The 57,405-nt window shown below is 71.0% G+C and carries 51 protein-coding genes and 2 rRNA genes (1 of these 53 only partly in view); 35 read left to right on the plus strand and 18 right to left on the minus strand.

The window, feature by feature from the left end; all coding sequences use genetic code 11:
* The 6 genes from AB0R04_RS10110 to AB0R04_RS10135 all read left to right on the plus strand — a co-directional run.
* Positions 1 to 93, plus strand: a 23S ribosomal RNA gene (locus AB0R04_RS10110); the annotation flags it as partial.
* A gap of 87 nt (positions 94 to 180) precedes the next feature.
* Positions 181 to 297: ribosomal RNA gene (gene rrf, locus AB0R04_RS10115) — 5S ribosomal RNA — on the plus strand.
* Between the two features lie 239 nt (positions 298 to 536).
* Positions 537 to 3,125 carry a sensor histidine kinase KdpD gene (locus tag AB0R04_RS10120; RefSeq protein ID WP_363369775.1) on the plus strand — a complete coding sequence of 863 codons (2,589 nt, stop codon included), beginning with the start codon at positions 537 to 539 and terminating at the stop codon, positions 3,123 to 3,125.
* Positions 3,126 to 3,234: 109 nt separating this feature from the next.
* Positions 3,235 to 3,915 (plus strand): response regulator, encoded by a 681-nt coding sequence (locus AB0R04_RS10125; protein ID WP_033351413.1) that lies wholly within the window; start codon positions 3,235 to 3,237, stop codon positions 3,913 to 3,915.
* 66 nt (positions 3,916 to 3,981) lie between these two features.
* Positions 3,982 to 4,389, plus strand: a complete 408-nt coding sequence (locus tag AB0R04_RS10130) for an OB-fold nucleic acid binding domain-containing protein (protein ID WP_063347599.1) — start codon at positions 3,982 to 3,984, stop codon at positions 4,387 to 4,389.
* 2 nt (positions 4,390 to 4,391) lie between these two features.
* Positions 4,392 to 5,216 carry a DUF3159 domain-containing protein gene (locus tag AB0R04_RS10135; RefSeq protein ID WP_363369777.1) on the plus strand — a complete coding sequence of 275 codons (825 nt, stop codon included), beginning with the start codon at positions 4,392 to 4,394 and terminating at the stop codon, positions 5,214 to 5,216.
* A gap of 107 nt (positions 5,217 to 5,323) precedes the next feature.
* On the opposite strand, the gene AB0R04_RS10140 is transcribed toward AB0R04_RS10135, so the two are convergent.
* Together AB0R04_RS10140 and AB0R04_RS10145 are read right to left on the minus strand one after the other, a co-directional pair.
* Positions 5,324 to 5,995 (minus strand): TrkA family potassium uptake protein, encoded by a 672-nt coding sequence (locus tag AB0R04_RS10140; protein ID WP_063347598.1) that lies wholly within the window; start codon positions 5,993 to 5,995, stop codon positions 5,324 to 5,326.
* Entirely contained in the window at positions 5,995 to 6,663 is a 669-nt protein-coding gene (locus tag AB0R04_RS10145; protein WP_363369779.1) for a TrkA family potassium uptake protein, read from the minus strand. Before AB0R04_RS10145 ends, AB0R04_RS10140 begins: the two co-directional genes overlap by 1 nt.
* Before the next feature lie 229 nt (positions 6,664 to 6,892).
* Here AB0R04_RS10145 and AB0R04_RS10150 point away from each other — a divergent pair, with 229 nt between their 5' ends.
* Together AB0R04_RS10150 and AB0R04_RS10155 are read left to right on the plus strand one after the other, a co-directional pair.
* Positions 6,893 to 8,962, plus strand: coding sequence for an APC family permease (locus tag AB0R04_RS10150; protein ID WP_107452862.1), 2,070 nt, complete (start codon positions 6,893 to 6,895; stop codon positions 8,960 to 8,962).
* A 383-nt stretch (positions 8,963 to 9,345) separates the two neighbouring features.
* Positions 9,346 to 10,692, plus strand: a complete 1,347-nt coding sequence (locus tag AB0R04_RS10155; RefSeq protein WP_063351104.1) for a class I SAM-dependent RNA methyltransferase — start codon at positions 9,346 to 9,348, stop codon at positions 10,690 to 10,692.
* 160 nt (positions 10,693 to 10,852) lie between these two features.
* Here AB0R04_RS10155 and AB0R04_RS10160 read toward each other — a convergent pair whose 3' ends face one another.
* Positions 10,853 to 11,050, minus strand: a complete 198-nt coding sequence (locus AB0R04_RS10160) for a hypothetical protein (protein WP_363369781.1) — start codon at positions 11,048 to 11,050, stop codon at positions 10,853 to 10,855.
* A 367-nt stretch (positions 11,051 to 11,417) separates the two neighbouring features.
* On the opposite strand from AB0R04_RS10160, the gene AB0R04_RS10165 reads away from it, so the two are divergent.
* From AB0R04_RS10165 to AB0R04_RS10175, 3 genes are all read left to right on the plus strand, one after another.
* On the plus strand, positions 11,418 to 12,377 hold the full coding sequence (locus AB0R04_RS10165; protein WP_063347594.1) for a LysR family transcriptional regulator: 960 nt from the start codon (positions 11,418 to 11,420) through the stop codon (positions 12,375 to 12,377).
* Between the two features lie 236 nt (positions 12,378 to 12,613).
* Positions 12,614 to 15,295: a collagenase gene (locus AB0R04_RS10170; RefSeq protein ID WP_363369783.1), complete on the plus strand. Its 2,682-nt coding sequence runs from the start codon at positions 12,614 to 12,616 to the stop codon at positions 15,293 to 15,295.
* Positions 15,296 to 15,585: 290 nt separating this feature from the next.
* Positions 15,586 to 16,323, plus strand: coding sequence for a hypothetical protein (locus AB0R04_RS10175; protein WP_363369785.1), 738 nt, complete (start codon positions 15,586 to 15,588; stop codon positions 16,321 to 16,323).
* A 116-nt stretch (positions 16,324 to 16,439) separates the two neighbouring features.
* On the opposite strand, the gene AB0R04_RS10180 is transcribed toward AB0R04_RS10175, so the two are convergent.
* The 4 genes from AB0R04_RS10180 to AB0R04_RS10195 are packed head-to-tail and all read right to left on the minus strand — an operon-like array spanning position 16,440 to position 21,577.
* Positions 16,440 to 17,597 carry a TniB family NTP-binding protein gene (locus AB0R04_RS10180; RefSeq protein WP_363369787.1) on the minus strand — a complete coding sequence of 386 codons (1,158 nt, stop codon included), beginning with the start codon at positions 17,595 to 17,597 and terminating at the stop codon, positions 16,440 to 16,442.
* A gap of 4 nt (positions 17,598 to 17,601) precedes the next feature.
* Positions 17,602 to 19,731, minus strand: coding sequence for a transposase (locus tag AB0R04_RS10185; RefSeq protein WP_363369788.1), 2,130 nt, complete (start codon positions 19,729 to 19,731; stop codon positions 17,602 to 17,604).
* Positions 19,728 to 20,498 carry a TnsA-like heteromeric transposase endonuclease subunit gene (locus AB0R04_RS10190; protein WP_363369790.1) on the minus strand — a complete coding sequence of 257 codons (771 nt, stop codon included), beginning with the start codon at positions 20,496 to 20,498 and terminating at the stop codon, positions 19,728 to 19,730. The genes AB0R04_RS10185 and AB0R04_RS10190 overlap by 4 nt, the downstream gene beginning before the upstream one ends.
* Complete coding sequence (locus tag AB0R04_RS10195; protein ID WP_363369792.1) at positions 20,495 to 21,577, minus strand: TniQ family protein; 1,083 nt, start codon at positions 21,575 to 21,577, stop codon at positions 20,495 to 20,497. The genes AB0R04_RS10190 and AB0R04_RS10195 overlap by 4 nt, the downstream gene beginning before the upstream one ends.
* A gap of 190 nt (positions 21,578 to 21,767) precedes the next feature.
* Between AB0R04_RS10195 and AB0R04_RS10200 the strand changes: the two genes are divergently transcribed.
* Positions 21,768 to 22,007: a helix-turn-helix transcriptional regulator gene (locus AB0R04_RS10200; protein ID WP_363369794.1), complete on the plus strand. Its 240-nt coding sequence runs from the start codon at positions 21,768 to 21,770 to the stop codon at positions 22,005 to 22,007.
* Between the two features lie 62 nt (positions 22,008 to 22,069).
* Here the strand turns inward: AB0R04_RS10200 and AB0R04_RS10205 are convergent, their stop codons facing one another.
* A complete protein-coding gene (locus tag AB0R04_RS10205) occupies positions 22,070 to 22,987 on the minus strand; it encodes a hypothetical protein (protein ID WP_363369795.1) in 918 nt (305 codons plus the stop codon).
* Between the two features lie 126 nt (positions 22,988 to 23,113).
* A complete protein-coding gene (locus AB0R04_RS10210) occupies positions 23,114 to 23,734 on the minus strand; it encodes a hypothetical protein (protein ID WP_363369797.1) in 621 nt (206 codons plus the stop codon).
* 207 nt (positions 23,735 to 23,941) lie between these two features.
* On the opposite strand from AB0R04_RS10210, the gene AB0R04_RS10215 reads away from it, so the two are divergent.
* From AB0R04_RS10215 to AB0R04_RS10225, 3 genes are all read left to right on the plus strand, one after another.
* On the plus strand, positions 23,942 to 25,120 hold the full coding sequence (locus AB0R04_RS10215; RefSeq protein ID WP_363369798.1) for a hypothetical protein: 1,179 nt from the start codon (positions 23,942 to 23,944) through the stop codon (positions 25,118 to 25,120).
* Positions 25,121 to 25,516: 396 nt separating this feature from the next.
* On the plus strand, positions 25,517 to 27,484 hold the full coding sequence (locus AB0R04_RS10220; RefSeq protein ID WP_363369800.1) for a hypothetical protein: 1,968 nt from the start codon (positions 25,517 to 25,519) through the stop codon (positions 27,482 to 27,484).
* Positions 27,484 to 27,897 carry a hypothetical protein gene (locus AB0R04_RS10225; protein WP_363369802.1) on the plus strand — a complete coding sequence of 138 codons (414 nt, stop codon included), beginning with the start codon at positions 27,484 to 27,486 and terminating at the stop codon, positions 27,895 to 27,897. The genes AB0R04_RS10220 and AB0R04_RS10225 overlap by 1 nt, the downstream gene beginning before the upstream one ends.
* A gap of 143 nt (positions 27,898 to 28,040) precedes the next feature.
* On the opposite strand, the gene AB0R04_RS10230 is transcribed toward AB0R04_RS10225, so the two are convergent.
* On the minus strand, positions 28,041 to 29,387 hold the full coding sequence (locus tag AB0R04_RS10230) for a transcriptional regulator (RefSeq protein ID WP_363369804.1): 1,347 nt from the start codon (positions 29,385 to 29,387) through the stop codon (positions 28,041 to 28,043).
* A 162-nt stretch (positions 29,388 to 29,549) separates the two neighbouring features.
* Between AB0R04_RS10230 and AB0R04_RS10235 the strand changes: the two genes are divergently transcribed.
* The 8 genes from AB0R04_RS10235 to AB0R04_RS10270 all read left to right on the plus strand — a co-directional run bounded on the left by AB0R04_RS10235 (position 29,550) and on the right by AB0R04_RS10270 (position 37,103).
* Positions 29,550 to 29,756 carry a hypothetical protein gene (locus AB0R04_RS10235; RefSeq protein WP_363369806.1) on the plus strand — a complete coding sequence of 69 codons (207 nt, stop codon included), beginning with the start codon at positions 29,550 to 29,552 and terminating at the stop codon, positions 29,754 to 29,756.
* Positions 29,757 to 29,828: 72 nt separating this feature from the next.
* Positions 29,829 to 30,872, plus strand: coding sequence for a UDP-glucuronic acid decarboxylase family protein (locus tag AB0R04_RS10240; RefSeq protein WP_363369808.1), 1,044 nt, complete (start codon positions 29,829 to 29,831; stop codon positions 30,870 to 30,872).
* Positions 30,869 to 31,747, plus strand: a complete 879-nt coding sequence (locus AB0R04_RS10245) for a glycosyltransferase family 8 protein (protein ID WP_363369810.1) — start codon at positions 30,869 to 30,871, stop codon at positions 31,745 to 31,747. The genes AB0R04_RS10240 and AB0R04_RS10245 overlap by 4 nt, the downstream gene beginning before the upstream one ends.
* On the plus strand, positions 31,744 to 33,300 hold the full coding sequence (locus AB0R04_RS10250) for a glycosyltransferase family 2 protein (protein ID WP_363369812.1): 1,557 nt from the start codon (positions 31,744 to 31,746) through the stop codon (positions 33,298 to 33,300). Before AB0R04_RS10245 ends, AB0R04_RS10250 begins: the two co-directional genes overlap by 4 nt.
* Positions 33,297 to 33,941, plus strand: a complete 645-nt coding sequence (locus AB0R04_RS10255) for a hypothetical protein (RefSeq protein WP_363369814.1) — start codon at positions 33,297 to 33,299, stop codon at positions 33,939 to 33,941. The genes AB0R04_RS10250 and AB0R04_RS10255 overlap by 4 nt, the downstream gene beginning before the upstream one ends.
* A complete protein-coding gene (locus tag AB0R04_RS10260; RefSeq protein WP_363369815.1) occupies positions 33,938 to 34,900 on the plus strand; it encodes a Gfo/Idh/MocA family oxidoreductase in 963 nt (320 codons plus the stop codon). Before AB0R04_RS10255 ends, AB0R04_RS10260 begins: the two co-directional genes overlap by 4 nt.
* Positions 34,887 to 35,855 carry an aminoglycoside phosphotransferase family protein gene (locus AB0R04_RS10265; protein WP_363369817.1) on the plus strand — a complete coding sequence of 323 codons (969 nt, stop codon included), beginning with the start codon at positions 34,887 to 34,889 and terminating at the stop codon, positions 35,853 to 35,855. Before AB0R04_RS10260 ends, AB0R04_RS10265 begins: the two co-directional genes overlap by 14 nt.
* A 39-nt stretch (positions 35,856 to 35,894) precedes the next feature.
* Positions 35,895 to 37,103, plus strand: a complete 1,209-nt coding sequence (locus tag AB0R04_RS10270) for a DegT/DnrJ/EryC1/StrS family aminotransferase (protein WP_363369819.1) — start codon at positions 35,895 to 35,897, stop codon at positions 37,101 to 37,103.
* Here the strand turns inward: AB0R04_RS10270 and AB0R04_RS10275 are convergent.
* From AB0R04_RS10275 to AB0R04_RS10290, 4 genes are all read right to left on the minus strand, one after another.
* The gene (locus AB0R04_RS10275; RefSeq protein WP_363369821.1) at positions 37,093 to 38,151 is read right to left on the minus strand and encodes a homoserine kinase; all 1,059 of its coding nucleotides are present in this window, start codon (positions 38,149 to 38,151) and stop codon (positions 37,093 to 37,095) included. The genes AB0R04_RS10270 and AB0R04_RS10275 overlap by 11 nt on opposite strands.
* A 159-nt stretch (positions 38,152 to 38,310) precedes the next feature.
* Positions 38,311 to 39,099 carry a restriction endonuclease gene (locus tag AB0R04_RS10280; protein WP_363369823.1) on the minus strand — a complete coding sequence of 263 codons (789 nt, stop codon included), beginning with the start codon at positions 39,097 to 39,099 and terminating at the stop codon, positions 38,311 to 38,313.
* Positions 39,096 to 39,764 (minus strand): restriction endonuclease, encoded by a 669-nt coding sequence (locus AB0R04_RS10285; RefSeq protein WP_363369825.1) that lies wholly within the window; start codon positions 39,762 to 39,764, stop codon positions 39,096 to 39,098. Before AB0R04_RS10285 ends, AB0R04_RS10280 begins: the two co-directional genes overlap by 4 nt.
* Positions 39,764 to 39,967, minus strand: a complete 204-nt coding sequence (locus tag AB0R04_RS10290) for a hypothetical protein (protein WP_363369826.1) — start codon at positions 39,965 to 39,967, stop codon at positions 39,764 to 39,766. The genes AB0R04_RS10285 and AB0R04_RS10290 overlap by 1 nt, the downstream gene beginning before the upstream one ends.
* 942 nt (positions 39,968 to 40,909) lie before the next feature.
* Here AB0R04_RS10290 and AB0R04_RS10295 point away from each other — a divergent pair.
* On the plus strand, positions 40,910 to 42,205 hold the full coding sequence (locus tag AB0R04_RS10295) for an HNH endonuclease (RefSeq protein WP_363369828.1): 1,296 nt from the start codon (positions 40,910 to 40,912) through the stop codon (positions 42,203 to 42,205).
* A 63-nt stretch (positions 42,206 to 42,268) separates the two neighbouring features.
* Complete coding sequence (locus AB0R04_RS10300; RefSeq protein ID WP_363369830.1) at positions 42,269 to 43,381, plus strand: TniQ family protein; 1,113 nt, start codon at positions 42,269 to 42,271, stop codon at positions 43,379 to 43,381.
* Positions 43,382 to 43,418: 37 nt separating this feature from the next.
* On the opposite strand, the gene AB0R04_RS10305 is transcribed toward AB0R04_RS10300, so the two are convergent.
* Positions 43,419 to 44,330, minus strand: a complete 912-nt coding sequence (locus AB0R04_RS10305) for a TniQ family protein (protein WP_363369831.1) — start codon at positions 44,328 to 44,330, stop codon at positions 43,419 to 43,421.
* Between the two features lie 483 nt (positions 44,331 to 44,813).
* Here AB0R04_RS10305 and AB0R04_RS10310 point away from each other — a divergent pair, with 483 nt between their 5' ends.
* Positions 44,814 to 45,050, plus strand: coding sequence for a toxin-antitoxin system HicB family antitoxin (locus AB0R04_RS10310; protein WP_063347592.1), 237 nt, complete (start codon positions 44,814 to 44,816; stop codon positions 45,048 to 45,050).
* On the plus strand, positions 45,047 to 45,469 hold the full coding sequence (locus tag AB0R04_RS10315; protein WP_350886206.1) for a fic family toxin-antitoxin system, toxin component: 423 nt from the start codon (positions 45,047 to 45,049) through the stop codon (positions 45,467 to 45,469). The genes AB0R04_RS10310 and AB0R04_RS10315 overlap by 4 nt, the downstream gene beginning before the upstream one ends.
* Before the next feature lie 106 nt (positions 45,470 to 45,575).
* Here the strand turns inward: AB0R04_RS10315 and AB0R04_RS10320 are convergent, their stop codons facing one another.
* Positions 45,576 to 46,436, minus strand: a complete 861-nt coding sequence (locus AB0R04_RS10320) for a GNAT family N-acetyltransferase (RefSeq protein WP_363369832.1) — start codon at positions 46,434 to 46,436, stop codon at positions 45,576 to 45,578.
* 311 nt (positions 46,437 to 46,747) lie between these two features.
* On the opposite strand from AB0R04_RS10320, the gene AB0R04_RS10325 reads away from it, so the two are divergent.
* The 6 genes from AB0R04_RS10325 (at position 46,748) to AB0R04_RS10350 (ending at position 52,156) form a co-directional block, all read left to right on the plus strand.
* A complete protein-coding gene (locus tag AB0R04_RS10325; RefSeq protein ID WP_363369834.1) occupies positions 46,748 to 47,719 on the plus strand; it encodes an ATP-grasp domain-containing protein in 972 nt (323 codons plus the stop codon).
* Complete coding sequence (locus AB0R04_RS10330; RefSeq protein ID WP_363369836.1) at positions 47,716 to 48,522, plus strand: alpha-L-glutamate ligase; 807 nt, start codon at positions 47,716 to 47,718, stop codon at positions 48,520 to 48,522. Before AB0R04_RS10325 ends, AB0R04_RS10330 begins: the two co-directional genes overlap by 4 nt.
* 132 nt (positions 48,523 to 48,654) lie before the next feature.
* Complete coding sequence (locus tag AB0R04_RS10335) at positions 48,655 to 49,485, plus strand: putative RNA methyltransferase (RefSeq protein ID WP_363369838.1); 831 nt, start codon at positions 48,655 to 48,657, stop codon at positions 49,483 to 49,485.
* 94 nt (positions 49,486 to 49,579) lie between these two features.
* Positions 49,580 to 50,932 carry an ATP-binding protein gene (locus AB0R04_RS10340; protein ID WP_363369840.1) on the plus strand — a complete coding sequence of 451 codons (1,353 nt, stop codon included), beginning with the start codon at positions 49,580 to 49,582 and terminating at the stop codon, positions 50,930 to 50,932.
* A gap of 27 nt (positions 50,933 to 50,959) precedes the next feature.
* Positions 50,960 to 51,367 carry a nucleotide pyrophosphohydrolase gene (locus tag AB0R04_RS10345; protein ID WP_363370057.1) on the plus strand — a complete coding sequence of 136 codons (408 nt, stop codon included), beginning with the start codon at positions 50,960 to 50,962 and terminating at the stop codon, positions 51,365 to 51,367.
* 165 nt (positions 51,368 to 51,532) lie between these two features.
* Complete coding sequence (locus tag AB0R04_RS10350; protein WP_363369841.1) at positions 51,533 to 52,156, plus strand: DUF6099 family protein; 624 nt, start codon at positions 51,533 to 51,535, stop codon at positions 52,154 to 52,156.
* Here AB0R04_RS10350 and AB0R04_RS10355 read toward each other — a convergent pair.
* A complete protein-coding gene (locus AB0R04_RS10355) occupies positions 52,099 to 52,338 on the minus strand; it encodes a hypothetical protein (RefSeq protein WP_363369843.1) in 240 nt (79 codons plus the stop codon). The genes AB0R04_RS10350 and AB0R04_RS10355 overlap by 58 nt on opposite strands.
* 436 nt (positions 52,339 to 52,774) lie before the next feature.
* Positions 52,775 to 53,764, minus strand: a complete 990-nt coding sequence (gene dapD / locus AB0R04_RS10360) for a 2,3,4,5-tetrahydropyridine-2,6-dicarboxylate N-succinyltransferase (protein WP_063347584.1) — start codon at positions 53,762 to 53,764, stop codon at positions 52,775 to 52,777.
* 176 nt (positions 53,765 to 53,940) lie between these two features.
* Between dapD and AB0R04_RS10365 the strand changes: the two genes are divergently transcribed.
* Together AB0R04_RS10365 and AB0R04_RS10370 are read left to right on the plus strand one after the other, a co-directional pair.
* A complete protein-coding gene (locus AB0R04_RS10365; RefSeq protein WP_363369845.1) occupies positions 53,941 to 55,569 on the plus strand; it encodes a 3' terminal RNA ribose 2'-O-methyltransferase Hen1 in 1,629 nt (542 codons plus the stop codon).
* Positions 55,566 to 57,405 carry the 5' portion of a polynucleotide kinase-phosphatase gene (locus AB0R04_RS10370; RefSeq protein ID WP_363369847.1) on the plus strand. It continues 932 nt past the right edge of the window, so only the first 1,840 of its 2,772 coding nucleotides appear in the window; its start codon is at positions 55,566 to 55,568; its stop codon lies beyond the right edge, outside the window. The genes AB0R04_RS10365 and AB0R04_RS10370 overlap by 4 nt, the downstream gene beginning before the upstream one ends.

Genomic DNA, 57,405 nt, shown 5'->3' on the forward strand with positions numbered 1-57,405 from the left:
GGCTCCCAGTAGACGACTGGGTTGATAGGCCGGATATGGAAGCCCTGTGAGGGGTGGAGTTGACCGGTACTAATAGGCCGAGGGCTTGTCCTCAGTTGCTCGCGTCCACTGTGTTGTTCTGAAACAACGACCCCAACCCGTTTGGTCACGGGGTTGGTGCGGTTGACAGTTTCATAGTGTTTCGGTGGTCATAGCGTGAGGGAAACGCCCGGTTACATTCCGAACCCGGAAGCTAAGCCTTACAGCGCCGATGGTACTGCAGGGGGGACCCTGTGGGAGAGTAGGACGCCGCCGAACAATCATTCCGAAAAGACCCCCTCCCTTCCGGGAGGGGGTCTTTTTGCATTTCCCGGAGACAGGGCATAAGGCTTTCAAGCCGGCCCGGCCGAGGGGGCGGGCGCCGTCAATATGTCGCTAAAACCGCATGATCAGTCCACTGATCAGCGGAAAATCGCCGCTCACGCCGTAGTCTCGAAGGGAAGGGAACAGGTGTCCGGGGGTGGCCCCGGGGCAGAGCCGGATCAAGAATGGTGCTCATGGGACGAGGCAGGCTGCGCATCTACCTTGGGGCGGCCCCCGGGGTCGGCAAGACGTACGCCATGCTCGCCGAGGCGCACCGGCGACAGCAGCGTGGCACGGACGTCGTGGTGGCGTTCGTGGAGGATCACGGCCGGCGGCTCACCGCGGAGCTCGTCGACGGGCTGGAGGTCGTGCCGCGCCGGCAGCTGGTGCACCGGGAGGCCGCGTTCACCGAGATGGACGTGGACGCCGTCCTCGCCCGCCGCCCGCAGGTGGCGCTGGTGGACGAGCTGCCGCACACCAACATCCCCGGCTGCCGCAACGCCAAGCGCTGGCAGGACGTCGAGGAGCTGCTGGCGGCCGGGATCGACGTGATCTCCACCGTCAACATCCAGCACCTGGAGTCGCTCGGCGACGCCGTCGAGGGCATCACGGGGGTGCGCCAGCGCGAGACCGTGCCGGACGCCGTGGTGCGCCGGGCCGACCAGATCGAGCTGGTCGACATGTCGCCGCAGGCGCTGCGGCGGCGGCTGGCACACGGCAACGTGTACGCGCCGGAGAAGATAGACGCGGCCCTGGCCAACTACTTCCGTCCGGGCAACCTGACCGCGCTGCGCGAGCTGGCGCTGTTGTGGACCGCCGACCGGGTCGACGAGTACCTGCAGAAGTACCGGGCCGAGCAGGGCATCGAGGGCACCTGGCAGGCCCGGGAGCGGATCGTGGTGGGCCTGACCGGCGGCCCCGAGGGGGCGACGCTGATCCGGCGGGCGGCCCGGATTGCGGCCCGCGTCTCCGGCGGTGAACTCCTCGCCGTCCACATCTCGCGCTCGGACGGGCTCTCGGGCACCGGCTCCCCGCAGACGCTGATCGAGCAGCGCGCCTTGGTGGAGAGCCTCGGCGGCTCCTTCCACGCCGTCCTCGGCGACGACCCGGCCGCCGGGCTGCTGGACTTCGCCCGGGGCGTGAACGCGACCCAGATCGTGCTGGGCACCAGCCGCCGGCCGGCCTGGCAGTACCTCTACGGGCCTGGCGTCGGCACCACGGTGACCCGGGAGGCCGGCGACATCGACATCCACATGGTCACCCACGAGCACGCCGGGCACGGACGCGGGCGGGTGCCGGTGCGCCGGATCACCGACCTGGGCCGCTCCCGCACCATCGCGGGCTGGCTGATCGGGCTGGCGGGTCCGCCGGTGCTGGCGCTGGTGCTGACCGCGATCGGCGGGCTGGGCCTGTCCACCGACATGCTGCTGTTCCTGTCGCTGACGGTGTGCGCGGCGCTGGTCGGCGGGCTGCTGCCGGCGATCGGGTCGGCGTTGGTCGCCTCGTCGGTGCTGAACTACTACTTCACGCCGCCGATCCACACCTTCACGATCAACGAGCCGCAGAACATCATGGCGGTGGCGATATTCACCGTGGTCGGCATCTCGGTCGCCTCCGTGGTCGACCTGGCGGCCCGGCGCACCCACCAGGCGGCCCGCAGCCAGACGGAGGCGCAGACGCTCAGCGCGCTGGCCGGCACCGTGCTGCGCGGCGCGCCGAACGGGGACGGGGTGCTGACCGCGCTGATGGAGCAGGTCCGGGAGACCTTCGGGCAGGAGAGCGCCGCGCTGCTGGAGCGTCCGGAGCCGCTCGGCGCCTGGGTGCCGGTCGCCACCGCCGGGCCGCGCCCGCCGGAGCGGCCGGAGGAGGCCGACGTGGACGTGCCGGTCGGCGACAGCCTGGCGCTGGTGCTGCGCGGCCGGGTGCTGCCTGGGGCGGACCGGCGCCTGCTCGGGGCGTTCGCCGCGCAGGCGGCCGTGGTGCTGGAGCGCCGCCGGCTGGCCCGGGAGGCCGCGGCGGCGCGCAGGGAGGCGGAGGGCAACCGGATCCGCACCGCCCTGCTGGCGGCGGTCTCGCACGACCTGCGCACCCCGCTGGCGGGGATCAAGGCGTCCGTCACCTCGTTGCGGGCGGCCGACGTCGAGTGGGCGCCGGAGGACGAGGCGGAGCTGCTGGCCGGCATCGAGGCCGGGGCCGACCGGCTCGACCACCTGATCAACAACCTGCTGGACATGAGCCGGTTGCAGACCGGCACCGTCACCCCGCTGATCCAGGAGACCGACCTGGACGAGGTGGTGCCGTTCGCCCTCGGCGGGGTGCCGCCCGAGTCGGTGCGCCTCGACGTCCCGGAGTCGCTGCCGATGATCCGGGCCGACGGCGGCCTGCTGGAGCGTTCGCTGGCCAACCTGGTCGAGAACGCCGTCAAGTACAGCCCGGACGGCGTCAAGGTGCTGGTCAAGGCCGACGCGCTGCGTCAGCCGGGCGGTTCCGCGCGGGTCGAGCTGCGGATCGTGGACCGCGGCCCGGGTGTGCCCGAGGACGCCAAGGAGCGGATCTTCGCGCCGTTCCAGCGCTACGGGGACGCGCCGCGCGGCGCCGGGGTGGGCCTCGGGCTCGCGGTGGCGCGCGGCTTCGTCGAGGCGATGGACGGTACCGTCACCGCCGAGGACACCCCTGGTGGCGGCCTCACCATGGTCGTCAGCCTGCCTGCGGCCGAGCGGCCGCCGGAACCGGGGGAGGCGGCCGGTGACGGGCACGATCCGCTGTCGCGGCTGATCACGTGACAGTCGGTGGCCTGCCGCTCCGGCCTGTCGTTCCCCGCTTCCGCAATTCGTATGTTCAGCAAGTCCCACAGTCCGTAAGTCCGACAGCCCTGAAAGGCGGAGCCCGTAAATGACCCGGGTCCTCGTCGTGGACGACGAACCGCAGATCGTCCGCGCGCTGGTGATCAACCTCAAGGCCCGCAAGTACGAGGTCGACGCGGCCCATGACGGCGCGAGCGCCCTGGAACTGGCCGCCGCCCGCCATCCCGACGTCGTCGTCCTCGACCTGGGCCTGCCCGACATGGACGGCGTCGAGGTGATCCGCGGCCTGCGCGGCTGGACCCGGGTGCCGATCATCGTGCTGTCGGCCCGGCACGCCTCCGACGAGAAGGTCGAGGCCCTGGACGCCGGCGCCGACGACTACGTCACCAAGCCGTTCGGCATGGACGAGCTGCTCGCCCGGATGCGTGCCGCCGTGCGCCGCGCCGAGCCGGTCGCGGGCGAGGACGACTCGCTGGTCGTCACCGAGAGCTTCACCGTCGACCTCGCCGCCAAGAAGGTCAACCGGGACGGCACCGACGTCCGCCTCACCCCGACCGAGTGGCACCTGCTGGAGGTGCTGGTCCGCAACGCCGGCCGGCTGGTCAGCCAGACCCAGCTGCTCCAGGAGGTGTGGGGCCCCGCCTACCGCACCGAGACCAACTACCTGCGGGTCTACCTCGCCCAACTGCGCCGCAAGCTGGAGCGCGACCCCTCGCACCCGCGCCACTTCATCACCGAACCGGGCATGGGCTACCGCTTCGAGAGCTGACCCCGGGGCGCCCCCGGTGGCCGTACGGCCTGCCGCCGGGGGCGCGGAAACCGGTACCCTTCCGACATGAGTGGTGACAACAGCAGCGACCAGCCGCAGGGGCGCTTCCGCCGCATGCTCAGCCGGCTGACCTCCTCGGCCGAGGAGCTGCAGGCCGAGGAGCTGCGCCAGGAGAGCGCGGCGGAGTCGGGCTGCACGCCGATCGCCGGCTGCGCGGACCGCGAGCTGGTCACCGTCGCGGGCACGCTGCGCACGGTGACGCTCCGCCCGCGGGCCGGGGTGCCGGCCCTGGAAGCCGAACTCTTCGACGGCACCGAGGCGCTGGACGTGGTCTGGCTCGGCCGCCGCTCGATCGCGGGCATAGAGCCGGGCCGCCGGCTCGTCGCCAGCGGCCGGATCAGCCACGCACGCGGGCGCCGCGTGCTGTTCAACCCCCGCTATGAGCTGCGTCCGGTCGGACACGGGAGCGAATGAGCGTGAGCAACCAGCCCGGCGGCGAGTCCGCCGCCCAGCTTGACCTGGCCGCGAACCACCACGCGCCGCCCGGCCCGCACGGACCCGGGGCCGCGGCCGACGCGGCCGACGCGGCCGTCCGCGAGGCCGTCGTCGCCAAGGAGGCCGCCGACAGCGCGGCCGAGGAGGCCGCCCGCAAGGCCGCCGCCTCCAAGGAAGCGGCCGACACGATTCTGCAGGCCTTCGGCGGCGTGCGCGGCATGATCGACATGACGCTGCCCGGCCTGGTCTTCATCGTCACCTTCAACATCACCCACCAGGTCAGCTCCGCCGCCTGGGCCGCGCTGGTCCTGTGCGCGGTGTTCGTGGTGACCAGGCTGGCCCGGCGGGAGACCGTCCAGCACGCCTTCAGCGGGGTGTTCGGCGTCGCCCTCGGCGCCTGGATCTCGATGAAGAGCGGCCGCGCCGAGGACTTCTACCTGCCCGGCCTGCTGTGGAACGTCGGCTACAGCATCGCGCTGGCGGTCTCCGCCCTGGTGCGCTGGCCGATGATCGGCGTGATGCTCGGCCCGGTCACCGGCGAGATGTTCACCTGGCGCAAGGAGAACCCGGGCCGGTTCGCCGCCTACACCAAGGCGACCTGGGCCTGGGTAGTGATCATGGGCCTCAAGCCGGTGATCCTCTTCCCGCTGTACTTCACCCACAACGTCAACCTGCTCGGCTGGCTCAAGGTCGCCCTCGGCATCCCGCCGATGCTGCTGGCGATGTACGTCACCTGGCAGATCCTGCTCAAGGCGCCGCCGCCGATCAAGGCGCAGTTCGACGACGACGAGGAGCCGGCCCGCTAGGCCCTGTCCGGCCGGAGCCCCGGCTCGCCGGTCCGAACGCGACGGGCGAGGGCCCGCACCCCTGGTGGGTGCGGGCCCTCGCCCGTGTCCGGTCCGCGCCTTCGGCCCTACTGGGCGCCGGAGGACGCCGACAGCAGGTCCTCCAGCTCCTCCTCGCGCTCCTGCGCGGCCACGAAGAGCAGCTCGTCGCCGCCCTCCAGGGTGTCGTCCTTGCCCGGCACCAGCACCCGGCCCTCGCGGATGATCGTCACCAGCGCGGTGTCCTGCGGCCAGGCCACGTCGCCCACCCGGGTGCCGACCAGCTCGGTGTCGGCGGCCAGGGTCAGCTCGACCAGGTTGGCGTTGCCCTGGCTGAAGCGCATCAGCCGGACCAGGTCGCCGACGCTGACCGCCTCCTCGACCAGGGCGGACATCAGACGCGGGGTGGACACGGCCACGTCCACGCCCCAGGACTCGTTGAAGAGCCACTCGTTCTTCGGGTTGTTCACCCGGGCGACCACCCGCGGCACCGCGTACTCGGTCTTGGCGAGCAGCGAGACGACCAGGTTCACCTTGTCGTCGCCGGTCGCGGCGATCACCACGTGGCAGCGCTGCAGCGCCGCCTCGTCCAGCGAGGTGATCTCGCAGGCGTCGGCCAGCAGCCACTCCGCCATGGGCACCCGCTCCACCGAGATGGAGTTGGGGTTCTTGTCTATCAGCAGGACCTCGTGCCCGTTCTCCAGCAGCTCGCCCGCGATCGAGCGACCCACGGCACCGGCCCCGGCAATGGCGACCCGCATCAGTGACCCTCCTCCTTCGGCCCCTGCGCGAACGCGGCCTCGACCGCCGTCAGGTCGCCCCGGCGCAGCATCACGTGCACCAGGTCGCCTTCCTGCACCACCATCTGGGGCGAGGGCAGCACGCCCTCGCCGAGCCGGGTGACGAACGCCACCCGGGCGCCGGAGGACTCCTCCAGCACGCTGATGCGGTGGCCGACCCAGCCCGGAGCGTAGGCGACCTCGGCCAGCTGGACGCCGCCGCTCGGGTCCTGCCACAGCGGCTCGGCGCCGCTCGGCAGCAGCCGGCGCAGCATCTGGTCGGCGGTCCACCGGACCGTCGCCACGGTCGGGATGCCCAGGCGCTGGTAGACCTCGGCGCGGCGGGGGTCGTAGATCCGGGCCGCGACGTTCTCCACGCCGAAGTTCTCCCGGGCCACCCGCGCGGCGATGATGTTGGAGTTGTCGCCGCTGGAGACCGCGGCGAACGCGCCGGCCTCCTCGATGCCCGCCTCGCGCAGGGTGTCCTGGTCGAAGCCGACGCCGGTCACCCGGCGTCCGTTGAACCCGGCGCCCAGCCGACGGAACGCGGTCGGGTCCTGGTCGACCACGGCCACCGAGTGGCCCTGTTTCTCCAGGGCTCTGGCGAGGGCCGAGCCCACGCGGCCGCAGCCCATGATGACGATGTGCACCGGCGCTACCTCACCCGTCCCGTAGGGTTCTTGACCTGCGCAAACACCGTTCATCTCCCTTTCCCGCCCGGCTTCCCTGGGCGAGCGTTCTCGTGGGGCGCCGACTCACAACCTGAGTGTTGCCCGCCGACTCGTATCCGACACGCTAGCCGGTCCATAGAACGCAGTCGCGACGAAGGGGGGGACAAACGGCGGAGCCCGGCCCGGGAAGCCCCTACGATTCCTTAACGTGCCTATGCCGACTGACCTACCGAAACGCATCCTGATCGGGCGCGCCCTGCGCAGCGACAAATTGGGCGAAACACTTCTGCCCAAGCGGATCGCGCTGCCCGTCTTCGCCTCGGACGCGCTCTCCTCGGTCGCGTACGCCCCCGAGGAAATCCTGCTGACGCTCTCCGTGGCGGGTGCCTCGGCGATCCACTTCTCCTGGCAGATCGGCGTCGTCGTCGCGATCGTGATGCTCGCGGTGGTCGCCTCCTACCGGCAGAACGTGCACGCCTACCCGAGCGGCGGCGGCGACTACGAGGTCGCGACCGTCAACCACGGCCCCAAGTCGGGACTCGTCGTTGCCAGCGCCCTGATGGTCGACTACGTGCTCACCGTGGCCGTCTCGACGACCTCGGGCGTCGCCAACGTCGTCTCCGCCGTCCCCGCGCTGCGCGGCCACGAACTGACCCTGTCGGTCATCGTCGTGGTGGTGCTGATGGGCATGAACCTGCGCGGCGTCCGCGAATCCGGCACCGCCTTCGCCGTCCCGACGTACGCGTTCATGATCGGCGTCATCGGCATGGTCGGCTACGGCTTCGTCCGGCACTTCCTGCTCGGCCAGGACATGCCCGCCGAGAGCTCCGGATTCCACCTCGCCGCCATCCCCGGCAACGAATCGCTGGCCGGGTTCGCCATGGTGTTCCTGCTGCTCAAGTCGTTCTCCTCCGGCTGCGCCGCGCTCACCGGCGTGGAGGCCATCTCCAACGGCGTGCCGGCCTTCCGCAAGCCCAAGAGCAAGAACGCCGCCACCACCCTGCTGATGATGGCCAGCATCGCCGTGGTGATGTTCATGGGCATCATCTGGCTGGCCCGCCTCACCGGCGTGCAGATGGCCGAGAACCCGGCCGAGCAGCTCGTCGGCTCCTCGCCCGGCTACCACCAGAAGACCGCGCTCGCCCAGATCAGCGAAGCCGTCTTCAACAACTTCACGCCCGGCTTCTACTTCGTCGCCGCCGTCACCGGCCTGATCCTGGTGCTCGCCGCGAACACCGCCTTCAACGGCTTCCCGGTGCTCGGCTCGATCCTCGCCCAGGACCGCTACCTGCCGCGCCAGCTGCACACCCGCGGCGACCGGCTGGCCTTCTCCAACGGCATCATCCTGCTGGCGATCGCCGCGATCCTGTTCGTCATCGCCTTCGACGCGGACCCCAACCGGCTGATCCAGCTCTACATCGTCGGCGTCTTCGTCTCCTTCAACATGAGCCAGTCCGGCATGATCCGGCACTGGACCCGGCTGCTGCGCACCGAGACCGACCCGGCCAAGCGCCGCCACATGCAGCGCAGCCGGGCGATCAACACCTTCGGCCTGGTGATGACCATGGCCGTGCTGATCGTCGTCCTGGTCACCAAGATCAGCCACGCCTGGATCGCGATCGCCGCGATGGTCGTGCTCTTCGTGATGATGAAGGGCATCCGCCGCCACTACGACCGGGTCTCCGAGGAGCTCACCGCCGCCGAGGAACCGGACGACGTGGTGCTGCCCACCCGGGTGCACGCCATCGTGCTGGTCTCCAAGCTGCACAAGCCCGCGCTGCGCGCCCTCGCCTACGCCAGGCTCGCCCGCGCCCACACCCTGGAGGCCGTCACCGTCAACGTCGACCCGGCCGACACGGCGGCGCTGCGCCGGGAATGGGACGAGCGCGGCATCGAGGTGCCGCTCAAGGTGCTGGACTCGCCGTTCCGCGAGATCACCGGGCCCGTCCTCGACTACGTGAAGAACCTGCGCCGCAGCAGCCCGCGCGAGGTGGTGTCGGTCTACATCCCCGAGTACGTGGTCGGCCACTGGTACGAGCACCTGCTGCACAACCAGAGCGCGCTGCGGCTCAAGGGACGGCTGCTGTTCAAGCCCGGGGTGATGGTCACCTCGGTGCCGTGGCAGCTGGAGTCCTCCGAGCGGCGCAAGCCGCAGAAGGCCTGGTCGGCGCCGGGTGCCGTCCGGCGTGGCGAGCCTCGGGCGCCGAAGGCCGTAAAGTCGAAGGTCCCCGTTATGCCAGACGCCACCGCTGACAGCAGCAAGGACTCCGCCCAGTGACCCGCAACACCCCGTCCCGCTCCTCCGGATCCTCGGGCAAGGGCGCCCGCAAGGGCGCCGCCACCCCCGGCAAGGTCGCCCGGCCGCGCTGGGGCAAGCCCGTGCGCCCGGCCGCCACCGACCGCGACGGCTTCACCGCGCAGACCGCGCCGCTCGCGCCGGGCGAGCCTGCTCCCGCGCGTCCGGCGGAAGCCGACACGGGGAAGCCGAAGGCCGACCGTACGCAGAAGACCGACCGTGCGCCGAAGACCGAGCGCACGCAGAAGGGCGAGCGCTCCAAGGACGGCGCGCCGAAGGGCGACCGCGCGCAGGGAACCCGCGCGCAGGCGTCCCGCACGCCGGGGGAGCGGCCGCGCAAGCAGGCGGTGCGGCCGCCGAAGGCGCTGCGCACCGCGCCGCGGGCCGCGCGGCCCGAGACGCCGACCGGCGATCCGCTGGCCGGCCAGCGCTACGAGGTCGAGGTCGGCCCGGTCGCGCACGGCGGCGGGCACTGCGTGGCCCGGCACGAGGGCCGGGTGCTGTTCGTCCGGCACGCGCTGCCCGGCGAGAAGGTGGTCGCACTGGTCACCGAGGGCACCTCCACCTCCCGGTTCCTGCGGGCCGACGCGGTCGAGATCCTGGAGCCCGCCAAGGAGCGGATCGCGCCGCCGTGCCCGTTCTCCGGGCCCGGCAAGTGCGGCGGCTGCGACTGGCAGCACGTCACCCCGGGCGGGCAGCGCAAGCTCAAGGGGCAGGTGCTGACCGAGCAGCTGGCCAAGCTGGCCGGGCTCACCCCGGCCGAGGCGGGCTGGGACGGCAGTGTCGAGCCGGTCGGCGGCAAGCTGCCGGCCGGGCAGGTGCCGACCTGGCGCACCCGCGTGCAGTACGCCGTGGACCAGGAGACCGGGAAGGTCGGCCTGCGCAAGCACCGCTCGCACGACGTGCAGCCGGTGGACCGCTGCCTGATCGCCGCCGAGGGCGTCACCGAACTCGGCATCGAGGCCCGCGACTGGCCGGGCATCGCCTCGGTCGAGGTGATCGCCGCGAGCGGCTCCTCGGACCGCCAGGTGGTGCTCACCCCGCGTCCCGGCGCCCAGCTGCCGCTGGTCGAGCTGGACAAGCCGGTGTCGATCGCCCGGGTGGACGACCAGGGCGACATCCACCGCGTGCACGGCCGCAGCTTCGTGCGCGAGCGGGCGACCGGGCGGACCTGGCGGGTCAGCAACGGCGGCTTCTGGCAGATCCACCCCGAGGCGCCGGACACCCTGGTCGACGCCGTCCTGGACGGCCTGGACCCGCAGTGGGGCGAGAACGCGCTCGACCTGTACTGCGGCGTCGGCCTGTTCGCGGGCGCGCTGGCCGACCGGGTCGGCGAGGAGGGCGCGGTGCTCGGCATCGAGTCCTCCAAGCAGGCCGTGGCCGACGCCCGGCACAACCTGGCCGCGCTGGACAACGTGCGGATCGAGTGCGACCGCGTCGAGACGCTGCTGCCGCGCACCGGCATCACCGCCACCGACCTGATCGTCCTGGACCCGCCGCGCTCGGGCGCCGGGCGCGAGACCGTCGCGCACCTGGTCGGCCTGGAGGCGCGCCGGATCGCCTACGTCGCCTGCGACCCGGCGGCGCTCGCCCGGGACCTGGCGTTCTTCCGCGAGGGCGGCTACCGGCCGGTCTCGCTGCGGGCCTTCGACCTGTTCCCGATGACGCACCACTTCGAGTGCGTGACGATCCTGGAGCCGATCGGGAAGTGACCCGGCGGCCCTCCGGGGTGCTGACTGACGGGCTCTGACCGCGTTCGAGGCGGTTCGGGGCGGTCAGAGGCAGTCCGGGGGAGTTCGTCGGAGGAGACGGCAGAGGAGGCGGCACCCGTTCACACGGGTGCCGCCTCCTCGCCGTTCCGGTGCGGGACGGTCAGGGCCGGTTGTGCTCCTCCTCGTCGACGCTGTGCGGAAGGTCGATCCCGTGCTGGGCGGCGAGCCGGAGCAGTCCGGCGATCCGGCCCTCGTACGCCTGGACGCCGTCGGCGTCCCCTTCGGCCCGGGCCGCTGCGAGGTCCCGGCGGGCCTGGGCGAGCTGCTCGCGCAGCTCCTGGTCGAACATGGCTGTCATTGCCGGCCTCCAGACCGGTCGGTGCCGCTCCGCGGAACGCTCAGGAGAGTTCAGAGTCTCGGAAGGTGAAGAACTCTTCAAGTCTCGCTCGCCCCGGCGGGGCGGCGTCGGGCGGGTGGCGGGTGCGGGCCGGGCGGTCGCCGGGGTGCGGGTCAGGGAGTGGTCAGGGGGACGCAATGCGCCGGTAAAGGCCGCTGCCGGCGCCGTCGTTCGGCTCCCGGAGGGGGCTTGACGAGGTGATTCGCGCGGGGCGAAGGTGAGCGGCCGACATGTCATGTGTGCTGTTGCACAGCCACCGCCGGGGCCGCACCCTCCCGCCCGGAGCGGTCGGCCGGGAGGGTGCGGCCCTTGCGTGAGGGGGAGGGTCATGGAGCTGGAACTGCGGCACCTTCGCGTGCTGTGCGCCATCGCCGACACCGGGAGCGTCGGCAGGGCCGCCGTCCTGCTCGGCGCCTCGCAGCCCGCGACCAGTACGCAACTGCGCCGGATCGAACGCCACCTGGGCGCGCCGCTGTTCGAGCGCACGGCCGTGGGCGTCGCGCCGACCTGCTTCGGCGTCGAGGTGGTGGCCGCCGCGCGCGACCTCCTCACCCGCGCCGACTGTCTCGGCCGCCGCCCGGCGGCCCCCGGCGAGCCGGCCCGCCAGGAGCTGCGCCTGGCCGCGACCATCTCGCCGATCCTGCCCGGGCTGGTCACCAGGGCCCGGCACCAGCGGCCCGACCAGCGCTTCACGGTGACCTCCGTCTACCGCTCGTCGGACATCGTCGACCTGCTGGAGCAGGGCGACGCGGAGGCCGCCGTGGCCGTCGACTACCCGGGCCGGGAACTGCGCCACTCGCCGGCCGTCGCGCACCGCGGCATCGTCACCGAGCCCGCCTTCGTCGCACTCCCGGCGGGCCACCGGCTCCGGCACCGCACCGAGATCGCCCTGGTGGACCTGGCCGAGGAGGACTGGTTCCTCACCCCCGACGACGGGGCCGGCTGGCACGGCGTGTTCTACGGCGCCTGCGCCGCGGCGGGCTTCACCCCGGCGACCGTCCACGAGTTCCTCGGCGGCCGGCTGGAGCTGCAGGAGATGATCTCCGCCGGGCTCGGGATCTCCGTCGTCCAGGCGACCACCAGGCCGCTGGCCGAAGTGGTGGTCAAGCCGCTCGCCGGGACGCCGATCTGGGTCCGCCACCTGCTGGCCTGGCGGGCCGCCGGGGTGAGCGGCGAGGTGGTGGAGACGTTGTTCGGCGCGGCGGCCGCGGCCTACCGGGACCTGATCGCCAGTTCGCCGACCTTCCAGGCCTGGGCGGCGCGGACGTACCGGCCGGTCCGGCCGTAGGGAGGCCGGGTCGGGCGGTGGGACGGTCGGGTCCGGCGGTGGGGAGGCCGGGTCGGGCCGTGGTGCGAGGCGGGGCGGGCGGTCGGTCCCGGTGGGGCGGTGTTATGCCGGACGCAGCGCATGTCATATGACCTGTGACATTGTTCTGATGGGTCGCCCGATGGCAGGATCACGTCGACTTCCCCCATGCCTCGGCAGTCGTCCAGTCACCTCCCCCACAGGAGAAGGACCCCGCAGTGCGCCTTCGCATACCCCTCCCCACGCTCATGGCCGGCGTCGTCGCCGGCTGTGCCACCGCCGCCACCCTGCTGCCGGTCCCCGCGCTCGCCGCGTCCGGACCGGCCGCCCAGCCGCCGGCCGGCGCCCGGTCGTCCGCCGCCGCCCCGGCGACGGCCGACGCCGCGTCGGCCGTCCCGAAGCCGCTGGGGGCCTTCCTCGCGGCCGATCCCTCCGAGGCCGCCGCCCCCGCCGCCAAGCCGCTGCCGCCGGCGCTGCTGGGTCAGGTCGTGATGGGCCAGCCGGCCGGCACCGCCGTGCAGACCGCGCCCCGTCCGGCCCAGCCGCACGCGCCCGCGGCCAAGCCGGGCAACTCCGCGGCCCAGCCGGGCAGTTCCGCCCGTGCCGCTGCCGGTTCGGCCGGTGCCGTTGCTGGTACGGCCCGCGCCGCCGCTGGTACGGCCGGTGCCGCCGCGCCGAGCTGCACCCCCGCCGACTTCGGCGGGCGCAGCGGCGCCGACCTGGTCTCCTTCCTCGAAGGCTCGACCACGGACTGCGTGAACACGCTGTTCAACGTCACCGGCACCGACGCGGGCAGGATCTTCAAGGAATCCCAGATGCTCACCGTCGCCAAGGCCTACCAGGGCCTGGCGGCGAACTACACCGGGGACAACTCCACCGGCATCCTGCAGCTCGTGCTCTTCCTGCGGGCCGGGTACTACGTCCAGTCCAACAACGCGGACGCGGTCGGCCCCTACGACGCGGCGCTCACCAGTGCCTCCAAGGCCGGGCTCGACGCCTTCTTCGCGGGCCGGCACTGGACCGACGTCACCGACAACAACGGCACCGTGCTCAACGAGGTGCTGGTCCTGACCGACAGCGCCAACGTGCAGGGCAGCTACCTGGGCGTCTACAAGCAGGTGCTGACCAGCTACAACAACTCGTACAACGCCTTCCCGAAGATGCTCAAGGCGGTCAACGCCGTGCTGTCCGCGCCGCTGTGGCGGGGCAACTGGAACAGCGACTTCGTCAGCGCGGTCGGCGCCGACCCGAGCATCGGCACCGTCCTGGGCGACTTCGCGCTCAACCACAAGGACCTGCTCGGCACCGCCAACGCCTACCTCGACGTCAACGCCGGCAACGACCTCGGCCGGATGGCCGGCGACGGCCCCGTCGTCGAGGCCGCGGTCAAGGGCAAGGTCAAGGCGGTGCTCGACGGCGCCCAGATCACCGGCGTCACCGGCCCGTTGTACGTCCACACCGCCTACCAGGCCAACGCCTTCGACCCCGGCCAGTGCTCGTACTACGGCACCTGCGACCTGCCGGCGAAGCTGACCGCGGCGGTGCTGCCGAACCAGCTGGTCTGCGACAACCGCACCATCCTGACCGAGTCGCTGTCGCCCGCCGACCTGGCCGCCGTCTGCACCAGCCTGCGCGGCGAGGACACCTTCTTCCACAACCTGGTGAAGGACAACGGCCCGGTCAACCCGTACGGCAAGAACATGACCCTCGGGGTCTTCGCCAACCAGGCCGACTACCTGAACTACTCCTGGGCGATCTTCGGGAACTCCACCGACAACGGCGGCCAGACCGTCATGGACCCGACCGACCCCAACAACCGCGCCGTGTGCGTGATGTACCAGAAGTCGTGGAACGACGGCTTCACCGCCAACGTGTGGAACCTCAACCACGAGTACACGCACTACCTCGACGGCATCTACGACATGAAGGGCAACTTCTCCACCGAGATCTCCGTGTCCGACATCTGGTGGATCGAGGGCGTCGCCGAGTACGAGTCCTACGCCTACCGCGGCACCACCGACACCCAGGCGATGGCCGAGGCCGCCAAGCACACCTACAAGCTCAGCACCGTCTTCCAGAACACGTACGGCAACTCGGACTCGGTGCGCACCTACCCGTGGGGCTACCTCGCCGTCCGGTACATGTTCGAGAAGCACCCGGCCGACGTCTACGCCATGCTCGGCCACTTCCGCACCGGTGACTACCAGGGCGGCTACGCGGTCTACAACGGCATCGGCACCGGCTACGACGCCGACTTCGACGCCTGGCTCGACGGCTGCGCCGCCGGCGCCTGCTACGCGGCCGGCCCGACCGCGCTGTTCGGCCAGGCCGTCAACGGCGCCACCGTCACGCTGACCGACAAGTCCGTCCAGACCGGCCCCGGCCAGATCACCGCCTGGCACTGGACCTTCGGCGACGGGACCTCCTCCGACCAGCGGAACCCGAGCCACGGCTACGCCGCCGCGGGCACGTACACCGTCGCCCTGACCGTCACCGACGCCACCGGCAGGACCGCCAGCACCCCGGCCTCGGTCACCGTCACCACCGGCACCGGCGGCGGCACCACCCTGCCGACCTGCACCGACCCGCGCACCGACGCGCTCGGCCAGAACTGCTCCCGGTCCAACCTCACCGCCACCGCCGGCGGCCTCGACTACCTGTACGTCTACCTGCCGGCCGGCGTCAGCACCCTGAAGATCAGCACCTCCGGCGGCACCGGCACCGCGTACCTGTACTACAACGCGGACACCTGGGCCTCGCCGAACGCCTTCACGGCCTCCTCCACCAACGCCGGCAGCACGCAGAGCATCACCGTCACCAACCCGACGGCCGGCTACCGCTACATCAGCCTCTACGCCAACACCGACTTCAGCGGGGTGACGGTCAGCACCCAGTTCTGATCCGGACCCGCGTTCGCTCCCGGGCGGCCACGCCCGCGGCACCCTGCCGCGGGGGTGGCCGCCCGGCGTCAGCTGGGGGCACGTCCGTGGGGGGCACGTCCGTGGGTGTCGGACGGCACGAATGGTTTCAGTCGCCGAGCCGTTGACCTGGGAGTTGAAATCTTTCGTGCGGTGGATCTTGTGGCCTCCACCGCACGAAAGATTTCAGTGAGCACATGGCCGTCCTGAGGTAAGCAGACAGGAAGGTCACGCTCGGTGACTCCTGCCCCCGCGGTCGTGTTCGCGCTATCGTGTCCATCTCCAAGGGCCAGCCATGGCTTGCGAGGGGGGCCGGAGTGGGATCGAAAGACAACGTGGTCCGGTTCCGGACTGTAGCCGCAGACGGCCGACGGTCGACCACCTGGAGAGTCTTCGACAGGCACGGCAAGTCCGACGTCTATCTTTTGTCTCGTCCGCTCGGGGAACTGGCAAAGGTCAGCCTCCATGAGTCGGGACGATGGAGGACCGCATTCGTCAGCCAGGAAGTTGCCAGCCGCTACTTCTCACCGGATGTGGACCGCGCGTTCGACAAGTTCTCACCCCCACTCGACGAAGTAGAGCCGGGCTGGGTAGAGGCGTACGCCGTTCTCCTGCCCGACTCCGAGCTCCAACACTACGAGCCCGAGCAGAGCAAGGGAGCGGTCGTTGAGCTGGTCAGCCCAGGAGCTGGTCACGCCGTCTACGTCTCGGTCCTGCTGGGCACCCCGGGGGCGTCACCGTTCCCCCTGTCGGAGGGGCAGAACGAAGTAAGCTTCTTCCTCCTTGCTGACGGCCGCCAGGTGCTGCTCGTCACCGAATCCGTCAGCGTGCCAGCTCACCTGCAGGAAGCCATTGAGCACACGCGCCGGTCCGCCCGTCAGACCGCCCTCGATCGTGGCCTCAACTTGGCCGCCGAGCACCCTGCGCATCCGCTGATCTGCGCAGACGACAACGGGAGCCGCCTCGCCATTGAGACTGCTGCCTGGACGGTGGAGGGTGACCCCCTGTGAGCTACTGGTGAACTCATTTGTTCAGCTGCCGTCAGTTGCCCAGGTATCTGGGAGGGATGGTGGCCGACGATGGTTTCCAGCGGCTTACCGGCTCCAGGCATCATTGGCCTGATGCTTCAGCTGGCGGCCGTCTCTCCGTCGTCAGGGTCGCTCAACGTGATGGGGGGCTGGGGCTCCTCGTGCCATGAGGTGTCGTAGGTGGTCTGAGCGTTCTCGTTGATCACTATGGTGCTCATGAGCTTGCGATCGACGGCCTCAGCGCCGGTCATGACGGCTTCGGCGGCGGACTCCCGGATCAGTTCGGCGAGCGAGCTGATGTTGCCTCCGGTGCGCTGGTGGAGGTACTTCCAGGCTCGCTTGAGGGTGCCAGGCTGGTGCTGATAGAGCACGAGGGCGTCCTCCATTGACGCGATGACGCTGACCCAGTCGGCCTTGTCCTGCCGCGTCTCGATGGAGAACGGTTCGATGTGGAGCAGGGTGTTGCGGCCGGAGGTCTGGGTGACGCGGGAACCGCCGGCGCCCTCCAGGAACAGCCCGGAGTGCTTGAGGTCGACCCCGGTGTAGATGAAGGTGGCCGCCGTGTGGTTGGCGATGAACTTCAGGTGGTCGTTGACGACCTTGCCTTCCCTGAGCGACAGGTCCATGAAGTGGGCGTCGTCGATGATCACCAGCTCCACGCCGCAGCGGCGCATCTCGTCCAGGAGCCGGTTGGTGATGGTGCTCTTGGTCGCGCCCGAGCGGTACCCCATGCCCATGTAGTCGGCCAGCGCGATGGACAGGTCCTTCGGGGTGGCCTGGGAGGGGATGTTGACGTACACCACGGGCGTGTAGTCGATCGAGCGGTTGTCGACGCGGTAGCTGCGTTCGAAGCGCTCGGGGAACTCCTGGCGCAGACCGTGCTCGAAGTCGTAGCCGAACATCTTGACGAGGGTGGACTTGCCCAAGGTGGCGGGGCCGTCCAGGACGATGCCGCGGCGGGCTCCCGCCGGCTGGTGGGCGTTGGTGACCATCCGGCGGCGGATCTGGTGGTGGATGGCTTCCATCTTGGCGGTGCGGACGATCACCAAGGCACTGTGGTGGGCGTTGCGGGCCTTGTTGTGGAGGCTCTTCTCTCGGGCGCTGAGCTGCTCGTACAGCTCCAGGGAGAGCTTCTTGGGCTTGAGGGGCGGCTCGAAGTCGAGGTACGCGCGCCATTCCTCCTTCGTGCGGGGCTCGGAGAGGCCCGGGTGCTCGAAGTAGTGAGGTTCGTCGTCGGGGAAGGCGATGGCGGTCACGTGCTCAGTTCTCCTGGTGGATGCGTGGGTTCCACACCGTTGCGGGTTGGATGGCGTCGAGATCGAGGTCGTCGTCCTCGTCCGGCAGGTCGGGAACGGCGTGCAGGCCGGTGATGGTGGGCTTGCGGGTTTCCGGAAGCGGAGCGGGCGGCGGCGCCGGCACGGCCGGGGTGGAGCGCAAGGCGTCGGCAGCCTGTGCGTGGGCGCGGTGGCGGTCGCGGGTCCAGCGCTTGCGGGTTCCCTTGGTCCAGGTCTCGGGCGCGTCGGTGCGGTTCTGCAACTCCCGCAGCGCCTGGGCGATGCTGGCCTGCTTGGAGGCGTCGGATCCGCGTTGGAGGAGGAGGCGTTTGGCTTCGCGCAGGGTGATGTCGGTGAACGGCTGCAGGTCGCTGAGCGCATGGGTCCACCGCAGCGTGTACCACTTCTTGTCGCGGGGGTTGTGGAAGTAGACGTGCAGGAGATTGCGCGGGTCATAGCGGATCGGCCACAGCTCGTTCGGGTAAGGCGACTTGGCCTTGCGGAACTGGTAGAGCACGTCGGCGTTGTAGACGAGGTGGTTGATCTCCACGCCGTAGGAGTTGATGACCCGTCCGCCGTTGTCGGCGATCGGCAGCAGTTCGTAGTACAGGTTCGGATCCCTCGGGCAGTCGACGAAGCCAGCCGAGCCCAGGGCCATCGCGTATGCCTCGTTCGGCGAGACCTCCAGGTCGGGGAAGCCGTACAGGTGCAGTCCGGAGTGCGGGTGCTGCTGGTAGACGGCCACGACGTACTCGGCGAAGAACTCGGCGATCTCGTCGATGCTCCAGCGGGCCTGCTCCTCGACGGTGCGGCCCCGGGTGGCGACGTTGAAGCCCTTGTAGCCGGCGACGTGCATGGAGAACTGCTCGCGGATGGTGCCGAAGAGCCGTTCGATGTGCGGCTTGTCGGTGGGCTTGAGCTTGCGCGCGTCCTGGATGTCGATCTTCCAGGAGCGGCAGGCACGCCGTACCACGTCGGACTGATAGGGCTTTCCGTGGTCGAAGAGCAGGGTCTCGGGATAGATCACCGGTCGGGCGGCGGCGTGGGCGAGGCGCTCGTCCAGCGAGAGCAGGCGCTCGTAGGGCACCCGGAGCATCGAGTAGCGCAGGGCGTCGCCCCATGCCGGGCGCATCGGCTCTGGCGTCATCACGTCCGCCAGCAGGAGGCCGATGTCGATGGCCTTTGTGCCAGCGGGAGTGAGCCGCCAGGCCAGGATCGAGCGGGTCGCCACGTCGAGTGCGACGGTGAGTTCGACCCCGTACGTGCTGTCGGTGGCCGCATCCCACGCCAGGACGTCGAGCGGCGTGGTGTCGAGCATGACGACCTGGCCGGGGCGGTGCGCGATGACGTTGCCGAAGGTGCGGTCGGGCTGGTTGGCGGCCGACTGGCGCTGGTAGGCGGGATCGGAGGGTCGCCGGTCCAGCAGCGTCTTGACCAGGCGTCGGAAGGTGTCCTCCCTGGGCAGCAGTACCGTGCCCTCGCCGTAGTCGGCGTCGAGCCTGTTCTGCGTGCGCCTCAGGAACCGGGTGGTGACGGCGGAGGAACTGTCCATCCGTTCGGACGCAGACTGCTCGCGGATCGCCTGGATGACCCGCGGGTCGGTGTTGCGGAACGGGTTGCGGATGCGTGTCTTGCGCCCGTCGACCAGTGCGAACAGGCCCTTCTCGTCCCACTCTTCCAGCAGCTGCCAGAGGCGGCGGGAGGTGCGGCCGAGTTCCGCGGCTTTGGCTTCGATGCGTTCGGTCACCGGGATGTTGGGGTCGTACTGCGGGCGGGGCTCGCCGGCCAGGGCCTTCATCGGGTCGCCGGAGCGAAAGCCCGTGGTGGCCTCCCACAGGTGAGCCTCCAGGTCCAGGGCCGCCTGGCGGACCTCGGGGGACACGGTGGCCAGCACCCCGCCCGGGTCCAGCCCCACGTCGTTGCTCCCGGTGCCGGGCGGCGGCTCGGCGTGAGCGCGGAAGGAGGGATCGGCCAGCAACTCCGAGAGCATGATGGTGATCCGGTGCCCGGTTATGGACCGCAGCCGCACCAGCGCGCCGTCGGTGCCCACGACCTGGTGGCGCTCGTCCTCGAACTCGATCCAGTCCTCGACGGCGATGCGGTAGCGCTGGTTCATCGCGTCCTCTCCGAAGTAGGGGCGGCCCACACCCGGGTGTGGTCGCGAAGCGGCCGGTCGATGTCGAACAGCAGGTGGTGGTGCCACATCAGGTGGTAGATGACCGGACGCGCTACCTCGGGGTCATGGCGAAAGCCGACCAGGTCTCCGAGCGCGATCGGCTGGGTGGCGAGCGCGAGGATCGGATCGACCAGATCAGCGGTGGCGTTCAGCGGCCGGCGGTAGCCGCACAGCCATTCGACAGTTGCCCACAGCTGGGGATCGGGGTCACCGACCATGCGGTAGTCCCAGCCGAGGTCCTGGCAGGCATTCTCGGTGCGCTCGGCCTGCTGGACGACGCGGAGCTTGGCCAGTTGCTGAGGGTTCTTCACATCCAGCAGGAGCACCGAGCCGTTGGTGCGGCGGACGAACAGGTCAGGGACGTGCGTCCACTTCCCCTGGGCGTCAACGCCTTCGAGGATGAACGGCTGCGCGGCGAGAGCGGCGACCTGGGAGTCGAAGTCCAGCAGCTTCATCCACTTGGCTTCGAGGTAGCTCTCGTAGTCCAGGACGGCGTCGCAACTGGCTGCCCAGTACGAGCCTGGGGTATGTCGCATCCCCGCGTACGAGGGGATCTCGCGAGCGGGCAGGCAGTCCTCGAAGCGCACCGTGGCCGCTTGGGAGGCGGGTATCAGGCGCTCGGTCTGCTGGGCGTCGTAGTAGTGGACGAACAGCTGGTCGGGCGCATACCTGACCGGCCGCAGGGTCCGGGTTCTCTTCGGACTCACGTCCGTCCTTCCTCAAGGGCCGTGTCGTGGATCGCTCCGGTGGGCGGCTGCTCGCTGCTGTCGTCGCTCAGGCAGGCCGGGATCGTCAGGGACTCCGGGACGGAGCGCTGCCAGCGGGCCAAGGCGGTGCTCATCGCAGTCCGGCGCGGGGCGACCAGCAGCGGGGCCGTCAGGGCGAGGACGGCGGCCGCGTGCGCGGCAGTAGGCGGGGCCATCCCGAGCTTGGTCCGGGCGCCGCCGTGGCGGGCACGCCGGCGCACGTCCTGGTAGGCCGTGAACGCCTCGGCGGCCTCGGGAATCAGCGCCTGGCAGCTCGCTAGGTCGCTCGGTACGGCACCCGCTCGGGCGGCAGCGGCCAGGTAGCGCAGGGCGGCGAAGAAGTCAGCCGTCGCCACCGCCCGCCCGGCGACCACGGCCGGGCCCCCGTGCGCGGCCTCCAGCACCAGCTTCTGCACGTCCACGAGTTGCACCGGAACGGTCACGGACGGCAGCTCGGCCAGAGCCTGCTCACAAGGGACCGATCGCCGCCCGGGAGCCACTGAGCGGCGGTTGTTGCACCGCCGCAGGTCCAGGACACCCGATCGGGTCGGCAGACCGCCGGGATGCCCGGAGTGCGCGAGCCCGAACCGGTCACCGCATATCGGGCAGGTGTCCACCAGCAGCACCCGGTGGACCGGACACACCGCCGCAATGCCCAGGCGCCACCACAGCTGCCACACCGGACGCTCGCCCAGGCACTTCGGGCACGCCCGGGTGCCGGTGAACAGTGCCCACTCGCGGTTGCTCAGCCGGGTCACCGACGGCGGGTCGGCCAGGTCCAGCCGTGAGAAGTCCAGAACACCGCCCGCGTACCGGGCCAGTTGCATGAACCGCAGCTCGATCTCGTCCAACCCGGTCGCCGCCCCGATCCGGCGCGCACCCAGCTCCGTCAGCGCCACGCCGTAGCACACCGGCCGCACCGCGCGGTCGCTCGAACGGCACTCCAGCCCCAGCCGCCGCGCGGCCTCACCAGGCGTCAGCTCCAGATCCACCGCGACCCGGTCCACCCACGAGGGGAAGGACTCCCCAACCACTGGCACCAACACAGAGGGGAGCCTGCGCGGGACCGCGGACGGCAGCTGCCGCACCTCGGCTCCGCCTGTTGCCAGGGTCGGCACATTGGGATCAGGCAGTGGTTGTGCCGACGCGGACATGCGACCTCCCCCAGGCGCAATAAATTGATCTTGTAGGAGACTTCCTACACATCGGACTGTACTACGGTTACTGCCCGTGGCGAATAGCGATTCAGATCCGGGCATCCCGGCCCAGCGCATCCTCTTCGGGCGCCGCCTGCGGGCGCTTCGCAAGAGGCGGGGGCTGACTCAGACCGCCGTGGCGGCAGCGGCCGGCATGGACCGGTCCTTCTATATCGACCTGGAAACCGCTCGGCACAGCGTCTCGGTGGACCGCATCCCGGCCCTGGCGAAGGCACTGGGCGTCGAGCCCCACGAGCTGTTCACCGAGGACTGAGCAGCCCTCGGAGGCGGAAGGGGGTGCAGTCTTCACTCGCCGGGGGTTCGGCACCCGGCCGGTCAGAAGGCGTCATGGTGTCCAAGAAGGTTGCCGGTGATGGGTCCGTCGTCGACTACCTCCTTGAGGTCTTCGACCTTGCACCTCATGGTGGACGGGATACCAGCGATCCCGATCTCCTCTTCACCCGCAAGTCGGAGACCGCACAATCCGCACAGCAGTTCCTCCGCAGCCAGCTCCATCTCGTACAACAGTGCCGCGTTTGCGGCCTTCAGGAACAGGGCGGCGGCTTCGGTGCCGCAGGCCGGACACCTGGTGAGGGTCCGGAAGTGCACGCCGGTCGGGCTCCGGTCGATGACCACGAGTCCCGTCTCGCTGATGGTCTTGGCCACGCTCTCGACCGCCTCCTCGGGCAGCCTTCCGAAGCGGGTCTCCATCCTGAACCGGGCCTGGTCCATGCGGAGATGGACGGCCTTCTGAACCCGGTCGAACCGGTCGTCCAGCGTCACCTGGACGGCACCAGACCACGACCCCCAGAACGCGGCCCGGTCCTCGCTGGCGTGGTCGAGGAGCTTGCAGATCGTCTCCACGAACGGGGCCAGGTAGTCCTCGCCGCTGCTGGTGCCGAGGTGCGCGACGCCGTTCCGCAGCTCGATCAGCCCGTCCAGTTCCGCCGACCTCGGCAGAACGCCGATCTTCCGCAGCCGGGTGATTGCCACGGCCGCCCCGATGGTGTGGAACCTCTGCGGCGGAGTGGTCATCGCTCCGGCGAAGTGCAGCAGCATGTCGTCGTTGCCCTTCACCTCCGACAGCAGCGTCGGATGCACCTGCACCAGCGCGGCCTTGGCCAGGCGCTCGACGCTGACTCCCGCTTCCAAGAGGAAGACCTCGGTCTGGCCTTCCGCGTGCGCGTCCATGGCGAGGTGTGCGAAATCCCTGGCGCCGGACAACAGGCTCTCGAACGTGATCGGCGATCCCATGCCACGACGGTACCGACGGCGGCCGCGTGTCCGCAGGTGGTTTCAGGCCTCCAGGAACGGCTGCTGCTGGAGCCTGGTTGGCGCGTCGGGGGGCGTTGGAGTGCTGCTTGGAGCCGGTTCTGCTGGCTACCGAGGCGAGAGGGGCGGTTTGGTCATGTACATCTTGATCACGGAGGCCGGCACCCGAATCGGCTCGTAGGGTGCGATTTCGTCAGCGATTACCTGGGCCAGCTCGTCGATCGTCCGCACCACGTACCTGGGCGGGGTGATCCAGATTCGAGGGGTGGCGTCCCGGTCGTCGCTGTTGTGGATGATCTGGGCGTAGAAGTGCCCGAGGCCCTCTTCCCAGCCCCAGGTGCTGTAGTACTCCCAGCCCGGCATTGCGAAGTCGTGGAGTCCGCCGACGTTCTCCTCCGTGACCGGCTGGGGGATCGGCGAGTACTTGTCGGTGTACGACGGCCCGTAGACAATCTCCCAGGTCCCGTCGGAATGTTCGAGTACGTCCATCTTCACGTGCTGCTTGAGCTGGCGGAGTTGCTGGCGGAACTCCTCCGCGGCGAACCCGGCCTGGGCCGCGAGTGTCGGCAGGTCGGTCTCGGTGATGTCCAGGCCCATGATCTCGGGGATCTCGTGGCCCCACATGCTGGTGGTGGGTTCGGTGTGCTGGGCCAGTACCAGCAGCACCCGCTTGGAGAGCGGGTCGGCGACGGCCAACTGGTGCACGTACTTGATGGCCTGGTCGCTCACTCGAACTCCCGTTTCTTTGCTCCTGGTTGGCATGCCGGGCGGTAGACGGATCACGCTACCGCGACGACTGGCCGGCTGGCGGCCGTTCCCCCGGAGCGGCCGTTCGCGGCGTCGGAGTCGAGACGAAGGTGGCCGGGCTTTGCGGAGCATCCCGTAGATCTAGGCAGAAGCCTGACGCAGTGCCAAGCCGACTGCGATGATCGGCGAATGCGTCCACTCCTAACCCTTGTCGGGCTTGCTGTCGTGTGCTGGATCGCGGACATCGCCAAGCCGACGGTCCTGCGGTGGTGGGAGCGGCTGGTGCTCGGCCCGGTACGACGTCTGCGGGACCGACTGGTGGCAGAGCCCGTGAACGAGATAGTGCTCAGCGCGGGCCGCGTTCTGCCCTGCGTCGTGGAAGACCGGGTGCCGGACATCCGGCCCGGCTTGGTCGGTACGGCGATACGCCGGTGCTTCGAGCAGGTCGTCAACGCCCTACCGATCTATGCCGTCGCCGTGATTATCCTGGTGAGGGTGGACGGCCAGAGCGTCATCGACGCCGTCCGGCACGCCGTGGAGGAGGCGAGTCATCCCACCGTGGCCCACGCTGTGCATGATCCGCTCAGCTCGCTGTTGCTCGGGATCGTCTCGGTGCCGGTCGTCATCGGCAAGAAGCTCCCCGTCCTGCTGTCGGAGCACGGCGCCGTCAAGCTCGTTCCGCTGCTGCTGGCCGGCGCTCTGGTCTTCGTTGTCCTGAGGAGGCTCATGCCCATGGGTGTGGCCGATTCCCTCCGTGGGGAGCTTGGTCACCCAGCCCTGGATCGCAGGCACAACTCGGTGAACTGGTCGGGAGTTGCCGTCCTCGTCGCCACCGCGACCCGGTGCGCGCGTGTTCATCTGCAATGGAGCGCGGAGCCGTCGCTGGACGCGCTTCCCCGGGTCTCGCTCAGAGCGGCGGAGCGGGAGATCCGAAAGGCATACCAAGCTCGCGGGTACCGGCTGAGGCGGCACCAGCGACGGGTGGCGAAGGCGCATGCGGCGAAGGTGATCGGTGCGTTGCGGGCGGATGAGGCGCGGGTGCTGTCGGAGCCTGCTGCGGCGTTTCAGGACCTCGCGGTCAAGCTGATGACGATTGCGAACAGGTATGCGGAGGGACGATGCGCCGCGCTCCTGGAGGAGGAGGATCTCGGGGCGGAGCCGGTCGTGGACCGGCCGTTCCTGCGCTGGCTGGGTGTTGCCGGTGGTGGTCTCGGCGTAGTTGTCGCCGTGACGTACTCGGGACTGCCGACCAGCTTGACCGGGCCCGTCGTCACTGTGGGAATCGCAACGCTATTCCTCGCGCTGTTCCGCGGCAGCCAGCTGACCGACGCGGCTCAGGCGGCGAGCATGTTCCGCGCCAGCGCGTGACAGGCACGGCATGCAACCCCACGCAACCTCTGACAGTTCGTTGGGCGAAATCGTGCAGGCCACGAAGACCAAATCGGAAGGACCGTCAACTTCTGTGCTGAGCCCACTTGGAAGGCTGTACGCTCTTCCCATCGCCGCCGCCGAGAGCGGTCTGCTGCGCAGCTGGTAGACACCGCGGTATCCACCAGCAAGACCCGAGTGCGCCGCCTGCACGTCACGGGGCGGGTACCCGGATTCCGCCTGCAGGTCACCGAAGCGACGCCGGGTCAGCCCAGCGACGGACCGCGGTCCTTGCCCAGGCAGGCACGGGTGCGTTGCGCTCCATGGCGCTCTGCTCGCGTACGCCGATGACCGGCCGCGAGCCAGCCTCGCGCCGGCCCAGCCGATTGAGGCTCAGTGAGCATCACCAACTTCCCCGACGAGCCCGACGACATCGACGCCGTCGATCTCATCGACATCCGCACCGGCGACCGCTCGTCACCGTTCGAGCACCGTGTCGAGCCGGTCAGCAAGACCATCAAGGCGATCAAGTACCTCGAGAAGCAGCGTCCCGACGTCCAGATCTCCGAGGCCGCCATCCAGCGGATCGCGTACGGCGCGGTCGAGCCTGGCCTCCTCGACGGCGCCCGCCTGGACCGCCACCGCGTCGAGACCGGATGGCTGGTCGCACTCAACTACCGCGCGTACACGCTGATGCTGTCCCCCGCGATCGAGAACGACAGGTTGCTTGACGAAGCGCACTACGCTGCTGACCCGGGCACCAGCGAGAGCCAGCGGGTCCTCACCATGCCCACTGCTCACGGCACCGACGCCACCCTCGTCTACGCCGACCCGATGGAGGACCTCCTCACTGCCATCGACCGTGCGTCCAAGCGCGTCAGGGAGAGCAACCCCCAGGAGGTCGGCCGGCGCATCGTCGAGCGGCCGCTTACCGCCGTCCCCGTCTCCTTCCTCAACGCCGGGCACTACCCCGACGACGACCTGAGCATCGTCGACGGCAACAGCCGCTGGGCCTCCTGCACCGCCAACCTCAAGGTCCAGGCCAGCCAGATCAGCCCCGCCACCGCCAAGGACCTGGTCCCGCTGCTCCCGTCCCACCTCATGCGGCGCACCCTCAGCCAGCGGCGGGACCTCGTCCGGGAGATCGTCAAGAACGCCCACCGCGACTTCACCGAGGCATCCGGCACGAGCAAGACTGCCCGCGCCAAGCGGGACCGCGCCGCCGAGCTACTCAACGCGATGACCGTCCCGGTGCAGGTCATCGTCGGCTACATCGACGATAAGCCGAGTCTGGGCATGCAGCGCTTCCCCGCCGCAGTCCGCTCGCTGCTGATGCGCATGAACGTTGGCGTGAAGCCCTTCGAGGAGTCCTCCAAAAGCGGCGTCACCGCCGAGGAGATCGTCACCGCGCTGTTCGATGCCGGCGAGCTTGGCGACGATGCCCCGGCCGTGAAGGACGTCCTCCTCGGCCGGACCGACGTCACCGACGCCATGAAGACCCTCGGGCTTAACCCGGCCTTCCGTGACCTGAGGTTCGCTTTCGTCGTCCAGCAGCTCACCCGCAAGGAGCGGAGGCTGAACGCGATCATGGCCGCGAAGCTCGACAAGAGTCGCCTCGTGATCTCCCACCGCAGCGGCCCCGCCGCCGAACTCGGCTTGCGCTCCTACTCCAGCCTCCCCAAGGAGACCATGGCGTCCGTGCGCACTGCGGTGGAGAAGAACATCCTCTGGAAGGACTTGGCAGACCACGAGTGGACTGTCGAGAACATCGACTCGGACGAGGCCGTGGACGACCTCCTCGCGCGCGCCGACACCGGTGACATCCCCGCCCGGCTCCTCCTCGGCGTGATCGCCATGGTCAACCTCGTCACCAGCGGGAACCTGCTCGCCGCCGGTGGCACCGCCGAGCAGATCGTGGGCGGCATCAAGGTCATGCGCACCCCCGTCGGCACGGTCATCGAGGCCGTGCTCGGCAGGAAGGAGGGGCCGCAGGTGCTCGCTGACGCGATCAAGCGGATCAGGGCCGGCCTGCGCCCGCGCTGGTGGGCCCACGGCCAACTCGTAGAGCAGGAGGACTGGAAGGGCAGCGACTTCAACGCCCACCTCCGCCTCGTCGCCAGCCATGGGTTCGACCCCGAGTACTACCAGAACGAGCCCACCGCCACCGAGCTTGAGGACGAGGCTCTCACCGGTTTTCAGTCGTCCCTGGCCACGACGGTCGCCAACCTCGACTACCTGATCTTCCTGCGCAAGGAGCACGGCACCACCGCCGATCTGCCCTGGGTCCTCGTCGAGCCGACCTTCAAGAACATCAACACCTTGGGCAAGAAGCTCGGAAAGATCTCCGAGGACGAGCCGAGCTGATGACCGACACCACCTGGCCGGGCGTCGTGGGCATCACCGACGACCGGTACGCCATGCTCGCTCGACTCGCGGGCCAGTGGCTCGCCGAGCTGCAGCCGGAACCGATCCCCATCGGGGAGGACTCCGGGTATGAGAACAAGGCCATCTACATCGTGGCCAACCGCCGCGGCAACGCCTGCTACTGCGGCAAGACCGCGCCCACCCGAGCCCTGAGCCGGGGCGCCGCCGCGACCCGGCTCAGCCAGCATGTCAACCGCAGCACCTCGAAGAGGGAGGAGTGGGCCGAGTACTGGGTGATCCCACTGCGGGACACTACCCCCGACCACGTCGTCTCCGCCCTGGAGAGGACCGTGGCCGCCCGCCTTGGCATCCCGCTTGTGCACCGAAAGCGCATGCCGCTCCAGCGCACCTGACCCCCCGGCTGGCCGAAACCACGGCCGGCACCGTAAACGCACGTGGGCCCCGCACCGGAAGGACGGCGCCGGGGCCCACGTGCTGCGAGGCATAGCTGGGCCTCAGGGACAGAACCGGGCGATCTCCCTATGGTCCGCGCGAGTCACGCTGCCATGACGGGAAGCGCGCGCAGCCGCTCGCGGAACTCGGCGACGGCAGGCTCGCCATGGTGGGGCTTGAGGTAGCCGTCGAACTTGGTGAGGCGGTTGACGGCACGCACGGAGTGAACCTGGGTTTCGAGAAGGCCGAGGCCGCGGTTGGCGGCATCGAGGGCCCCGTCAAGGTCCTTGCCGGCGAGGCGGGCGGTAGCGAGGCGGCCAGCGCGGACGGCCTGGTCGCGGGGGACGGCGTGGTCGATGGAGGAGGCCAGCGCGCTGGTGGCCCGGTCGACCTGGCCGGAGCGGAGCATGATCTTGCCCTCGGTGGAGCTGAGTTGGGCGTCGCCGTACCAGGAGAGCCAGCTCGGGAGCTGGTCGCTGCCGTTCTTGGACCAGAGGTCGTGGGCTCGATTGAGGGCGGAGCCGGCCTTCTGGTGTTGGCCGTCGCGGGACAGGCTCTCGGCGTGGTGGAGTTCGAGGTAGCTGCGGACGCCGGGCTGCATCGTGGCGGGGGTGTTGGCGAGCGCTGTCTCGACCTGGGCGACGCGCTCGGCGGGGTTGCCGGCGTCGGAGAGGTGGACGCCCATCTCGGCGAGCAGGAAGCCGCCGAGGGCGTCGTCGCCGATGGTCTTGGCGGCGCGCAGAGCGCCGAGGTAGTACTGCTGACCGGCTGAGCGCAGGCCGCTGTCGTAGGCCATCCATCCGGCGATGTAGTTGACCTGGGCGGCCAGACCGAGCAAGCGGGCTTCGACGGCTTCGGTGTGGCGGCCGTGCTTGAGCAGGGTCGTGATGATGGCGAGGTCGCCGCGGGCCTGCTCGATCAGACGGGCGCCGCCCATCTGCGCGTCCAGGGTCTGGAGAGTGGCGACGCGGGCTTCGAGGGTGTCGACCATGGAGTCCGTCACCTGGTCGCCCCCGAGGGCGGAGGCGAACGCGGGCGAGGCGGAGGCCCAGCTCGCGGCGACGGTGGCCATGGCGGCCCCGGTGATGGTGAGAAAGCCCCGCCGATCCATATGCCCACTCCTGACCAGTTCCACCAGTACGTCCACGGTACCGGCCTTCGTCCATGGCGCTGTGATGCCGGTCACTCCCCAGACCGGGAGCCACCCGGGCCACGGATTGGCAACCAGAGTACGGGGATTGACGCCGAGAAGGTCGGCCAGCACGAACTGTGCATCCGGCTCGGGCTCCTGGCCCTGTTCCCATTTCCACACCAGCGTCCGGTTGGTCGCCAGGTGGATCTTCAGCGCGGCGCCGTGGTCACGCATCATGCGCGCGAACTGGATCTTTCCCCAGCCGCGTAACCGCATCAGGTGGGTGAGCGGATGGACTGCCAGAACGTCTGAGCTCATCTCAACCCCCGGCGATTCATAACCTGTTGGTGAGCGTACTGCTACCCGCTGTGGCGCGGGCCGCATCGAGCAGAAACCCCCCAGAAACGTTCCGAGTTGCGCTGCGGCACGGCGACGCTGTACCGCACCGCCCGGCCCCGGACGCCGGCGAGGGGAGGAGCCATGGAGGCAGTCGAGCGGCCGCATCAGGGCAGGCACCGCGGCGCACACCGCGACCCGGTGGGGACCGCGCTCACCGTGCTGTGGGGCCTTGGCCACGTCATCACGCTCGCGCTGCTCGGGGCCACCGCCGACCACCAGCTCAGCACCGATCACCCGGTCGCGGCACCGCCCGCACGGTCCCTTCCCGATCACGACCCGGACGTCTGAAGCGCCGGCCCACGCTGCCTCGACGGCCCTTCGTGAACCCCGCTACCCCCGACGACCTGGAGGACACGCACCGTGCCACGCCTGCAAGCACCACCGATTCTCCCGCGCGATCCGGCAGCCTCGGCCGAACACGGCGTCTTCGCCCGCCGCACCGCGGTCGTCACCGGTGCCGCCGGGTTCATCGGCTCGCACCTGTGCGAGCGACTGCTGGACCTCGGGGCCGAGGTGGTCGGCGTCGACAACCTGCTGACCGGCCGCCTCGACAACCTCTCGCACCTGCGCTCGGCCGGCGGCTTCCGATTCCAGACCGACGATGTGACCCGGCCCTTCAAGGTGGCCGGTCCGGTGGACTTCGTCTTCCACCTGGCCTCGCCCGCCTCGCCGCTGGACTACGCCCGCCACCCGCTGGCCACCTTGAAGGTCGGCGCGATGGGCACGCTCAACGCCCTGGAGTTCGCCGACGCCAAGCACGCCCGGTTCCTGCTCGCCTCGACCTCCGAGGTGTACGGCGACCCGCTCGTGCACCCGCAGCCCGAGCAGTACTGGGGCAACGTCAACCCGGTCGGGCCCCGAAGCGTCTATGACGAGGCCAAGCGGTACGCCGAGGCACTGACCTCCTGCTTCCAGCGCACCGGCAGCACCCGCACCCGGATCGTGCGGATCTTCAACACCTACGGCCCTCGGATGCGCGCCGACGACGGCCGCGCGGTGCCCGCCTTCATCCAGCAGGCACTGGCGGGAGAGCCGATCACCGTGGCCGGCGACGGCAGCCAGACCCGCTCGCTGTGCTTCGTCGCCGACACCGTCGAGGGCCTGCTCGCCGCAGCCACAGCGGACCACCCCGGCCCGGTGAACCTCGGCAACCCGCACGAGATCACCATGCTCCAACTCGCCGAGGAGATCCGGACCATGACCGGCTCCGTCTCCGCCGTCACCTTCATTCCGCTGCCCGCCGACGACCCCAAGCGCCGCTGCCCCGACATCACCGCCGCCCGCGCCCACCTCGGCTGGGAGCCCACCACCCACCTGCGCGACGGCCTGCGCCAGACCCTCGACTGGGCCCAGCAGCACTTCCCCCGCCAGACCGCCGCCTCCACCGGAAGGAGCGCCTCGTGAACACCTCTCCGCGCCCGCTGCCCGCGATCGTCTGCGGAGTCGACGACGGATACGCCCGCCCGCTGCGGACGCTGATGCACTCGATCGCCGCCGCGCACCCCGGCACCCTCGGCGAGCTTCGCCTGATCGTCCTCGACCAGCAGATCAGCGACGCCAACCGGAAGGCCATCCGGCGCGACGCCGACCGCACCGGCCTACGTACCGAGCTGCGGCCGGCGCCGGTGACCGACCCGCGCTACCCCGTCTCCGACTGGGTCAGCGGCGCCGTGTACGTGCGCCTGGCCATCCCGGAGGTCATCCCCGACGAGCACCGGGTGCTGTACCTGGACGCCGACACCGTGGTGCTCGGCGACCTCCGCCCGCTGCTTCGGCAGTCCCTCGACGGGCGTCCGGTCGGCGCGGTGCGCGACCCGCAGAACCCGGTCATCGGCCGCGGCATCCAGCTGCCCGGCTGGGAGAAGCTCGGCGTCCCGTACGGCCGGGACTACTTCAACAGCGGCGTCATGCTCATCGACCTCGAGCGCTGCCGGCGGCTCGGCGTCTTCGAACGCTCCCGGCAGTTCCTGTCCGCGCACCCGGACAAGGTCCGCTTCTGGGACCAGGACGCCCTGAACTGGGCCGTCGACGACAACTGGCAGCGGCTGGACCGGCGGTGGAACACCTTCGCCATGTCGCCGCAGGCCGCCCAGGCCGGCTTCATCCACCACGCCGAGGCCGACAGCCCGCTCGCCCAGTTGCTGGAGGACGAGAAGACCGCCGCCCTCGTGCACTTCGCCGGTCCCGACAAGCCCTGGCAGGACACCTATCCGGCCGGCGAACTCCGTGACACCTACCGCCTGTTCCACGACTACGTCGCCGACGGCGGTACCGAGTGAACACGCGAGAGCGCAAGCCGCTGCGGCGGAGCGCCACCTGGTGGATCGCCGCCGCTGTGGCCGCGCGCAACATCAACGGGCTGCGGCAGGTCCGCCGAACGCTGGCCTGGGCCGACCAGCCCGTCCGGGCCGGGAACCGAAGGGCGGTGGAGCCGATGGTGCTGCACGTCGTCGTCCCGGTGCTGCGGGAGCAACAGCAGATCACCGCCGCTCTGGCCTGGTTCGTCCCGCTCCTGCGCGACTTCCCCGGCTCAACGCTGACCCTGGTGACCACAGCCCGCGAGGAGGCCGAGCGCCAGCACCTGGCCGCCCGGCTGGCGGGGGCGACGGCGGCCGACCTCACGGTGGAGCGCTTCCCGCAGATGACCGGCGACGAGCTGGCCGCCCTCGGCAAGGCCCTGACCGGCACCGGTGAGGGCACACTGACCGATGCCGTGGCTGCCGAGGTGCTGTCCGGCTTCCCCACCACGGCGGACGTCGTCACGGCGGAACTCGCACGGCTGCCGCAGTCCGACCCGTTGGTCCGGCACGTCCACTACCGGGGCGACGGGCGCAAGGCCGCGCAGGTCAATGCCGCCGTCGAACAACTTGCCATCGCCGACGCGGACCAGGAGTACATCGCCATCTACGACGTGGACTCCCGCCCGAGCCGCGAGCTGCTGGAGCGGACCGCCGAGTTCCTAGCCCGCCGCCGGGCCGCCGACGGTGAACCCCCATGCGTCGTTCAGCAGTCCGCCCGCTTTGCCACCCAGAGTGCGGCCGGCGCCTGGTGGGAGCGGAGCCTGTGCCGAGGCGCCGCCCGCGCCCAGACCCTGTGGACCCTCCGCCGAGAGATCCCCAACCTCCGCCAGCACGCCGACGCCACCCGCCGCCCGCACACCGGCCCCCGGCTGCCAGGGCTGGCCCAGACCGTCGGCCACGGCCTCCTCGTTCGCGCGGACGTCTTCCGCCAGGTCGGCGGCCTGCCCACCTTCACGGTGCTCGACGACGTCGCCTTCGGCTACCGGCTCACCCTGGGCGGCATCCCGGTGGACAGCTCGCCCTTCACCACCACCGTGCCGGCGGCCGAGCACCTGAGCGAGTTGCTGGCCCAGAGCGAGCGCTGGTTCCAGAGCTACCTCGACTACCCGAAGTGCGCCGCCCGCTGGCACGCCGAAGGCCACGGAAGCCGCCGCGACCACGCAGCGGCCCTGACCATCGGCGCCTACCGGGGCATGGCCTGGCTGCTGGTCTCGCCCGCCACCGCCATCTGCCTGGCCCTCGCGCTCGGCCCGCGCACGCGCCCGCCCGTCCGGGCAGCGGCCGCGACGGCGCTCTGGGCGGCCACCGTCGCGCCGGTCCGCGCTCTCGCCGCAGCCAAAGGACACCCCCTGACGGGACGGGAGACCGCCGTGCGGAGCGCGGAGACGCTGGCCGGGCTCCTGCTCAAGAGCGTCGGCCCGCTGACCGCCCTCGGCCGCTGGGCGGCCACCGGTACCCGGCACACCGCGCTCGCACCCAAGAGCAACCGCCGCACCACCCCATCCACCACCACGGACAGGGAGTTCGTGTGATCCTCGGCATCGAGGGCGTCAGCTGCGTCGGCAAGACCACACTGGCAGCCCAGCTCGCACCCCACCTCAACCGGCCCGCCGTCATCCCCTGCTACTACCACGCCAGCCCCGACCCCACCCTGCTGCCAGCCCCCGAGCCGTTCACGGCCGAACATCAACTGTCCAACATCGCCCAGTTCCTGGACGTCGAGGACCTGCGGCTCACCCGGGCCAGGCAGGCCCTCTCCGAGGGCCGGGATGTGATCCTCGACCGCACCGTGGACACCCTCCTCGCCCACGTCCACGCTGTCGGCCGGATGCACGGCTTCGACTGCGACGACCAGGCCCGGAGACTGGTCACCAGCCGTCCGGTGGCGATGCCCCAACTGACGATCGTGCTCACCGCCGACCCGGACGTGCTCGCCAGCCGGGCCCGCCTGCGCAAGGGCATGCCGACGATCTTCTACGACCGGCACTTCAGCGAGCACTTCAACGCCTACCTCACCCGCCCGCTCGCCCCTGCCGTCGCCCTGCTCGACGCCACCAGCGGCTCGCTCGACGACCTCACCGCCCGCGCCCTGGACCACGTCCACCGCCACCGGGCCGCCGAGCGCCGCCCCGGCCCGACCCTGGGGCCGCACCCGTTCAAGGAGGCATCGTGAAGGCCGCGATCATCGGCTGCGGTGCCATCGCCAGCCGCTGGGTCCGCTCCCTGCTCGCAGACGGGCGCATCGAGATCACCGCCCTCGTCGACCCCGATCAGCAGGCCGCCCAAGTACTGGCCGACCGCTACGAGCTGAGCCCGATTCTCGCCACGACACTCCCCGGCGCTCTCGCCCAGACCGATCTCGACGTCGTCGTCAACCTCACCCCGCCCGAACTCCACTACCCGGTCAGCCGATCGGCGCTCGCCCAGGGCCTGCACGTCCTGACCGAGAAGCCCTTGGCCCTGAACCTGCCCGACGCCCTCGACCTCGTCCACCTCGCCCGCGACCGCGGCCTGCTGCTGGCCGTCATGCAAAACCGGGGCGCCGACCCGGACTTCCTCGCCTTCGCCGACACGGTCCGCTTCGGTGGACATGCGCCGTTCGCCGTCACCGCGGACACCCTGGTCACCTTGCCCGGCCCGGGATTCCGCGCCGGCCAGCACCTGCCCGTCACCACCGACCTTGCCGTCCACGCCTTCGACCAGGTCCGCGCGCTGATCACCGCGCCGCCCACCGAAGTCACCTGCAGCGAGACGGCGACCGGCTTCCTTGCGGCCCACAGCTCGATCGCCACGGTCACCGTCCACTTCGCCGACCGCTCCCTTTTCACCTACCGAGGCGGGTACATCGTCGGCCCGGCCCTGCGAACCGATGCGAACGGCGACTGGCGGGTGGAGGGCCGGGGCTTCACCGCCCGCTGGGCCCCGGACCCGGGCCGTCAACGGAACGAGGCCGGACCGCCGGCCTACCAGCGGTGTATCACCGCCATGGTCGACACCCTCCACAGGAACGGCCCGCTGCCGGTGCCCGCCGCCGACAACCTCGCCTCCATCGCCCTGCTGGACGCCGCCCTAGCCTCCGCCACCCACCGCCGCCCCGTCCCTGTGCCGGAGGTGTTCGATGCCCGCCGCTGACACGGTGATCAGCCGCCCGCACCCGCTGCTGGTCGACGCGCTCACCGCGGCGGGGTTCGACGCCGCCGGAGCGCGCTTCACCCCGCTCAAGGCCGGAACGGACAGCCTCCCCTTCGCGGTCACCACCCACGGCGGTGACGAGCTGGTCGTCAAGGTCCGTCGCGCGGGTAGCCGCTCGCGCTACCCGACCGCCGCCTGGGCCTCGGCCCGCATGCGCGAGGCCGGCGTTCCGGCCGCCGAGGTCTTGTGGCACAGCCGGGAGGCGTGTGTGGAGTCCCGGTGCCCCGGCCGCCCCGTCGAAGCCGAACCGCCCACACCGCAGGACCTGGACGCGGCGACTCACGCGGGCGAGGTGCTCCGGCACCTGCACAACATCGAGGTCGGCAGCTTCGGCCAACTCGACGGCCACGGCGTCGGCCAGCACGCCACCATCCAGGGCTGGTTCCTCAGCCTCGCGCCCCGCAGCCTCCCGAGCGTCGATGGCCTCGACCTGCCGGGGTTGCTGCACCGGACCCGCTTCATCCTGGACGTCGGAGCTGGCCGCCTGGCCCAGGGCCCACCCCGGCTCCTGCACGGCGACTGGGTCGGCCGGCACCTGTTCACCGACGGCCGACGGATCACCGGCGTCGTCGACCTGGAGAGCGTGCGCGGCGGCGATCCGTTGGCCGAACTCGCCGGGTGGTCGCTGCGCGAACCGGCCCCGATGACCGAGGCCCTGCTCGACGGCTACTTCGACGGCCCAGTCCCGGCAGACTGCCTGCTGCCGCTGGTCCTGTTCCGCCTGCGGATCGCCTATTCGCTGCTGCAGTTCCACGCCTCCTGCGACGAGCCGGACATGCTCCGGCTGCGGGTCGCCCAGCTCCAGGCCGACCTCGACGACCTCGACGACGGTCACCTCGCCGTCATTCCGAGAGTCACACCGGACGCCGGTTCGAACGCGCGTCGCCGCCCGTAACCCGCTGCCTCTCGCTCGCCCCGCCCGGAAGGACATCTCGTGAACGACCCCGCCGTCACCCTCCCGTTCCCCCGCGAACCCAAGTACGGGCAAGCCGAGAAGGACGCCGTCCTCAATCTCCTCGACGACGGCCACCTGTCCGAGATCAATCTCGGCCCGGCCACCAACGGCCTCGAAGCCGCCTTCGCCCGTCTCACCGGCACCCGCCACGCGCTGTCGTTCAACTCGGGCACCGCCTCCCTGCACGCCGCCCTCCACGCGGTCGGCGCCAGCCCCGAGGCCGGTGTCGCCGTCTCCCCGATGACCTGGGTCTCCGCCATCACCGCCGTCTTCCAGGCTGGCAGCTACCCGGTGTTCTGCGACATCGAGCCGGACGGCCCGAACATTGCCGCCACCGCCGTCGCCGAGGCTGCCAGCACGTGCTCGGCGGTCCTGGCCACCCACACCTGGGGCGTCCCCGCCCGCATGGACCAGCTCGCCGCCGCGACCGAGCTGCCGATCGTCGAGGACTGCTCGCACGCCCACGGCGCCCTCTATCAGGGCCGCGCGGTCGGCTCCTGGGGTGCGGCCGGATGCTTCAGCCTCCAGGAGTCCAAGGCCGTCTCCGGCGGCGAGGGCGGCGTCCTGACCACCATGAACCGCCAGGTCTACGAGCGGGCTCTCACCCTCGGGCACCACCCTGCCCGCCTGGCTGCGGAGCTCACCCTGCCCGACCTGCTGCCGTTCGCCACCACCGGCGCCGCCTACAAGTACCGGATGCCCGCCCTCTCGGCCGTCATCGCCCGCCAGCAACTGCGGTCGCTGCCCGACCGGATGCTGGCCGCCGAACAGAACCTCGCCACCCTGCGCAAGGTGCTGGAGGAGTACGACGCGCCCGTCACCTGGCCCGCGATCGGCGAGCTGTCCGTGCGCGGCTGGTACGGCACCCCGCTGACGATCAGCGTCCGCGTGCCGGACCCGGCCGGACTGAGCAAGCGGTTCAAGGCGGCCGGCGTCCCCGTCCGCTCCCTGTACGAGGACTGGACCCAGGCCCCGCTCCTCCAGCGCCCCGAGCTGGCCGCCCGCTTCTGGCCGCACCTGGCCCGCAGCCCCTACCGGCCGCCGACCAGGGACGAGCTGCCGTACTTCCACAAGGCGATGCGCCAGATGATCGTCCTCAAGGTGCCGCAGATCCTGGCCCCGGACTACATGGAGCAGGTCGCCGAGGCCCTCGCCGCCGTACTGGCCCGGACCGTGGTCACGGCATAGCGGCGAACGCCTCCTGCACCGCCTCGCGCCGCTCGGTCCACCAGGCCAGGAAGCGCTCGGCGGGCAGGAACAGGTGGTCGCAGGAGTGGTCGTCACGGTCGTAGTGGAAGTCCAGCTGCCAGTAGTCCGACATGCGCTTCCACCACAACCGCTGCACCGCGTCCGCCAGCGCCGGCACCGGGATCGGCACCACTGATCGGTAGCCAGCCACGAACGCGGAGGTCCGTTCCAGGTCGAGGAAGCCGTCCTCGCCGCCGAACTGCACGGTGGCGGTGCGGGCGACCTCCTCGCCAAACGGGCGCACGCGGATACGGTCCCAGTCGATCACTCCGGCGATCTTGCCGTCCCGCCACAGCACGTTGCGGTGCTGCACGTCACCGTGCGTCCAGCCCACCGGGCCGGCCGCCACCTCGGTGGTGGGGTGAAAGTGGGCGTACCTGTCGAGCAGTACCTTGCGCTCGCCCAGTGCCTGGGCGGCCTCGGTGTCGAAGGCCGTAGGGCAGTCCAGGGCAGCGATCAGCGTGAGGAAACGGTCCGCTTCGACGCGCGCCCAGTACGGGGTGATCACCGGGGCTGCCGGGGGCTCCGACGGCGGCGGCAGCCGGGTGGTCCGTTCGTCGTTCAGGCTCCGGTGGATCTGACCGAGCAGGACGCCGAGGTCTCCGGCCTGGTCCAGCGTGAGCTCCGTCCCCGGCTGGTGGCTGCCCTCCAACCAGGGGATCAGGCAGTAGCCGCGGTCCGCGACCTCTGCCACAGTCTCTCCGGAGGAGGTGGCCATCGGCCGTCCGACCGGGACTCCAGCGTTGGCCAGCTCGGACAGGACCGCGAGGTTACGGCGGGCGAGCGGCAGCGGCACGTCCATGATCCGCTTCAGTGCGAACGCGCCGTCGGCCGTCTCGAGCCGCCAGTTGCCGTTCATCAGGCCGTTGGGCAGGAAGCGGCACGCCTGGACCTCACCGAGCCCGAAGGACTCGCCGAGGACCACCAGGTCCTCCTCGATCTTGCTGTAGCGCGAGCCACACGAGGCGTTGTCCATCGCTTCCGTCACCCAATGCAGGCTAGCGGAGCATGGAGCCCGGCGAGACCGGTTCGGCCCACCGCCCGCCCGGTCGAGCTCAGACCGGCGCGGGCTCTCGACCCACCGGGTGGCCCCAGGCTGGGCGGTGCAGGTGTAGGCCCCCTCCGGGCTTGGGGCGGGGCGGGCCTCTCACTTGCGGCGGGCCCTCTTGTGGTCGCGGTCGGAGGGGTGACGCTTGGGCGCGGGAAGGTTGTCGATCAGGTCCCACAGCAGTCCGCCGCCGGCCGCCCACGTCTCCAACAGGTGCCGGTCGACGAGATGGATGCCGTGGGTCTTGCCCCACGGGATTGCCTTGGAGGAGAAGCCTCCGTTGGTGATGATGAGGGCGAACGTGGCGCCGTGGACGGGCTGGGCGGTGCCTTTGACCTGCTGGAGAACCGGAACCCCGATCTTCTTGCCGGCAGCGCCGTCACGCCGGTGTTTGACCTGGACGGCCCAGATCCGCCCGTCCGGGTCCACGGCCCGCACGTCGCAGGCGTCGTCCCCGCCGCCGCCGGTCCGCTCTGCTCGGAAGCCGTCGCGGCGCATCAGGTCCCGCACCGCGTACTCGAACCTGCGGTAGTGGAGGGCGTCGAGTTGCGCGAGGGAGTACTTCAGCCCGGTACGACGGAGTCGCTCCTCCCACTTCTGGCGGCCCTCCCGCCGGTAGCCCCACACCGCGAAGAGGAAGCACGTCGGCCCCAGCACGGTGGTGGACGGCCACCAGATGCTGTCCAGCCAGTTGCCGAGCACCACGATTCCGGCGATCAGGGCCAACCCGCCCAGCACCGCGGTGGCCACCATTGCCACCTCCGGACAGCCCCAGGTGTCGTCCAGAGCTGGATCGCCGGACGATCCCGTGGTCTCGCCCACCGGGTCGCTGTCCAGCACGTCGTTCACCGACTCGGCGGCGAGCACCGAGGTCCTGGTACTCATCATGCCGCCGCTCCGAGCCGACCGCGTCGGGACAGGTGCAGGAGGTCGGGCAGGGCGGTGCCGTCCTCGGCCCAGCGTCGCAGGCCGTCGCGGTCCACCCAGTGGATGCCGTACTTGTCGCCCCACGCCTTGGCGTCGCGGGTGAAGGAGCCGTTGGTGACGACCACCGCGACATCGGCCCGGTGCACGGGCTGGGCGGTGCCCTTGACCTGGTACATCACCTGGGAGCCGACCTTGCCGCCGACCTTCGTGTGTTTGGCCTGCACGACGATTCGGCCCCACCGGGCATCCTGGCCGATCACGTCGGCGGCCTGGTCACCCTGTTGGCCGACCTGCCGGGCATCGATCCCGTCGCGCAGGAGCAGGTCGCGCAGGGCGAACTCGAACTGCTTGTCGTCCATCGCGTCGAGCTGGGCAAGGCTGAGCCGCAGCGAGGCCAGCCGCTCGCGGCGCGCGGCCGCACTCACGCGCCGAATCCACCACCAGGCCGCAAGGCCCACCGCGCTGAGAGCGGCCAGGACCACGAGCAGGGGCAGGCCGTTGGTGACCACCCACCGCAGGCCCTGCGCGGCCCACGACACTACGACCAGCGCGATAACGACGGCGGCGACGCGTTCGGCGGCGGTACGGGGTGCCCGCAGCCCGAGCCGGCGGAGCTTTCGGCGCATCAGTGGCCCGCCGCCGGGGCGGAGGCCGGGGCGGTGGTGCCCGGGTTCGTGTTCGTGGTGGTCGACGAGCCGCCGCCCTGCCCGTACAGCCACAGGCCGCCGACGACGATGGCGGCGACGAGCCAGCCGCTCGTCTTGTTGATCCTCGGCCGCGGCTTTCGGCGGATGTGACCCTTCACGTAGGTGTATCCCTCGGGCACCATGCGATTCCCTCCCACAACGGCGCTCCGCCCAGCGCGGCCCGCCCCCGGAGAATTGGTGTAGCAGCGGGCTCCGACAAAACCTGACGGATCGCCAACAATGATCATCGGGTTCAGCGTTAACCAGCCACTGGCCCGCCTGCCAGGGGTTAGCCCCAGGGCAGGGTGCTGACCAGTGCCGATACCCCGGCATGCCGAGGCTGCTCGGCACCGCTGCGGCACCACGCCACCACTGGCACCGGGGTCTGCGGACCGTCGATTGCCTGCGGAGCGACGCGAATCGGTCCTGCGGCTCTCTCAGGCACCTCGGTCGGCGTAGATGGCGCGTTCACGGCGGCGCACGCCAGCGTATGGTTGCCGCGCGCTTGCGCAGGCAACTGCCCGTTGCTGCGGGCGTCGTAGCCGCCTCATGGTTCTCGGTGAGGGTCGAGAGCGACCTGTGCGAAGCTCTTTACTGCCTTAAGCGTCGGCCGTCGGCAGCAGACTCGACGTCCGCCGAGGTGAGTTTGGCGAGTGGGCGCTCGACTGAAGCACCGGCCACGACCGCGACGGCGGCGATGCCTGGCAGGCCCGACACGCGCTGTGCCGCGAGATGGTCGACTCCGCCGCAGCCTCCGTCGACCCCGGCCACCTCTTCACCGTGGATTGACGCGAGGACTGGACGCCTTGGATCACCACCACCGGCCTGCGGCCCGGGCCCAACGCCCCAGCATCCGATCCCGTGCGACGCGTCGGCATCGTATCCGGCCGCGACTGCCCGGGCACCGCCCCCGGGCTGGCGTTCATCACCGAGGCCAGCCGCGGCGGCTTCCAACCAGCCCCACCCGGGACGCACCGCAGCAGGGCGGTATTCCGAGGAGTTCCTATTCGGATTGGGGTTCATGTCCGCCCGCTGAGCTAACGTCAGCGCCCACGCAGCGCCCACCACCGAGAGAGAAGAGCCACATGGCCGTCAGCAAGCGCCTCCGGTTCGAAATCCTCCGCCGTGACAACCACACGTGCCGCTACTGCGGAGCCACGGCCCCCGACGTGAAGCTGACAGTCGACCACGTCACCCCCACCGCCCTCGACGGAAGCGACAGTCCGGAGAACCTCATCGCCGCATGCGAGCCCTGCAACAGCGGCAAGTCCTCAGTCCCCGCTGACGCGGCCATCGTCGCCGATGTGGCCCAGGACGCCCTGCGCTGGGCGGCAGCGCTCAAGCAAGCCGCCGCCGAACTCGAAGCGCAGGAAGCGCCCAGGCTTGCCTACAGGAAGAGTTTCCAGCAGGCATGGGAAACGTGGACGTACGAGAGCGGCAGCCAGCGCTTGTCAACCCCGCTCGACGAGAACTGGCGCACCAGCATCGAGCGCTTCCGGGTAGCCGGCCTGCCCGTATCGGTGTGGCCCGACATCATCGAGACGGCCATGACGAACCCCACGGTCAAGCTGCCCAACGTTTTCAAGTACGTGTGCGGCATCGCGTGGCGCATGATCGACGGACTTCAGGAGCGTGCCAAGGCCATCGTCAGCGCCGAGGACAAGTTGGCCTCTGATGGCGATGAACGCGACCCGATCGCCGAAGCAGCCGTTGACGTGTGGGTCAACGAGTGGCCAGGCAGCATAAGCAACGACCAGGGTCGGACCTTCTCGGCCAGTGTCGCGCGATGCCGCGAAGACGGCGGTGAGGAGCCTCATCGGCTCCTGCAGGGAGCGCAGTTCGCCGCCTGGTTCCATCTCACCGACGTCACCGAGGCCCTCGCAGCATTCGATCGTAGTGAGGTGCTCGAGGCATGGTCGATGTCCTGGCTGATCAAGGCGGGCGAGTACCCGCCTACCGATCTGGTCGACCGGGTCAAGGACCAGTGTGACGAGCTGCTGAACGAAGGCGTGTACGTCGTTCGCGTCCTGCGGGCCGCCGTCTATGCAGGTGCGCATCGCTCCTCGAACCTCTACTTCGGCCTCGGCGAGGCAGAATTGGCGATCACCAAGAAGCCGGCGTTTTTCACCCGCATGTGCGAGATCTGGGCCGAGGCGTTCTTCTCCACTGCGACGCGGTGGCCGAGCCGAGATGAGGTCGGGGCCTTTCAGGACGGGGTGCTTCGCGCAGGCCGGGAGTACGAGTTCGCGGTTCAAGACCTGTTCACAGCCGCTGCTTGGGCGGGCGCGTACCAGGACTCTGACATCAAGACCTGCCTGCCGTACTACGGCTCGACTCTGGGAGCGGCCAGTCGACTTCCCCTCGGCGTGAGCGGTAGCTGATGCCCTGGAGCCGATGTCGATCTGAGTCCAGCCCGCCGCTAAGACACGGGGAGAACGGTCACCATGCTGCAGGAGATGACGTCGACGGTGCCTCGGCGGTTGGCCTCGGTGCCGTTGCCGTTGGCGGGCGAATCACTGCATAGCTGGGTTGAGCACATAGCGGCAACCTATGAAATCGGTCGCAGGCATGCCATGTCACTGCTAGGTCTGGAAGTGGAAAACAGTGCCGGCAGACGCCTTGCCTATCGCACTATTCAGCTCACCACCGCCCAAGCAGCCAACGTGAGCGCCGCCACCGGTCTGACCCTCGATGAGGTTTTCGCGATGACGCTCAGCCCCTTGTATGTCGATGACAAGGGTCAGCGGATACCGGACCTGTGGATCAACGCAGGAGGCAGGAACAGCTTCCGCTCCACTAAGGTACTAGGAGGAGTCTGCCCGAAGTGCCTGCATCAGAAGGACAACCGGTGGCCTCTGCTCTGGTACAGGAGATGGTCGGTGATCTGCCTGGAACATTCCTGCTACTTGGTACGCGAATGCACTGGATGTGACGCGCCGATCCAGCCCTGGAGATTCCGGGACAGGAGTCCGGGTTTGTGTACAGGGCCGATGCCGGTGAGCCCGAGCCTCCGGCGGCCTGCCGCTGTCGAACGCACCGGCACCCTCTGGTGCGGAAAGCCATTGAAGGAGCTTCCGGTGCTTCGCACCCGTGACCGCGTCCTGTTGGAGATCCAAGCGTGGCTCAACACCTTGCCACTCGTCGATGGCCCAGGGCAGGAATGCGACCGGGCCGCAGAGAACGACTTCAACGTCCTACTCAAACTGGTCTCGTGGCATGCTGAGCCCCGCCACCTTGCCGGGGCCGACAAGGCAGTCCGTGAGGGCTTCCCCGCGCGAACCCGGTCCAGGAAGGCCACCAACTCCTTCCCTGGCCTTGGGATGGCCGGCATGGTCCGGATAGCGGGACAGTTGGCCATTTGCGAGGACATGGACGAGGCGACACGATGGCTTCTGGGCAACGAGGAAGTGGATTCACCGCGGCCGCACCCCGATCATCCGTGGGACGACAACGACATCTGGCTCTTCCTCCTGGGGAGCCAGCGTCTCCAGTCGATCTTGAAGCTTTCACTGGGGCCGATTTCTTATGACAAACTTACCTGGCGCCGGGATCTCTGATCGGGTCGGCGGATCTGGCAGGTTGGCTGCGCATGATTCAGGAAGGCCAGCCGCGAGAGAATTTGGAATTCTCCTGTACTGCCTCTACGATTGACCTGATTCGCTCGCCTGAGTGGACAGGTGGCCGAGTGATCCAGGAACGGCGGAGCGGTCGAACGGCAGGATCTGCCGGATGCTTTCTGAGATCGGCCAGCGAAAGGGCGGCCTGCAGAGGGTCGTCTGCGAAGACGATCTGGGATGCCACGCGCAAACACCCGGTGAGAACCAGCATTCCAGGGTGGAACCGATCCCTCTCTCTCATGAGCCTCCCGTGTTTCACGAAGTATCTTCGAGAAAAAGAAGAAAAGGCGTCATGTATCACTGGATCGGCGCCGTCCAGATTTGCTGGAGTCGCTAGGAACAAGGCCATCACGGCGATTTCCGAGAGATCTTGGAAGTCGGCACGGGCTCGGTCGAGTGAAGCCTCGCTGTCGGCCTGGAGATGCTCTAGGAGCAGCTTCTGGAGTCGAATCAGCTCGGGATCCCGCAGCGGTGGCGCTTCTGCGTCCCGGAAGCGCCCAGGACAGCGAAGACCCGGGTCGGCTCCGCGCTCCCGAGCAGCACGGCCACAGACCCCTCGTGCGAGGCTGACTTCGGCGGGCCGAACCTTCATGCGGCACGCCGGACAGATAGTAATCAGATAGCACCTGTGAATGAGGCAGCAGAATACCCAGGGCAGCGACCAGGCCAAAGGCCACCTTCCATCGTCGGCGGCGACGCACCCTGGGCAGAAGCGGAGCTCGGTGTGATCGACCCAGGGCTCGGCTGCGACGCCGCGTCCGGACGATGAAACGGCACGCGTCGGGCTTGTCCGCAACGCCGTCCCCACGAAGCGGTTCAAGGTCAAGTTCCTGGCCTCGCTGCCCGACAGCCCCTGTCGCGGCTTCGATCCGAGTCGTGGTCTCGTCATCCAGGCTGAAGACGGGCGAACGTGTGGAGGTGAGGGAGAGCCGGGCGGGCGCTTCGTCGACAGCTATGACCCCGGTGGCCTGGGCGGCTTGGTCCCGGCTGACGTCGAAGTCAAGCGCGACCGCATCGAGCCAACTCAGGAGAGACTCGCCGGGCCGAGGAAGCGGAACCGAGGACAGCCGTCGCGGGAGGGGGCGAGGCCATGGCAGGCCGGCGACCGCAACGAGTGACGGCCGGGTCTGCGGGGCACCCTCATCATGCGAGTTCACGCGTCACAGGATCCCAGGAAGCCTCGCATCGAAGATCAAACACTCCCTGTAGTCGGGAGGCGCTCACTGAAACCTTTGGTGCGGTACTGAAGAACCTACTGAAATGAATCTTGCGCTACTGAAGTCTTTCGCGCCGTCCGACAGTGGGGGTGGGCGCTCCGTCCGGTGTGCGTGCGCCCTTGTTGTGCTAGCACTTCAGCGCTAGCTTGAGATTCATGGGTAAGAAGCAGCTGAACGTCCGGGTGGACGCCACGACCGCGGAAATGGCCCGGGAACGGGCGGAGCAGCAGGGGATCAGCATGAACCAGTACATCGAGCGCCTGGTCCAGCAGGACATGGGCGAGGCGGGGCGGGCCTTCGTCGACGCCGCCGCCCAGTTCATGAAGGAGTACGAGACGGCCTTCCTGGCCGAGTTCGCGGAGCCGGGCGACCTGAAGGACGTGCGCCGTTGAAGCTGGAGGTCGACCTCTCGTGGCTGCTCATGACCGCCGAGCAGTACACGCCCGGTGACCCGCAGGTCACCGACTACGGGTCGTTGCTCGCGGCCGTCGCCCGGCACCAGGCCGAGATCTTCGACATCGACGTCTACCCCGAACCGCAGGACCGCGCCGCCGCCCTGATGCACCAGCTGATCCGGGTGCCGGCCCTGGAGAAGACCAACGAGCTCTACGCGACCGCCGTCGCCTACGCCTACCTCGTCGCCAGCGGCTGCACCGTCGCCACCACCGCCCGCGAGGTGCGCAGCCTCGCCCGGGCCATTCGGGAGGGGCGGCTCGGCGTGTCCGGGGTCGCCGAACGGCTGGCGGGGTGGGTCGTCGACGAGGCCGAGGGGGAGGGCGTCAGCGGGGCGGAGGACGAGGACGACGACTGACCGGGTGGGCTCCTGCCCGGTCGCGTCGTCCTCGCCCTCCGTTCCTGAGGGCTCTCGTTGGTGTGGTCGGGGGGTCGGCCGGTCTGCGGGTCAGTCGGCCTGCGGGTCAGTCGCCGGGCCGGTCCGGGGCCGGCTCGGCGATCAGGGCCGTCGCGAACGGGCGGAAGCCCGCTCGGCGGTAGATCCGGGCGACCTCCTCGTCGGCGGCGGACAGGAACACCGTCCGCACGCCGTTCGCCCGCGCGTGCGCGACCAGGGCCGCGGTGACCGCCAGACCCAGCCCGCGCCGCCGCGCGACCGGCAGCGTCCCGACCCCGGCGACCTCGGTGACCGCGCCCACCGGATTGTGCTGGCCCGCGCACAGCGCGGAACCGTCCTCCACCGCGGCGGCCAGCACGGTGGCGCCGTCGGTGATCCGCCGTGCGATCCGCTCCACCGCGCCCTCCGCCGTCAACCGCCCTGCGGCCTCGGCCAGTTCGGCCGCACCCACGGCGCCCACGCCGGTGCCCGGCTCGGCGAACGCCAGGTGCGGAACGGCGACCGCCGACGCCAGCTCCGGCGCGTCCGCGCCCAGGACCTCCACCCGCACCTCCTCCGGCAGCTCGGGCGCCGAGGCCGGCTCGTCCTGCGGGCCCAGCACCAGCAGCGGGTGCTCGTGCACCGCGAGCCCGGCCGCCTCCACCGCGGCCCGCAGCTCCGGACTCCGCTCGGCCACCCACTCGAAGGCCTCCGGCTCGCCCAGCTCCCGCTGGCGGGCCAGCACCCGCAGGACGTCCTCGGCGGTGGTGGCGGGGCCGTCGTGGTCGAGCGTGGGGCGGGCGTAGTAGGGCCAGCCCGCGCCCTCGCGGACGAACAAGGTCAGCGGGCCGAAGTCCTCGGTCCGCGCGGCGCTGCGCGGCACCGCGTCGTAGTAGCGCTCGATCGCGTCGAGGAGGGAGTGGTCGGGGGCATGATCAACAGAAGTCACGGCGTGCATCCAAGCAGGGGCGTCGGCGGCCCGCCACCGCATTGTTCCCGGGCTTCGTGCCGGGGGCGCCGGTGACGGTGTGACGGACGGTGGCGGTGCCTCGTGCCGGGGGCGGTGGAGGGCGGCGGCGGTGCTTCGTGCCGGGGGTGGTGAAGGGCCGGGGCGGTGCGGGCGCCTGATTGTTGCTGAACGCTTACCGGCTCGCAGCGATCTTGTGCGTATACCGCGTGGCATGCTGATGCCTTTACAGCTCTGCCGAAGGGGGACGGCGGACGTCCGCACTCGGCTTGGCAAGGGGGGAAGACAGGCCCATGAGGCTCTGCTTTCTGGTGGAGGAGCACTACCGGCACGACGGCATGCCGCTCGACGTGGCACGCCAGCTCACCGCATGGGGGCACCGGGTGGACGTGCTGCGCCCCGGGGACTCGCTGATGGCGATATCCGAGGCGATCCGGGCCGGCAGCCACGACGCCTGGGTGCTCAAGACCGTCTCCGGCGGGCCCGGGCTCACCCTGCTGGACGCGGCCGCCGCCGTCGGTCTCACCACCGTCAACGACGTCCGCTCCATCCGCGGCGTCCGCGACAAGGCGCTCGCCTCCGTCATCGCCAGCACCCGCGGCCTGCCCGTCCCCGTCACCTACGCCACCGCCCGCTGGGAACGGCTCGCCGAGATCCCGGCCGCCGAGTACCCGCTCGTCGTCAAGCCCGCCGACGGCAGTTCCGGGCGGGCCGTCCGGCTCGTGCCCAGCCCCGACCACCTCCTCGACCTCGGCCCCGAACTCGCCGACGAGGGGCTGTTGATCGCCCAGCCCTACGTGCCCAACTCCGGCACCGACCTCAAGGTGTACTGCGTCGACGGCGAGCTCTTCGCGACGGAACGTTCCTCCCCGCTCCACCCCGGGCAGGGCGTACGCGAACGGCAGGTCCCGTTGCCCGGGGAGGTCGCGCGGATCGCGGCGCAGGTCGGCGAGGTGTTCGGGCTCGACCTGTACGGCGTCGACGTGCTGCTCGGGCCGGACGGGCCGGTGGTCGTCGACATCAACGACTTCCCGAGCTTCCGCCAGGTGCCGGACGCGGTCGCCAGGGTCGCCCGGGCGGTGCTGCGGCTCGCGCGCAGCGGGACGGCCGTGTCGGCGCCCGCGCCCGCACTGGTGCCGGCGGGTGGCGGCGCGGGGTACGGGCAACTGGGCTTCGGTGGTGGAGAGTTCGGCGGATCCGGCTTTGACGGAGCTGGCTTTGACGGGGCCGGCTTGGGCGGGTCTGGCCTGGGCGGGGCGATATGAGGATCGGCCTGATCACCGCCGACCCCGGACACCCGGTGCTCGCGGCGACCGCCGCCCTGCTGGCGGACCGGCACGAGGTGACGATCGTCGACCCTGCTGGACCGGCAGGGCAGTCGCTCGCCGACGTCTATCTGCTCAAGGCCCACACCCGTCGATCCCTTTCACTCGCACAAGAGTTGGAGCGACGCGGGGCGCCTGTCATCAACTCGGCCGCGGCCACCGAACTCTGTCAGGACCGGGTGCGGATGGCCGAACTCGCGCGCGCGGCCGACCTGCCCTTCGCGGCCACCCGCGACGCCGGGCGGCTCGCCGAACTCGCCGATCCCGCCTACCCGTTCGTCGTCAAAAGCCGGCACAGTCGGCGCCACGACCTGGTCGCCCGGGTCGACGGCCCGGCCCGGTTGCGCGAACTCGTCGCGCGCTGGCCCGACGAGCCCGTCGTCACCCAGCCGTTCGTCCCGGGGACCGGCTGGGACCAGAAGCTGTGGGTGATCGACCGGCAGGTGTTCGCCGCCCGGCGGCGGTCCGAACTCGCCGACAGCGAAGGGGAGTCGGGGCAGGGGCAGGGCTGGGAACCGCCCGCCGACCGGGCCGCCCTCGCCCTGCGCGTCGGCGAGGTGTTCGGGCTCGACGTCTACGGCGTCGACCTGCTCGACGGGCCCGCCGAACCCGTCATCGTCGACGTCAACGCCTTCCCCGGCATCCGTGGCCGGCCCGGCGCGCCCGAGGCGCTCGCCGCCCTCGCCCTGCGCGTCGCGGCGGAGCGCGGGCGCGGGCGCGCCGCGCAGGGGCGGGGCCGATAGGCCGGGCAGCGAGGCCGGGCGGGGTCGGGCCGGGCAGCGGGGCCGGGCGGGGTCGTTAGGCTGGTTACTCAGGGCCACCGGACCCGCGAAACCCCCGGGCACCCGGGCTGAACGGCGAGAGAAGACGGAACGTTGCTGCAGGACATCGAGCACTACCTGGCCTGCCCCCACTGCGCGCAGGCCCTCACCCGGCACGAGCGCGCCCTGCGCTGCCCCGCCGGCCACAGCTTCGACCTCGCCAAGCAGGGCTACGTCAGCCTCCTCGCCGGAGACGCCCACACCGGCACCGGCGACACCGCCGAGATGGTCGCCGCCCGTGCCGACTTCCTCGCCGCCGGCCACTACCGGCCCATCGCCGACGCCCTCGCCGAGGCCGCCGCGGCCGCCGACCCCGAGGGCCTCGTCGCCGACCTCGGCGCCGGCACCGGCCACTACCTGGCCCACGTCCTCGACGCCCTGCCCGGCCGCGTCGGCGCCGCCCTCGACATCTCCAAGTTCGCGCTGCGCCGCGCCGCCAAGGCCCACTCCCGGATCGGTGCCGTGGTCTGCGACGCCTGGCGGCCGCTGCCGCTGCGCGATGCCTCCGCCGGGCTGATGCTCAACGTCTTCGCCCCGCGCAACGGGCCCGAGATCCGCCGCGTGCTGCGCCCCGGCGCCACCCTGCTGCTGGTCTCGCCCACCGCCCGCCACCTGCGCGAACTCGTCGGCGCGCTGGGCCTGTTGTCGGTCGACGAGGAGAAGCAGCGGCGGATCGACGAGAAGCTCGGCCCCTACCTGACCCCTGCCGGGCAGCGGCAGGTCGAGTTCACCCTGCGGCTCGGCCCGGACGACGTGCGCACCGTCGTCGGCATGGGCCCCAGCGCCTGGCACACCGACCCGGACCGCCTGGCCGCCGCGCTCGCGGAGCTGCCGGACCCGGTCGAGGTGACCGCCTCCGTGACGGTGGCCGCCTACCGGCGCTGAACGTCGGGCGCGCGCGGGGTGTGGCCGCCACGTTGGGATGAATCTGCTGAGCAGGCACGTTTCTGCCGACCGGCCTGCGGCTAACGTCCGACGGGTGAACCGCGACGCCACCCGGCCCGCCGCGCCGGCCCACCCCCGACCGAGCGCCCCGGGGCCCGATCGGCCATCCGTAACACGTCCCACCGTCGAGGAGCTCCGGCTCACCTCGTTCAAGTCCTACCGGCGCGCGGTCCTGCCGCTCGCGCCCCTCACCGTCCTGCACGGGCCCGCCGGCGTTGGCAAGTCCAACGCCCTCGACGCACTGGCTGTGCTCTCCCGGCTCGCCCTCGGAGAGGAGATCGCCGACTCCTTCGACGGACTGCCCGACCGCACCGGCCCCCTGGCCAAACCCGTCCGAGGCGGCCTGACCGGGTGCGTCCCGCACGGGCGCGACGCCGTCATCCTCGGCTGCACCGTCCGCTCCCCGCACGGCCGCATCCGGCTCGACGTCGTCGTCCGCACCGACGGCCCGGTGCGGATCGCCCGCGAATCGCTCACCCTGGACGGCCGCACCCTCGTCGACACCGGCGAACAGGACGTCCGCAAGCGGCGCGTCAACGTCTGCTGGCACAACGACACCCGCCAGGGCGACATCCGGGCGCCCTTCCCCAGCGGCACCATGATCACCGCGCAACTGCCGCTCCGGGTGGCCGGCTCCTCCCCGGGCGAACGGCAGGTCCTCGCCGCCACCGAGGACCTGCTCACCGCGCTGCGCGAGGTCTTCCCCGTCCACCCCGTCCCCGCCCTCATGCGCGGCTGGGCCCGGCCCGACCCGCAGGCCCGGCTGCGCAGCAACGCCGCCAACATCTCCGCGGTGCTCGCCCGGCTCGGCAACGAATGCCCGCGCCGCTACGGGCAGCTCCTGCGCGCCGTCCAGTCCGCCGCCCCGCACCCGCTGCTCGGACTCTCCCTCGCCCACCGCGGCAGCGGGCCCGACCAGCGGGTCCTCGCGGTCTTCGACGAAGGCGTCCTCGGGCGCACCGGGGCCGACCAGGCCTCCGACGGCATGCTGCGCCACCTCGCGTTCGCCGCGGTGCTGCTCACCGGGGCCGGGGTGCTCGACCTCGACGTGGCCGCCGAGGTGCCGTGGGCGCACCGGCAGCTCACCGTGCTCGCCGAGGACCTCGGCGCCGGGCTCGCCACCGAACAGACCGCCTCACTGCTACGGCTGGCCCGGGACATGTCCGGGCGCAACCAACTGCGCGTCCTCGCCGCGCTTCAGGAGCCGGCCGCGGCGCGGGAGGCGCTCGGCGCGCCCGAACCGCGGTCGGGCGCGGCCGTGCTGGTCGAGTGCCGGCGCGACCCGGACTCGGGGCACACCGTGCTGCGGCCCGAGACGACCCGGGTGCCGGCCCAGTGCGGGCGCGGGGACGGCGCGGACCCGGGGGCGGACGAGGTGGACGGGTGAGGTAGACCTGGACGGGTGAACGAACGAGTGACGAGGCCGGGGGAACCGGCCGGGCCCACCGGGCCGACCTTGGAGGCCCTGCGGCAGCGGCTGGCGGACTTCGCGGCGGCCCGGCGCTGGGAGCCCTTCCACACGCCGAAGAACCTGGCGGCCGCGCTGAGCGTGGAGGCCGGCGAACTGCTGGAGATCTTCCAGTGGTTGACGCCCGAGCAGGCGGCCGCGGTGATGTCCGAGCCGGAGCGGGCCCACCGGGTGCGGGACGAGGTCGCGGACGTCCTCGCGTACCTGGTGCAGTTCTGCACGGTGGTCGGGGTGGATCCGCTGGAGGCCCTCGCGGCCAAGATCGAGCGGAACGAGCTCCGCTTCCCGGTGCCGGACGGACCGGCGGACGCCGACCCGGACGGGGCGGGTGTCAACCCGGACGTGGACGAATAGTCCTTGTGAGGGACGGGAGTTATCCACAGCCCCGGACTTGTCCACAGCTTTCCCGATGACGGATGCGGCCTCGCCGACTTCGCCGCACGCTTTCGCCGTGACCACCTGACCGCCCCTCCGGCGGTCGTGGTCCCACGGCGACAGCGAGCGGAAGGAGTGGCGGCCATGGAGGCGCTGCGACTGATCAAGAGGGCCCGGCACGCCCTGGCCGAGGCCAGGCACGTACCGGATGTGCTGGCCGAGGCGCGGCAGGCCGCGCTGCTCACCGAGGCGGTGGGAGCCAGGTTGGCGGAGCTGGACGACGACGAGCTCACCGGGCTGGGGCAGCAGCTGTCCGAGGCCGCGGCGCACGCGGCGGTCTGCCTGGAACGCTCTGTCGTCAGGGCCGCCGTGCTGAGCGGCGGCCGGGCCGGGCGGCTCACCGAACTCGGCGAGCTGGAACCGACCTTGGGTGCGCTGGACGGGCTGCTGCGGGACGTCGGGGAGACGCTGGTGGTGCTGGCCTGCGGGGCCGACACCGAGAGCCTCTACTGGACGTGCATCGACGGCGTGGACGCGGTGTCGGAGTGCAAGGATCTGGCCGGGCGGCTGTGGAAGACGGCGGGCAGGCTGGAGGAAGAGGAGGGCGCGGTGCTCGGCGGGGCGCCGGCCGAGCGGGGCTCGCCCTTACTCGTGGTCCGGCTCGGCCCGCCGGACGAGGGCGGGCCGACGGGGGAGGAGCAGGCGCCGGACTATCGGGTGCCTGGCGTGGCGGGAGCGTCGGAGGAGGTGTCCGTACCGGTGGGATAGGTGGCCGGGCCGTCCTCCCGGATGCCGGAGGACGGCAACTCGGCGAGATCCGCGGTCACCGAGGCGAGCAGTTCCTGCATCTGTTCCAGCAGGCTCTTCTGCGCGGCGGGCCCGGACGAGGTACCGGCGGCCGAGCCCGCCGGGCTGCTCGGGAGCTGCGGCGTGGCAGTTGGTTGGGACATGACGGGACCTCTTCGGATCGGTAGTGCGGCGTGAAGCGGCCGACGGTGGCTCGGCCCGCGCAGCGGGGGTGCCTGATGCCTCGCCACCGAGGCACACGCCCCCGCTGCAGCAACCAACGAACCGCTCCGGCGGCCAGTCGCCGCGCCCCACCCGATGTGGCCCAACTCCGTTACACCGTAAGCCTCCCGGGCGAGCCCGGCTTGCCGCCGCGAAGCGGCCTGGGCTAGGCGCACGAGACACACCCGGCTTGCTCGGCGCCGAGCAAGCCGGGCGCCCGACCAAGCCGGGACAGGGCCAAGGCTTCGGGCGAGAGGAAGGGAGGGGAGGGGGGAGGGGGGAGGGGGGAGGGGGCCCGCCCCCCACCGCAAGCCGGAGCACGCACTCGGGATCCGGAGCCCGAGTCGGCTCCGGACCCCGATGGCGTGGTCCCGCAGGTCAGTTGTGGGCGTGCAGGTCGGCGTTGAGGCCGCCCCAGGAGCCGGAGCGGGCGATGACCTCGACGGCGCCGGTCTGCGAGTTGCGGCGGAACAGCAGGTTGTCCTGGCCGGACAGCTCGACGGCCTTGGCCACGGTGCCGTCCGGGGTGGTGACCCGGGTGCCGGCGGTGACGTAGAGGCCGGCCTCGATGACGCAGTCGCTGCCGAGCGAGATGCCGATGCCGGCGTTGGCGCCGAGCAGGCAGCGCTCGCCGACCGAGACGACCTGCTTGCCGCCGCCGGAGAGGGTGCCCATGATCGAGGCGCCGCCGCCGATGTCGCTGTGGTCGCCGACGACGACGCCCGCGCTGATCCGGCCCTCGACCATGGAGGTGCCGAGGGTGCCGGCGTTGAAGTTGACGAAGCCCTCGTGCATCACGGTGGTGCCGACGGCCAGGTGGGCGCCGAGGCGGACGCGGTCGGCGTGGGCGATGCGCACGCCGGACGGGGCGACGTAGTCGGTCATCCGCGGGAACTTGTCGATGCCGTACACGGCGAGCTGGCCGCCCTGGGCGCGGACCGCGAGGCGGGCCTGCTCGACCGTGTCCACCGGGACGGGGCCGATGCTGGTCCACGCGACGTTGGCGAGCAGTCCGAAGACGCCGTCCAGGTTCTGGCCGTGCGGCTTGACCAGGCGGTGGCTGAGCAGGTGCAGGCGCAGGTACACGTCGTGGGTGTCGAGCGGCTTCTCGTCGAGCGAGGCGATGGTGGTGCGCACGGCGACCACCTCGACGCCGCGGCGCGCGTCGGCGCGCAGCGCCTCGGCGGCGCCGGCGCCGAGTTCGGCCTCGGCCTGCTCGGCGGTCAGGCGGACGGTGCCGGCCGGGCCGGGCTCGGCGGCCAGGGCGGGGGCGGGGAACCAGGTGTCGAGGACGGTGCCGTCGGCGGCGATGGTGGCCAGGCCGGCGGCCACGGCCCCGTTCGGGAGGGAGGTCGATTCAGCAGTCACACCGTGCACGTTAACCAATGCGGGGCTCCGCTGCCGAACACGCCCGTCGTGCGGACGCGGCCGCCGGTCGGCAGGCCCCCGCCGTGCGTACACGGCCGCCTGCGGGCCGCGGCGGACGGCCGCCGCACCGGGAAACCCGGTGTTCAGCGGAGGTTTGCTCGGTGATACTCGGGCAGGTGTTCATGTCGATCTCCACCACCGGCAGCGTCGAGGGCCCGGCCACCGATCTCGGCTTCCTGCTGCACAAGCACCCGGGCAAGGTCCAGCGGTTCGCGACGTCGCACGGCGAGGCGCACGTCTTCTACCCCGATGCGGGCGACGACGTCTGCACGGCGGCGCTGCTGCTGGACGTCGATCCGATCGCGCTGGTCCGCAAGGGCCGGGGCAAGGGGCGCGGCGGTTCGCCGGACTTCGCGCTCGCCCAGTACGTCAACGACCGCCCGTACGCGGCGTCCTCGCTGCTCGCGGTGGCGCTGCGGACGGTGTTCCGGTCCGCGATGAAGGGCGACTGCCCGGCCCGGCCGGGGCTGGCGGAGCGCCCGCGCCCGCTGCGGATCACGCTGCCCGCGGTGCCCGCGAACGGCGCGGGCGAGGGCGGTGGCCCGGCGATGGCGCTCCGGCTGTTCGAGCCGCTGGGCTGGCGGGTCGAGGCGGTGGCGCTCCCGCTGGACGAGGCGTTCCCGGAGTGGGGCGAGTCCCGGTACGTGCGGCTCACGCTGGTCTCGGACGCCGTGCGGCTCGCCGACGCGCTCCAGCAGCTGTACGTGCTGCTGCCGGTGCTGGACGGCGCCAAGCACTACTGGGTCGCCCCGGACGAGGTGGACAAGCTGCTCGCCGCCGGCGAGGGCTGGCTGGCCGCCCACCCGGAGCGCGCCCTGATCACCCGCCGCTACCTGTCCCGGAGCCGGGCGCTGACCCGGGTGGCGATGGAGCGTCTGGAGCTGGCCCGGCTGGCGGAGGCGGACGACCGGGAGCCCGAGGAGGTCGACAACGCGGTCGACGACCGGCCGGAGGAGCAGGCGGAGGCCGCTGGGGCGCCATCGGAGCCCAGGCCGCCGTCCCTCGCCGGGCAGCGCCGCGCCGCGATCCTCGCCGCCCTGCGGGAGGTGGGCGCGGCCCGCGTCGCCGATCTCGGCTGCGGCCGGGGCGAGTTGATCGGCGAACTGCTGAAGGACGCCCGGTTCACCGAGGTGCTCGGCGTGGACGTGTCCGCGCGGGCGTTGCAGGCGGCGGCCCGCGGATTGCGCCTGGACCGGATGCCGGAGCGGCAGGCGGCCCGGGTGACGCTGGCGCAGGGCGCGCTGACGTACACGGACACCCGGTTGAAGGGCTTCGACGCGGCGGTGCTGTGCGAGGTGGTCGAGCACCTGGACCTGCCCAGGCTGCCCGCCCTGGAATACGCGGTGTTCGGCGCGGCCCGGCCGGGGGCGGTGGTCGTCACCACACCGAACGCCGAGTACAACGTCCGCTGGGAGAGCCTGCCGGCGGGCGCCGTCCGGCACGCCGACCACCGCTTCGAGTGGTCGCGCGCCGAGTTCCGCGCGTGGGCCGAGCGGGTCGCGGCCGCGTTCGGTTACACGGTGGTGCTGCGCCCGGTGGGGCCGGAGGACGGGGAGGTCGGCGCGCCGACCCAGCTGGCCCTGTTCCGCCTCGGCACCGGCCCTGCCGCGCAGACCCGGACCGCGCAGACCCGGACCGCGCAGACCCGGACCGCGCAGACCCGGACCGCGCAGACTCCGACCGCGCAGACCCCGACCGACCAGACCCCGACCGACCCGGCGCTCGAAGGAGGCGAATCCCGATGACCGACGAAGCGACCCCGACGCCCGAGCAGCACCAGCACCAGGAGCACGACCAGGAGTACGACCAGGAACTGTCCCAGGACCACCCCGCCCCCCGCCGCCTCCCCGTCACCGACGTCTCCCTCGTCGTCCTGATCGGCACCAGCGGCGCCGGCAAGTCGACCTTCGCCCGCCGCCACTTCCTGCCCACCCAGGTCGTCTCCTCCGACTTCTGCCGAGGCCTGGTCGCCGACGACGAGAACGACCAGTCGGCCTCCGCCGAGGCCTTCGACGTCCTGCACTACATCGTCGGCAAGCGCCTCGCGGCCGGCCGGCTGACCGTCGTGGACGCCACCAACGTCCAGCCCGAGGCACGCCACCAGCTGGTGCGGATCGCCCGCGAGCACGACGTGCTGCCGATCGCGATCGTGCTGGACGTCCCGCCGGGCGTGTGCGCCGAGCGCAACCGCTCCCGCGCGGACCGCCAGCTGCCGGCCCACGTCGTCCCGCGCCAGCACCGCGAGCTGCGCCGTTCCCTGCGGGGCCTGGAGCGCGAGGGTTTCCGCAAGGTGCACGTGCTGCGCGGCGCGGCCGAGGTGGCGGCGGCCGAGGTGGAGCTTGAGAAGCGCTACAACGACCTGCGTCACCTGACCGGCCCGTTCGACATCGTCGGCGACATCCACGGCTGCCGCTCAGAGCTGGAGACCCTGCTGACCCGCCTCGGCTACACGCTGACCCGGGACGCCGGGGGCCGGCCGGTGGACGCGGTGCCGCCGGCGGGCCGTACCGCCGTGTTCGTCGGGGACCTGGTCGACCGCGGCCCGGACACGCCGGGTGTGCTGCGCCTGGTGATGGGCATGGTGGCGGCCGGGCACGCGCTGTGCGTGCCGGGCAACCACGAGAACAAGCTGGGCCGGGCGCTGGACGGCAAGAAGGTCAACGTCGCCTACGGTCTGCAGGAGTCGCTGGATCAGCTGGCCGGCGAGTCCGAGGAGTTCCGGGCCGAGGCGCGGGAGTTCATGCGCGGCCTGGTGAGTCACTACCTGCTGGACGGCGGCGCGCTGGTGGTCTGCCACGCCGGTCTGCCGGAGCGCTACCACGGCCGCAACTCGGGCCGGGTGCGTTCGCACGCGCTGTACGGGGAGACCACCGGCGAGACCGACGAGTACGGCCTGCCGGTGCGCTACCCGTGGGCGGAGGAGTACCGGGGCAAGGCGCTGGTGGTGTACGGCCACACACCGGTGCCGTCGGCGAGCTTCGTCAACAACACCGTCTGCCTGGACACCGGTTGCGTGTTCGGCGGCACCCTGACGGCGCTGCGCTACCCGGAGCGGGAGCTGGTGAGCGTGCCGGCCGAGCGGGAGTGGTACGCGCCGGTGCGCCCGCTGGCCACGGACGCGCCGGGCGCCCGCGAGGGCCGTCCGCTGGATCTCGCCGACGTGGTGGGCCGCCGGATCGTCGAGACCGGGTTGCACGGGCGGGTCGCCGTCCGGGAGGAGAACGCGGCGGCGGCGCTGGAGGTGATGAGCCGCTTCGCGCTGGACCCGCGGCTGCTGGCGTACCTGCCGCCGACCATGGCGCCGAGCGCGGCCTCCCGCCGGGACGGCTTCCTGGAGCACCCGCAGGAGGCGTTCGCCGCCTACCGCGCGGACGGCGTGCGGCACCTGGTGTGCGAGGAGAAGCACATGGGCTCCCGCGCGGTGGTGCTGGTCGCCCGGGACGACGCGGCGCTGGAGCGGCGCTTCGGCGTGGCCGGTCCGGGCGCGATCTGGACCAGGACGGGCCGGGCGTTCCTCGCCGACGACGGCCTGACCGCGGCCCTGCTGGGCCGGGTACGGGCGGCCGCCGAGCGCTCGGGGC

Origin of the sequence: Kitasatospora sp. NPDC056731, from assembly GCF_040687675.1 — a bacterium.
Lineage (GTDB): Bacteria > Actinomycetota > Actinomycetes > Streptomycetales > Streptomycetaceae > Kitasatospora.

Coding starts and splice junctions, on each gene's coding strand:
- AB0R04_RS10235 (WP_363369806.1), top strand. CDS start 29,550: ATGGAGGCAGTCGAGCGGCCGCATCAGGGCAGGCACCGCGGCGCACAC.
- AB0R04_RS10120 (WP_363369775.1), top strand. CDS start 537: ATGGGACGAGGCAGGCTGCGCATCTACCTTGGGGCGGCCCCCGGGGTC.
- AB0R04_RS10300 (WP_363369830.1), top strand. CDS start 42,269: ATGCTGCAGGAGATGACGTCGACGGTGCCTCGGCGGTTGGCCTCGGTG.
- AB0R04_RS10130 (WP_063347599.1), top strand. CDS start 3,982: ATGAGTGGTGACAACAGCAGCGACCAGCCGCAGGGGCGCTTCCGCCGC.
- AB0R04_RS10165 (WP_063347594.1), top strand. CDS start 11,418: ATGGAGCTGGAACTGCGGCACCTTCGCGTGCTGTGCGCCATCGCCGAC.
- AB0R04_RS10215 (WP_363369798.1), top strand. CDS start 23,942: ATGCGTCCACTCCTAACCCTTGTCGGGCTTGCTGTCGTGTGCTGGATC.
- AB0R04_RS10265 (WP_363369817.1), top strand. CDS start 34,887: ATGCCCGCCGCTGACACGGTGATCAGCCGCCCGCACCCGCTGCTGGTC.
- AB0R04_RS10350 (WP_363369841.1), top strand. CDS start 51,533: ATGGAGGCGCTGCGACTGATCAAGAGGGCCCGGCACGCCCTGGCCGAG.
- AB0R04_RS10280 (WP_363369823.1), bottom strand. CDS start 39,099: ATGATGAGTACCAGGACCTCGGTGCTCGCCGCCGAGTCGGTGAACGAC.
- AB0R04_RS10205 (WP_363369795.1), bottom strand. CDS start 22,987: ATGGGATCGCCGATCACGTTCGAGAGCCTGTTGTCCGGCGCCAGGGAT.
- AB0R04_RS10140 (WP_063347598.1), bottom strand. CDS start 5,995: ATGCGGGTCGCCATTGCCGGGGCCGGTGCCGTGGGTCGCTCGATCGCG.
- AB0R04_RS10125 (WP_033351413.1), top strand. CDS start 3,235: ATGACCCGGGTCCTCGTCGTGGACGACGAACCGCAGATCGTCCGCGCG.
- AB0R04_RS10355 (WP_363369843.1), bottom strand. CDS start 52,338: ATGTCCCAACCAACTGCCACGCCGCAGCTCCCGAGCAGCCCGGCGGGC.
- AB0R04_RS10310 (WP_063347592.1), top strand. CDS start 44,814: ATGGGTAAGAAGCAGCTGAACGTCCGGGTGGACGCCACGACCGCGGAA.
- AB0R04_RS10285 (WP_363369825.1), bottom strand. CDS start 39,764: ATGCGCCGAAAGCTCCGCCGGCTCGGGCTGCGGGCACCCCGTACCGCC.
- AB0R04_RS10325 (WP_363369834.1), top strand. CDS start 46,748: ATGAGGCTCTGCTTTCTGGTGGAGGAGCACTACCGGCACGACGGCATG.
- AB0R04_RS10295 (WP_363369828.1), top strand. CDS start 40,910: ATGGCCGTCAGCAAGCGCCTCCGGTTCGAAATCCTCCGCCGTGACAAC.
- AB0R04_RS10185 (WP_363369788.1), bottom strand. CDS start 19,731: ATGAACCAGCGCTACCGCATCGCCGTCGAGGACTGGATCGAGTTCGAG.
- AB0R04_RS10160 (WP_363369781.1), bottom strand. CDS start 11,050: ATGACAGCCATGTTCGACCAGGAGCTGCGCGAGCAGCTCGCCCAGGCC.
- AB0R04_RS10230 (WP_363369804.1), bottom strand. CDS start 29,387: ATGAGCTCAGACGTTCTGGCAGTCCATCCGCTCACCCACCTGATGCGG.
- AB0R04_RS10305 (WP_363369831.1), bottom strand. CDS start 44,330: ATGACGAGACCACGACTCGGATCGAAGCCGCGACAGGGGCTGTCGGGC.
- AB0R04_RS10290 (WP_363369826.1), bottom strand. CDS start 39,967: ATGGTGCCCGAGGGATACACCTACGTGAAGGGTCACATCCGCCGAAAG.
- AB0R04_RS10330 (WP_363369836.1), top strand. CDS start 47,716: ATGAGGATCGGCCTGATCACCGCCGACCCCGGACACCCGGTGCTCGCG.
- AB0R04_RS10225 (WP_363369802.1), top strand. CDS start 27,484: ATGACCGACACCACCTGGCCGGGCGTCGTGGGCATCACCGACGACCGG.